Below are 49,055 nucleotides of genomic sequence, written 5' to 3'. Positions count from 1 at the left end.
GGCCCTGCTTTCATGCCCGGCTCACCAGAACATCACCCGACCGAGCCGCCACACCCGAACCGGCGTTCGTCATGATCGATAGAGCAACGGCTTCTTAGAAGCGCTAGTGACCTGGCAGGTGTAGTACGTCTGCGCAGTGAACGTGTAGTAGCGCGACATGGTGACCGTCTGGGACTGGCCGGGGCCGACGGTGACGCGCTCGTAGTCGGTGCCCATCGTGGAGCTGTCGGAGTCGGACTTCCACTCGACGGTGATTGAGTAGTCGTACGTCGTCGTCGTTGACGGGTTGTGCACCATCACGTCGTACTCAAGCTGGCTTGTGGCCTGGTCGTAGCGGCAGTTGCTGCCATTCGTCTCGCCGGTCACATCCGAGTCGAACGACGGCTCGGTGGAGGACGGCGAAGGGCTGTAACCAGGGGTGTAGCTGGGGCTGTAGCCCGGGGTGTAGCTGGGGCTGTAGCCCGGGGTGTAGCTGGGCACGGCTGTCGGTATGTCGCTGGCGCCCCCGGTGAGGCCGGAGGACGAGGAGTCGTCGCCTATGCCGCCGTTCGATGCGCCGCCCGAGACGAAGCCGTCGTTCGATGAAGAGCTGCTGTCGTCGTCGCAGCCGCCACCGTCGCCACCGCGTCGGGCGCCGGTGAGGGCGATGAAAACGACGGCGACCACCGCGACGACGCGCAGATGACGACTACGACGAGCATGCATGAAAAACCCCCGTGGAAAAGACCATCGCAAGCCAACATAGGCACTAGTTGACGAGTGCACGCCAGCTTAGAGCAAGAAAGAGGCGGCCTCGCCCCGTCCCGTTGAGCCGTACCAGCCACTCGATTGGCCCAGTCCCGCGATGGGGACGGGCTCCTCTACGGACGCAGGCGGGATCGCCATTCCACACGCTTTCCGGAAGGCTTCGGACCGCTTGATCGCCCATGGCGGATCTGCATTTCACCACGCCACTCGACGCGTATCGGTTCCCTCTCGACGCGTTGAATGATCTCTTCACCAACTCCCCCCGCACCGTTACCCAGCGTGTTGCACGCGTGGCAGATGTGACACGACGAGCGTAGCGTCGTGAAGGAGAGCGGTTAGCGACAAGACGAGGAGTCGGAGATGGTCCGCAACGTCTTCGGGAGCCTCATCGCTCTCATTGGAGCGACGGCCGTCGTCTGGAGCCCCTTCCGTGCCTGGTACGACGGCCGTCACGGTCGCGATATCCGCATCGATGACCTCTTCAGCGGCCTGGAGGGAATACACGGCGCCGAGGCCGGACTCCTGCGCTCACTGCTTTTGCCCATGGCCTTCGCCGCCCTGCTCACCCTGGTTGGCCTGCTCCTGCGCTCGCGGCTACTCGTGGCGCTGGCCGGTCTTGTGGCGCTGGGATTCGCGGTGTTGTGGATGGTCCGGCAGGGCCAGGCCGCCGGAAGTCTGACGGTGGACGGCGAGGGCAACGGCCTAGGCATCGGCGTCGCCGCAGCCGTAGGTGGCTCAATACTGCTCCTGGTTGCCGCTGCCGTGATGAGCGGACGCGGACGCGGCCGGGGCCACCGCTCGTGCGCCGGCGCGCGCGTGGCCGAGGGCGCCGATGACGAGCAGGTCGCCGGACGGTACGACGGATACGAAGGCTCCGCGGCGTATGGAAGCCCCGGGGCCCACAGCGATCCAGGCGCTTACGGTCGCGCCGGCACGGACTGGGAACCGCCGCTGCCCGCGGGTTACGCGGCCGGGGCGTACCAGCGCGACCCGCACGAGCCCGAGGCGTACCCGCGTGACCTGTACGCGCCCTCCCCTCAGCAGCCCCCGCCCGGGCCTGCGCAAGGGCCCCAACCCGGACCAGCGCCCCAGCCCGGGCCAGCGCCCTCGCGGGGGCCGAGACCAAGCCCGCGCTATCCGTATGGCACCAGCCCCGGTCACGGCGCAGGTGCCAGCGTCGGCGTCGGGCCGACTCCCCCGGTCACCTGGCCCGCTGCGCCGCAGGGTGGTCGTGAGCATGGGGAGGGCGAAACGGTGGAGATGCCGCGATCGTTCACGGAGCACTCGGACGCCCCGTATACCCACTCAGGCCGCGACTTCGACGCTGACTGGGGCCTCGGCGATCACGGGCGTACGGGCGAGGGCGCCGACGAGGACGATGCCGGCGGGCCACCCCCGGAGGTCACCTCCGATAACGTCCCCTGGCCGAGCCCGGCCCCCGCCCCTCCACCGGAGTCGGACGCGGAACGGACGCTGCCGCAGCCGGTACGGCGAGACGAACCCACAGATACCTGAGACTGGCTCACCCAGCGCCCAACACCCGGCACCCAGCGCCCAGCACCCTGATATCGAGCGGGCAGGCGCCGGCTACGGCTGGCGCGCCGGGGAGCGGGACAGGCCCGTGCCCTTCACCGCGTCCAGGGCGTAAACGCAGCGGTCCTTGCTGCACGCGTAGACGACGCCCGCCACGGCCACCGGGGAACCGGTGATCTCGCCGCCCGTGGCCAGCTTCCAGCGGAGTTGGCCGCCGGTGGCGTCCACCGTGTAAAGGCAGTGGTCGGCCGAGCCGAAGTGGACCCGGCCATCCGCGACGACCGGGGCGCCGATGACCTCGCCGCCTGCGGCGAAGCGCCATTTGGGAGTGCCGGTCACCGCGTCCAGCGTGTACAGGGCGCCGCCGCTGCCCAGGTGGACGGAGCCGGCCGCGACCAGGACCGGCTCTATGGACTGGCGGGGCTCGGTGGCGATGCGCCAGCGGTCGCGGCCGTTGGTCGCGTCCAGGGCGTAGACGGTGCCGAGGTAGTCGGCGATGTAGATGCCGCCACCGGCGACCGCGGCGCCCGGGGCGTACGCGGGCGGGCTGAGGAAGACGGCGGGCGCCTCAAAACGCCAGCGCACATCGCCTCGGGCGATGTCGATGGCCAGCACCCGGGTGCCGGCCGTGACGTAGGCGACGCCATCGGGCGCGTGCAGCAGCCGCACCGGTACGCCGCCACAGGACGCCGCGTCGCCGACCGGATAGGACCAGCGCTCGACGCCGGTGCGCGCCTCAAGGGCCCGCAGGCGTGCGTCGGACCACACGTACACCGTGTCGCCGTGGATGGCCGGCCCTGACTCGGGCGTCTCGAAGTCCGTCTGGGCACCGGTCTTCTCCCACAGGAGTTCGCCGTTGGCGGCCTCCCATGCCTGGACACCACCGCCCCGGGTGCCGGTGACGACGGTGCCCCGGTCCACCGAGAGCGAGTACACCCAACCGTCGGTGGCCAGCCGCCACCGCTCCGCTCCATCGGCCGCGTCGAGCGCGTACAGCGTGGTGCCATCGGAGGCGTGGATGCGCCCGCCGGAGACGGCCATCGCCCAGGCGACGTCGCGGGTCTTGAAGACGCGCCGCCCGGTCCCGGTGTCCAGGGCGTGGACCTCGAAGGAGGTCACGTACAACAGGTCCCCGGCGACCGCGGGCGTGCCCCACACGTCGTTCGACATCCGAAACCGCCACGGCCGCCAGCGGCCTTGGCCGCCACTCACCGGGTCGGCGGCGGGCTCGCCGTCGCCTTGCGGGTGCGCGGGGTACGCGCCGCGTCCCCCGTCACCGCCGTTGATCGGCCCGCCGGGGCCGCCGTGTCCGCCTGCACGGCCTGCCTCATCCGGGGAGCGGTGGCCGGGCGCGGGTCCGGGCCCTAGGCCATGCGCGGCGGGCCCGGGGCCGGGCGGGTGGCCGCCTGGCGAGCCACCGTGCCCCACTCCGGGGCCGCCGCTCGGCGGTCTGACCCAGCCGGTGGCCGGGCCGCCGTCGATGGCTGCCCGCCCGTCCCTGGCGTCGGCGGCGCGCGGGCCCGGGCCGATCGGCACCTGCGAGCCGGCCAGCCGTACGGAACCGTCCGGCCCGTCGGATGCTCTGGGCCCGCCGGAGCCCGCCCCGGTCTGCCGCGGGCCGTGCGGTGCGCTCGGGCCGCCCTGTGGCGTGGGCGGTGCGCCGTGTGGGGCTGGCGGCGCGTAGGACGCTGACGATGAGGGCGGCGACGACAGCGGTGGCTGCGCCGATACGGGAGCGGAAGCGCCGGGTCCGCTGGTTGCGGGAGCGGACGTGACCTGTGCTGGAGGCGCGGAGGCCGGAGCGGCAGCCGGCGGCCCCATGGCCGCGGAGCTGGGCGCGGCAGGTGCGGCGTGCGCCGTATGCCGGCCGGAGGCGGGCGCGGGGCCCGCCGAACTCAGCCCGCCGCGCGGGTCTCCCCCAGCGGCCGGGCCCCATCCGGAGCCACCGCCAGGCTGGCCCGCGGGCGACCGATCGGAACGGCCGCGCGAGCCGCCGCCCCCGCTGCGGCCCTGCCGCTGGCCGCCGGCGGGTCGCACCAGGGCGCCCCGGCCGCCGCGCCGCTCTTCGATGAGGGCGACCGCGCTGTCCGGGAGCCAGGCCGATGCCGTACCGCTGTCGTCACCGCCTGACGCGAACAGGTGCGGCGCGAGCTGCGCCTGGAGGTCCGCGGGAGAGGGGCGCTCACCGGCGGTCATCTGCATACAGGACTCGATGAGCGGAAGCAGTTCGTCCGGCAGCCCGGCCAGATCCGGGCCCTCGCGCAGGAGCATGAAGACGGTCTCGACCGGGTTCGCACCGTGGAACGGCGCATGGCCGGTGCCGGCGAACACCAGGGTGGAGCCGAGGGAGAAAACATCGCTCGCGCCGGTGACACTGCGCGAGTCACGCGCCTGCTCGGGCGACATGTACGCCGGCGTGCCCACGGCCACATTGGTCATTGTGAGCCGGGTGTTGGAGACGCCGGATGCGATACCGAAGTCGATGACGCGCGGCCCGTCCTCCACGACTAGCACGTTCGACGGCTTGAGGTCGCGGTGGACCAGGCCACCGCCGTGGATGGACTGGAGTGCCTCGGCGATGCCGGCCGCGAGCCAGCGCACCGCCTGGGCCGGCAGCGGCCCGCACTCGTTGACTATTTCCTCAAGCGAAGGGGCGGGAACGTACGCGGTGGCCAGCCACGGCACGGCGGCCCGCGGGTCGGCGTCCACGACGGCGGCGGTGTAGAAGCCGCTGACGGCGCGGGCCGCCTCCACCTCGCGCGTGAAGCGGACCCGAAAGAGCTGATCCTCGGCCAGCTCGGTGCGTACGGTCTTGATCGCGACCCGCCGGCCCGAGGCCGAGCGTGCGAGATAGACGAGCCCCATGCCGCCCGCGCCGAGCCGCCCAAGCACCTCGAACGGGCCGATCCGTCTCGGGTCGTGCTGCGTGAGCTGCTCCACTTGCTTGCCACCTCCCCGTGGGGGCCGGAAATGTCCGACCCCTTGCAGCGTCTCACCGACATAGCCCATCGGTGGTACGCAACCCGCATTCTCTCTGGCGAAGGCGTCGGTTGCGAACCCGGGGGCAATTCGCCGTGTCCCGGGCGGTTCGGTCATGACCTCGCACATCGCCACGCGAGCCCGCTCCCGGCAAAGGACGCGCGGAGGCGAGCAAAGGGCAAAGCGCGCACCCTGTGCGGGTACGCGCTCACGCAACGCCACGGGGAAGCCGGCCGGCCCCGCGGTCCGCGGGGAAACGGGCCGGGCCTGCGGCCGAACGGGGCACCTGGACGGCGACTGAAGCGGGGGGCTGGACAGCGACTGCACGGGGCGGCCGAGCGGCCGACGAGTCGCCGGCCAGAAGGCGGCTGGCGGCTAGGCCCCGGTGGTGGAACCGGGCCTGACGATCATCAAGACCACGACAACGGCCCAGGTCAGCGCGAACATGCCGGTGACCATCGACAGCTTGGGCAGCCGTGCGGCCATGGCCCGCATCGCGCCCACTTCGCGGTCCTCGTCTTCGAGCAGGGTCACGACGGAGTCCTGGTAGCCGAGGACGGCAATGCCAAGCAGGACCGCGGCGATGGCGGTGAGCACCATCGAGGCGATCAGCCAGGCGTCTCCGATCACACCCATTTGTTGCGCGGTGAGCAGCCCGAAGGCCGGTACGACCACGCTGAGCAGCGCGTAGACCCGGCTGATCCGGTGCAGCAGCATCACCGAGGCCACTGAACGCGTCGACTCCACGCTCGTGATGCCGCCCGCGCCGCCCGCGGCCGAAGCCGCCACGGGGTCGGCTGGCCTGGCCGCCAGCGCGGTCTCCTGCGCGCCGCCGTCCACGGCCGATGACTCGCTCGCGGCTGCGGTGTGGGCTGCTGCGCCGAGGTCCGCGTCCGTCGCATTGTGCGCGGTGGCCAGCGCCCCGACTGGCGTCAGGGCCTGGCGAGCGAAGCGGGGGAACAGGCTCGCCGCCACCGTGACGGGGCCGATGAACATCACGGCCACCAGTACATGGATGCTGAGCATGAGTTTGGTCATGGCATGCCTCCCGTCGGCACCTGGCGCGGCACCGACCCCTAGTTTCAGTCTGCCTTAAACTCAAGTCGAGGCTAGCATTCGCGCCGCTGGCCAATGACGGGGCCGTCCCCCTTTTGGGGTACCGGCCGACAAGAGGCCGTCCCGCGCGGGCGGCCGGAGGGCAGGAGTACGTGAGGCAGAGCCCGGTCGATCATCCGCGCGTCCCGCCGATGCCGGCGCCCACGACATCGCGTACCGGCATGCTGCTGCTCACGGCGGGACGGTTGGTCCGCGAGGAGATCGACCACGCCCTGGAGGCGCAGGGGCTTTCGCTACGGCATCTGAGCGCCCTTGGCCACCTTTCGCGCGAGCCCGGCCTGTCCTACAGCGCGCTGGCCCGCCGGGCCGGGGTCACTGCGCAGAGCATGCAGGCCACCGTCAGACAGTTGGAGAAGTCGGGGAGCGTCACCCGGGAGTCACCGGTCGGGCGGGGCCGCACCGCCGAGCTGCGCGTCACCGCGCACGGCCGGGAGACCCTGAGCGAGCTGGACGGGGTCCTACGAGCGGCCGAGGAGCCACTGCTTGAGGGGTTGTCGCAGGACGAGCGCGCGGCGCTGGCGAAGGGGCTACGCCAGGTTCTGCTCAATGGATGGCGGTCTCGCCATCCGGAGTCCTCTTCCGCGCCACCCGGCGCGGCTGCGATGCCCGAGTGACCTGGGCCCCCGGTCACCCGCACCCCACGACAACGGGCGGGCCTGACCCATCGGTCAGACCCGCCCGTGTGGCGGCCGTACGGCTGTGGTGCGTACGCGAAGGGCTGGCCCCGGCAGCGGCTGGCCACTTCGGCGATGGACGGCTTCAGCGAGGGGCAGCCCCAGCGAGGACGGCCCACCACCTTGGGTCAGGCGGCGCGGCGCCCCCGGGTGGAGACCAGCCGCCACGAGGTGACCGCCACGGCCGGGTCGGTCAGCAGTGCGCCCACCCGATCGAGTTCCGCCTCCGTGGCCCCGGCCGCCAGCAGCCGGGGCCGGAGTTGGACCGTGTTGAGAGCCATCAGCCGCGCGCCCGCGCTGCCGCCCGACCAGCTCTCGGCATGCTCACGGGTGTGCACGTCGGTCAGCCCGACGGCTGCCATCGCCGCGTGGGCCTCGGTGCCCCAGGCCGGGTCGGCGCCGCTAGCGATCAACAGTTGCTGGGTGAGATCGACGACCCGGTCGATGATCTCCGCGTCGCGGAAGGTCGGCGTGGTCAAGGGCCGTTGGAGCGACGTCGCGTCGAACTCCTCGATCAGCAACCAGCCACCCGGCGCGACCGCATCGACCAGCTTGGCCAGGATCTCGTGGCGCTCCGGGATGTGCCCGAGTACCAGCCGGGCATGCACCAGGTCATAGCGGTCTTCGGAGGGCAACGACCCGCGCAGGTCGTGTTGCCGCAGCTCCAGACCTTCGGCCGGGGACGTCAGGGCAAGCTCAAGGTCAGTGGCGAGCACCCGGCCGCCGGTCGGGCGCACCAGGGTGGCCAAGTGGTGCGCGATGGACCCACCGCCGGCACCCACCTCCCAGCAGCGGGCGCCCGGCGGGAGGTCGATCTCGCCGATACGGGCGATGGTGATCGGGTCGTACGCGGCCTCCAGCGCGCCCAGTCGGGACGGTGCCTGAGCAGCCTGGTTGTCGAACGCGTATGCAGTGGTGACGGGCATCGTGGCCTTCCGGCGATACGGAGCGGGCGAGGGGCAGTCCGCAGACCATCGGCGACGCAGGCGCGCGTCGCCCCGGGACGGCAGGCGGTGGGTGGCGAGTGGTGGGCGAAGCGGCGACGGTTACAGGATTTGTACGCGTTGCAGGCGGCGCGGCGACTCCTGGCGGAAGGATTCCCTGCGGTGCAGCACCGCATGGTTGTCGATCAGCAGGTAGTCGCCGTCCTGCCAGGTGTGGGTGTAGCCGGCGCCGCCGTGGTAGAGCCGCTCGTGCAGGTCGGTCAGGAGTTCGTCGTGCTCGGACGCGGGAATTCCCTCGACCGTAAGGCTGAGCGGGTTCTCGTACTCGTCAGCGGGCAGCGGCTCGGCGTAACGCAGCGTCGGACGCCCGGTGATCGGGTGCGAGGAGACCAGCGGCGTGGTGAACTTGCCGCCGAAGTGGCCTTTCTTCTCCACGGTGTACGTGATCTGCACGTGGTCCCACATCGCCCGGCGTTCCTGCCCGGCGTTGTTCAGGAGCAACGTGGTGTCGATGAAGCTGGTCTCGCCGCCCGCGTCGGCCATCGGCGCCTGTACGCACTGGAAAAACATGTACGCGGGCGTCTGCTCGGCGAACGCGCCGTCCCAGTGGTAAGGCACGCACCCGGGAGTGAACAGGTAGTTCGTCGGGCGTTCCTGCACCACCAGGTCCAGCACCTCGCCGAAGTCCCAGGTCAGCAGCGGGCCCCAGCGGCGGGCGCTGTCGGCGAACGCCTCCTTGGACAGGCCGGCGAAGCCCCGCAGCACCACGACCCGGAACTCGCCGACCCAGCGCGCGAGGAGAGCGGGCGGCAGGACATTGAGGTCCGTGTCGCCGTTCGACTCGACGACCAGGCCGAAGGGCTTGAGATCGCTGCGGTCGATACGGATTCCTGGGGGTAGCGGTAGAGCCGACGTCATGACATGACCTCCTGGAGCGTGAGATGTGGGGCGACGAAGTGGCTGGGGCGGTTCTTGCGCCACACGAGCGAGGCCTTGAGCTCCTCGGCGTGGCTGCGCTTGGTCAGGAACATGCCGTCCCCGGTCTCCAGGGCAACCCCGTGCCACGGGGTCAGCCAGCGGTCCCGGGTGCGGACGAGGTGGAATCCGATCTTCTCGGAGTGGACCGGCTGCGGGTGGATGGACAACCGCAGGGCGTCCGGGAAGGTATCGGCCACCAGGCGGCTCCAGGCGTTGGAGCGCCGAATGACCTCCCAGGCGACGGGCTTGGCCTCTTCGCGGATCTTGGTACGGCTCTTGCCGGGATTGACCGCGACCCGGTCCTCGAACATGAAGCGGTGGATGCCGTTGAACATGCCGCGCACCTGCTCGTCCAGCGTGGAGCGGTGCTTGAGGCTCTCCAGCGACTCGGCGTGATGCTCCATGAGTTCGGTGCGTACGGTGTCGTAATCGGTGCTGCCGTACGCATCGACCAGCGCATAGAAGCCGACCGAGCTGCCATCGAAGGAGGCGACCATCGCCTCCAGTTCGGACCGGTAGCTCGTGGCGTCATCGTCGCTGACCCCGACGACATCGGCGAAGACATGGCCGTCCGAGCAGATGGTCACCCGGGCTCCCGGGGCGTGATAGTGCGCCAGGTGATCGCAGAAGGACTGGAGGAACTCCAGGGCCAGGCGCTCTCCCATGTCGGGCAGTGCACCCAAGACCTTCGTCTCGTTGGGCGACTTCGCGGGGAAGGCCGGGATCACGAAATGAATGGGCTCACCCGCGTCGATGTATTTCTGCACCTTCTTCTCGTGCGGCGCACGGCATTCGGCGCACGGCGTGTCGGCGCAACCCCCGTCGGGGCCGGCGATCAACCGGCGGTACTGGAATACATGGTTGAGGATCTCGGTGCTGGTCGCCTGCTGAATGACCTGCGTCACCGCGTTCTCCTGACTACTTATAAAGGATATTTGGAGGTGGTTCATTAATCACGTGCCGGAGCCCTCATACCGAGCTTTCGTGCGAGGACCCATACACTCGGGTCACGCATTTAGGCCCTGCTCTGGAGCTCTTGTGCTGGTACGACTCGCGCTCGCGCCTGGTGCGCCGGCACATTTCATGCCAGCGCAGCTGGTGCCGGTGCGTTTGGTGCCCCGCGTCTGGTGCCGGTGTATGTCGTGCCAGTGCGTTTCATTCCGGCGCCTGGGCGCGGCAGGGCGGTGGTCGGATCGTGGGAGCGTCGCGATGCCGCAACGACGCGCTGACCTGCAACGATGAGCCGGGACGAACGCCGCGGAGGGCGGCTGGCCCGGCGAGTGGCGCGCGTGGTGGCATCGATGTCGAAGCTGGCACTCCGGACAGTGGCGCTGTACCGGGCACGCGGCTCGCGTCGAAGCTTGGCGTACGAATCCAACAGCCCCGCACCCGTCCACGGCGGACACCCCGAGTATCGAAGCATCCGGCCACGGCCGACGCCAGGGGCCATCTCTCCCACCGAGCCGCCGGGGCTACCCGTGGGCGACCGCGCCGGCACCACTGCACCTGTGTCACCGTGGCGCACCACGGGACACGGCAGTACGACGGCACGACGCCCCGGCAGGCGGCGCGGTGGATCGGGTGACGCTTCGGTACGCCGGACGGTGCCGCCGTACGCAGTGCTCGGGCAGCACCACAGGCGCCTGTTGGGCAGCCAGCTACTCCCACGATGCCATCGCGCCCACCAACCCATGGTGTGGCCGACCGCGTTCAGAGATCGATCATGAAGTCCGGGTACAGCTCCCCGTCGGTGGCTACTCGCTGCGTCAGAGCGCGCATCCCGCTCTCCCTCCCCGGAGTCCCCCTGTGCGACCGTGCGCCCTGTGACATGGAACGGGCCACCTCCCAATGGTCTCTCACCGCGAGGTGATCGACGTGTGGGGGGTGGCCGCCGGGCCGTGACCCGGGCGGCAGGTCGCTCTGCTACAGATACTGTGTACGGAAAAACGAACGCACCGCTATTGCCTCTTGCGGCATAGCCACAATGGCAATGCCGGATCAGGCAATGCCACATTGGGCATGACCCGAATGAGCTATGCCGCCTCCGACATCAGCGCATTACGGTGGTTGTAAACGATCAGTGCGGCTTCGACACGTGAGCGGGCCCCCAACTTCCGCATTAAGCTCGTGACATGGGCGCGTACTGTGCGCTCGGCGATATTGAGTTGACGTGCGAGCGAGCGATTTGACTCGCCGTCAGCCAGTAACAAAAGAACCTCTACCTCGCGCTTGGTCAGCAAGGAGAAGTCGGGCGCCAGACGCCCTGGCCTTCCCGGACGTTCCCGCTCACCCGTGCTGATCGACTGCCCCCGTGAGTGCACGTGCCCTCCCCTAAGACGTAACCAAACCGGGTCAACTACCCGCACTCCCATGAGAACAGAGGTTCGTCGCGGCGACACGGTGGAGCGGGCTATGAGTGACCCAAGCCACCCACCGGGACCACCCTTTGACGGACGACGTGTCATCAAAAAGACGTAGCTCACGTCACGCAGGGCGGTATGGCCGCATATCCTCCATCTGCCCCGTGTCGTACCGACATGGAGGCCCCTCCTCCGCTTCTCGCTCGCCCCCGGACTCCCCGCCTGCCCCCGCGCCACTCCCGGGCATGCGCTCTCCCGGGCAGCGGCGGCCGTGCCCGGGGGCTCACGCGGCCGGTAGGCGGCCAGCAGGCGAAGTGGCCGCATACACAGGGCCACAGCCGTCTACATCACTTGTTCGAGAGCGTTCGGAACTCACGCCGTCGCCGCGTCACCGCGCGTCCTGGTGTCGATCACGGCAAAGCTCGCGCCCTGGCTGTCGATGACCACCGACGAGCGGCCGTGCGGCGTAGTGACCGGGTCGATGGCGATGCGTCCGCCCAGTTGCTGGGTGATCGCCACCGCTTCGTCACAGTCGTCCACGACGAAGTAGGTCAGAAAGTGGGCGGGCATTTCGGTCGGGTACCCGGCGCTGATCAAGCCCCGGCCGCCCACCGCATGCTCAGCTCCGGCCGGCCGGCCCCTCGGGGTCCACCGGACGACGCCGGGCACCCCTGCGCCCTCGTCCGGCTCCACCCGGAAGCCGAACACCGCCTCGTAGAAGGCATCCACCCGCTCGGGCGCGCGGGTGTAGACCTCGGCCCAGCCGTACGAGCCCGGGACGCCCTGCTCTTCGAAGCCGGCATGACTGCCGGCCTGCCAGAGGCTGAAGACCGCGCCGCCGGGGTCGGCGACCACCGCCATCGTGCCGAAGTCGCCCACCCGTACCGGGTCCGTGATCACCGTGCCGCCTTCATCGCGCACCTTCCGCGCCGTGCCGATGACGTCCCCGGTGGCCAAGTAGACGCTCCACGCGGTGGGCATCCGCCCGTCCGGCTTCCCCACCAGCGCCGCGACGTTCTTGCCAGCGCGAAATGCCTGCGTATACATGCCGTACTCGGGCGCGGAGGTCCCGAAGGTCCACCCGAGCAGCTCACCGTAGAAGCGCTTGCCCGCCTCGACGTCGGGCAGCGTCACATCCACCCAGCAGGGCACACCTTCCGCGAATGCGGCCATGGCTCCGGGTCCTCCCGTGCTCAGGGATATCGGCACCCAGCAAGTGCCTTATCGGCCACGCTAACGGCGCAGCACCGATCTCGCCCGCTCCGCGGTCCACAAAAGCAACCGATGGCGCTCTACACCGAAGCCGCGACGAGGCGCCATACACCTGGCGAACAGCAGACGAAGGAACGGCACACACACCGTCTCCACGACCTGCACACGAGTTATCCACCGATGTTATCCACAGGCTGTTGATAACAGGAATCATCCGTACGGCCGACCCCACACCACTTCTCGCACGGGCCACCTACGCACCGGCCCGAGGCCGGGCCACACCTCCTGAGCTGCACGTTCCCCTCCACCCACCGGCCCGCACCCCATTTGCAGGCAGCCGGATCGCGCTCTGATCACCCCTCGGTAAGCTGACGTCATGACAGGACAAGTTCGCACGGTTGACGGCCGGGTGGCCGGGCGCCGCGGACAGGCGACGCGGCAGAAGCTGCTCGACTGTCTCAGCGAGATGCTCAGTTCCTCGCCGTACAGAGACGTCAAGGTCATCGATGTCGCGCGCAAGGCAGGCACCTCGCCCGCGACGTTCTACCAGTACTTTCCCGACGTCGAGGGTGCCGTCCTTGAGCTCGCCGAAGAGATGGCGCAGGAGGGCGCGAGCCTCACCGACCTGGTGGCAGGCCGCTCCTGGGCCGGTAAGTCGGGCTGGCAGTCGGCCGAGGAGTTGGTGGACGGCTTCCTCTCCTTCTGGCGCAAAAACGACGCCATCTTGCGGGTCGTTGACCTAGGTGCCGCCGAGGGTGACAAGCGGTTCTACAAGATCCGCATGAAGATCATCAACGCCGTGACCGGTTCCCTGACCGAATCCGTCAAGGAGCTACAGGCCAAGGGCAAGGTGGACAAGGACGTCAGCCCGGCCGCGGTGGCCGGCTCGTTGGTGGCCATGCTCGCCGCCGTCGCCGCCCACCAGAAGGGCTTCCAGAGCTGGGGCGTCAAGCAGGCCGAACTCAAGCCCAACCTCGCGCTCCTGGTCCACCTCGGCATCACGGGCCGCAAGCCGACGAAGTAGCGCCCCGCAAGCGCTGCGGGCGCCCTGCTTCTGGCAGCGCGATCCTGGCCCCTACCGGGGGCGTCGTGAGCGCCCTCCCGCTGGTTCCCGCGAGGTTCCGTGCCCCTGGCCCCGCGAGCCCCGCGCGGCTGATGTCTAGGCCCGCGCGGACGACCAGTCGGCCGGGGCAGCGGGGGCGCGTCGTTCGCTAGTTCGCCTCCGCGCACAACAGTTGAGCAGGACCGTACGGCCGCTGCCAGATCGACTCCCGGCCGGCTATGGCGACGCCGCCGGAATTCCTCGGCCGCAACCGCCGCACTGCCGGCCGCACCACCACCGCCGCCCCGCCCCGCCCCGGCGCCCAAGCACGCCCTGGCGTCCGAGCACGGGAAAGACCACTCGGCAAGAAGAGAAGCGGTACACGGGCGAAAAGCAGCACACACCGGGGAACGTCACGGTCAGCAGCCGCAAGCCGATAGCCGACAAGCGCAGCCCGCGCGCGGCCATAAGACAGCCATGCGGTGAAAGGGATAGTGGACGGCCGGCGCGACCATGGCAGTCGGCGCCGCGTCGGTGAGCTAAGCGGTGCGAGAAAACCCCGCCGAGTAGACGAATAGAGCGCACGAAAAAGCGCCCTGCGCCGGGTCATGGCAGCACATTCGCGAGGGAAAAGCCCGGCCCACCGATGGGCGGGGCAGCACAGCGACGGGCGGTGCGGGCACAGCGGAAATCCGGGCCGGACGCCGTGGCTTGTCACCGTGACTGCCACCGCACCCGGACCCGGTTCCGCATTCAGACCGTACGCACCTGGGCCGTACGCCCTTCGCTGTTTCCTCAGCCCCTCCCCCAGTCTGTCCGGCCGCCGCCGCCGAACCCCGTGTCGCTGGGCCCGGTGTCGCTGGGCCCGGCCTCGGGCGGCAGGGGCGGGGTGGTGAGGAGTCGGGTCAGTGGGTCAGCAGCGGGTTACTCGGCCACCTTGAGCAGCTTGTTCGGCGTGCCCTCACTCGGGTTGGTGATCTTGTCGGGCGTCGCGCCATCGGTCAGCGCCTTCGCCACGGCCTCCGGCGCCGCGTCCTGGTGGCCCGCCAGGTAGACAGCCGCCGCGCCCACGACGTGCGGGGTGGCCATCGAGGTGCCCGAGATGGTGTTGGTTGCGTCATCACCCGTGTTCCAGTCGGAGGTGATGTCCGAGCCCGGGGCGTATATGTCCACGATCTGGCCGTAGTTGGAGAAGTCGGACTGCTCGTCGGCGTTCGTGCTGGAGGCCACCGTGATGGCCTCGGGGACCCGGGCGGGCGAGCCTTGGCCGGCGTCACTCGACTCGTTGCCCGCCGCGACACCGAAGGTCACGCCGGATGCGATGGCCTTCTGCACGGCCGCGTCCAGCGCCTCGTCCGCGCCGCCACCAAGGCTCATGTTGGCTACGGAGGGGCCCTGGTGGTTCTCGGTCACCCAGTCGATACCCGCGACTACCTGCTCGGTGGTGCCCGAACCCTGGTCGTCGAGCACCCGCACAGCGACGATCTTGGCCTTCTTGGCCACGCCGTGGTCCGCACCGGCGATGGTGCCCGCCACGTGCGTGCCGTGGCCGTTGCCGTCGTCCGCCGAGTCGTCACCGTCGATGGCGTCGAAGCCGTGCGTGGCACGACCCTCGAAGTCCTTGTGCGTGATGCGCACACCGGTGTCGATGACGTACGCGGTGACGCCCTCGCCAGCGGTGTCGGGGTAGGTGTACTTCTTGTCGCCCTGCGTGTCGGCCTGGTCGATGCGGTCCAGACCCCAGGACGGCGGGTTGTCCTGCGTGGCGGTCGTCTTGAAGGTGTGGTTCTGCACGACCTTCGCTACGGCCGGGTCGGCCGCGAGACGCTTGGCCTCCGTCTCGCTCAGGCCCTTGGCCGCGAAGCCGTTGATCGCCGATTCGTAACTGCGCGACAGCTTGCCGCCGTACTCCTTGGCCAGGTCCTTGCCCTCGTCGGTGGCCTTGACGCTCTTGTCGCCCTTGAGCATGACGATGTAGCTGCCGTCGATGGCGCCCTTGCTGTTGGTGCCGTAGACCGTGCCCTCGGCGGGAGCGTCGGTGGCGCCGGCCGGAACGACCACGAACGCCCCGGCGGCAACCGCGGCTGCGGCCCCTATCGCCAGGCTGAGACGGCGGTTGCTCATGCGCTTGTGAGATGCCATGAAAAGTTGACCCTTCGCGTGCGTGTTGTGGGGGGAATTTGTTGCCATCACGCTTGGCAACGGAATGTTCTCCGCTGCGCCTGCAAAGACTGTGCCCGGCTACCCATGGTCATTTCAATATGCCGATCCCCCTGTTACACATGCGCCAGGGAACAGCAACAGAGAATGACCCAAAATGCGGACATAGCCTGGGAATTGCTGCCGGATGATCTTAACTACCCGTCCCGTTTGGCATCGTTCGTCAATCTTTTGACGGCCTATTGGATGGCTAGTCCGGACCAATTCCCTTGGTACCGCCGTGACGTCATGGGGCGCCATTCACATAACCGCCCCACGGCGGTAGATGATGTGTACATTCAGTGACGTTGACGAAACTGATGGAGACCACCGAATCGAGCGAAACCGGCGAAACCGGAGCGCTCGAACGGACCGCAGACACCGGCGAGGACGTGGCCCAACTGGAGCCGCGGGCCCATGGCGTACGCACCCGGCGCCTGAGTACGCAACCGCCACCAACCGGAACCCCAGGGCCGACGCCACGCGGCGCACTGGGCGAATGACGGCGGGTCCGCCTCGGTCTGACAGGGCAGGAACCTCGCCCTTCCGGCCGGCCGCGTTCGTCGTCCGCACTTATTCCTTACCCACCCAAAGGCCGCGCTGTAACGCTTATTGACGGCACATTGCCCATGCGATGTGGAGAGTTTGTGGTGTCAGCTGCCGGACGGGCCGCACGCTGCCCACTCGGCGGGTCCCTCGCCGCTCGGCCGAAGTCCTCCGCCGCTCGGCCGGCGAGCCGCCCCGCACCTTCGGCGGCGCGCTGCCAGGCCCCACCGCCGGCCTCGACTCGGCGCACCGCAGCTCTTGGTGCCAACCGATGCGATCAGACGTCATCTGTTGGAAAAAGCCGCCCCTGAGCAGGCGGTTCTCGCGAGGTGACGCAGTTGTCAGTGCGGCGCGCTATACATGTTCTTGTACTCGTGGCATTACACCGGGTAGCCACGAGGCGCGGGACGGGGGGCGAGCGTGAGGCTGACAGAGGACTTACCCGAGACCGATGTACGCGTAGTGGCAGACCGACGGGATTTCGGCCGCTTCGTCGGGAGCACCAAGACAGAGCGCGATGGCGTTGCCTGTCTCGGTTGCCTCCTGAGTGCGCTCATTTTCATGGTCGGTGCGGCCGTGACCCTCGCCAGCGTGGCCTCCGATCGCGAACTGGGCGCGGTGGGGCGCTTCGTGGGCGTCTCCTTGTTGGTACTCAGCATCGTGGTGCCGCTTGGTACGAGGGTGTGGCAAGAGCTCAAGGGGCCACCGCCCTTGGTCTTTCACTGCTTCGAGCACGGCTTCGTGCTGACGCACGGCCCGGACGTACGCGCGCTTCCCTGGTCCGAGGTCCGGGTCAGCGCCTTCCGTGAGAGCCCGCACACGCCCCATGGCGGTGCGGCCGAGCCCATCGAATGGGTCGAGGTGAAGGACAGGGACGGCGAGCCTCTCTACTCCGTGGCCGGCGAGGCGGCCCCGCGCATAGCCACCGTGGCCGCTTCAGATGAACTCCCGCGCGCAGCACACCGCTTGGCCCGCGGCGGCATGGCCGTCTACGGCAGGTTCGCCCTCTCCGCGGACGATCTGTTCCTCGACGGCCGCCCCCTGCCCTGGCAGGAGATCCGCAAGGTGGAAACCGGCACCCACTTGGTGCAGGTCTACCGCCATCAGGACGCGGACCACAGCGCCCACTTCTCCGCGCCACGGCACCAGACCCCCTACGACGGCGTAGTGGTGACGCTGGCCCACACCTACATACGTCCGGTGGCCGATCGACCACCAGGCGACCAGCCGACCGACCTGCCGTGCGGTGACCGTGCGGCGGCCGGTGGTCCTGGCGCCTGCCTCGATGGGCCACCACATGGGTGTCCCAGCGAGTGATGGGCGCGCGGGGGTGGTTGCAGGCGTGCGGTGGAGCGCGATGAGGCCAGCGGCGACCTGGCCCGTAGGCGCGGTGAGGGCGGTGCATGGGGTGCGCGCGGTGTGGGCCGTCCACGAGAGTGCGGGCATCGCGGTGGCATGCGCGGGGAGGAGGGCACCGGAACGGGCAGGATGGGGCGGGTGATGACCCCGATGAGCGACGACGAACAGAGGGCGTTCCGTGAGGTGCTGCGGACCTTGCGAGTCTGGGAGGACCCACTGCCCCATTTCGCGCCGGAGGCGGCGCCCGCCGAGCCGCTGCCCCTGTTCCAGCGCTGGCTCGGCGAGGCGGCCAGCGCCGGGGTCCGGGAGCCCCACACCATGACGCTGGCCACGGCGGATACGGATGGACACCCCTCCACGCGCGTGGTGATGCTGCACGACGCCGACGAACACGGCTGGCACTTCGCCTCTCACCGCACCAGTCGCAAGGGCCGCGAACTAGCGGCCAGGCCGTACGCGGCGCTTGGCTTCTACTGGCCCGCGGTGGCCCGCCAGGTGCGGATCGCGGGTCGGGTGACGGCCGCCGGGCCCCAGGAGAGCGCCGCGGACCTGCACCGGCGATCCCCTGGCGCGTTGGCTGCGGCGCTGGTCGGCCGGCAGAGCGAGGTACTCGGCTCGTACGAGGAGTTGGCGCAGGCCTCGTCCGCCGCCTGGGAGCGCGCGCGGCGGGAGCCGGGCGCTCCGGTTGCGACCTGGACGCTGTACGTCCTGGAGCCGGCGGAGGTCGAGTTCTTCCAGGGTGACGAGCGCCGCCGCCACGTACGGCTGCGCTACCGCGCGACGGACGACGGATGGTCGCGCGAACTGCTGTGGCCATAGCACCCGGGCCCGTCAGCCGGGGGCCCGGCCAGCGAAAGCAGTCCCGCCCCGTCAGCCAGGTTGGCCCGGCCAGTGGGGCGGCCTGCTCAGCAGGGTGGCCTGGTCAGCGAGGGTGGTCTGGTCAGCGAGGGTGGTCTGGTGCTGCGGCCCAGGCCGGGGTGTGGGCGGGGGGTTCGGCCGTGGCGGAGGGGACGGCTGTCTGGCCGAACCGGTAGGGCGGCAGGTCGGTGGCCAGCCGTGCGTGGATGTGGATGTCCCTGGGGGTCTCGGTCAGGTCGAACATCGCGCCGCGGAAGATGCCTTCGACCCGGTACGCACAGCGGTCGGCCACCCGGCATGAGGCGTCGTTGCCGACCGCGTGCCCCAGCTCCAGCCGATGCAGGCCCACGTCCTGGAACAGCCAACGGGTCATCGCCTCCAGGCCCCGCGCGGCCACCCGCCGACCACGCGCCTCGGGCAGCACCCAGTAGCCAACCCGGCCGCTGCGATGGGCGAAATCGATCGTCCCGGCGTAGACGCTGCCCAGGACTTCGAAGGTCTCCAGGTCCGTGATCGCGAACGACGTCATATCGCCCCGCCGCCAGCCTTCGGTGCGGGTGTGGAGAAAGTCCCGTGCACCGTTCGGGGAGGCAGCCGGGGCATTGACGGCGCTCCAGCGAAGGTATTCCGGATCGGCTATGCCGCACTGGATGGCGCGGAGGTCCTCTTCCTCCCAAGGACGTAGCAACAACCCGTACATCTCCAACTCGACCGGCTCCAGCATCCGCGTCTCCTCTCGCGCTCCGCCTTGCCCGCAGCCGTCTGTCCGTCCGCCTCCGCATTCAACACCTTGGGAGGCCGAACGCCGCCACCGGGGGCGGCCATTCCGCTCCCCGTAACCGGCACCACATCAGCTGTCGGGTTGTCAGTTGCAGAGCGCGCAAAAGCCACGGCGTAAGGGCTGAGCGTCCGGGGCGAGCGGTAGCCCCGCCCGCCGGGCGGGCCGGCCACGGGGCCGTGGGTGGCTGAGCCGTGCGGTCGGTGGCGGTTGGCCGCAGAGTCGCCCGCGAATGGGCCCCGAGGTCGTGCACGCTCAACGGTCGATAACCAAGGCGGGAGCGACAGAGAAGGGCAGTTTCGACCAGAGTTGGGCGGGTTGCGGCCCGTAATCGTTCCGCAACCGATTCGGTACCAGTTTGACCGAAACCCGTCAATCATCCGGCTACGCTCGGGCATATGGCCGACAAAACTCCGACTCCTCCCACCCCCGTGTATGTCATCGGCGGCGGCCCCGGCGGGCTCGCCACGGCGGCGGCCCTCGGCGAACGCGGCGTACGCGCCGTCGTAGTGGAGAAGGGCCACGCGGTGGCCGGGGCCTGGCGAACTCACTACGACCGGCTCCAGTTGCACACGACGCGGCGCATGTCGGCGCTGCCCGGGCTTGCAATCCCCCGCTCGTACGGCAGGTGGGTGGGCCGTGACAACCTGGTCCGCTATCTGGAGCAGTACGTGGAGCGCCACCAGTTGGAGTGCGTCACGGGCGTCGCGGTCTCACGCATCGAGCGTGCGCCAGCTGACGGGCCCGCTGCGGGCAACTGGGTGCTGCACGCGACGGGCGGCCGTGAGCTCACCGCGCCGGCGGTCGTGGTCGCCACCGGCTACCATCACGCCCCCCATCTCCCGGAGTGGCCGGGCCTCACGGAGTACGCGGGGGAAGTCCTGCACGCGGCCGAGTACCGCGATGCCGGCCCCTACCGGGGCAAGGACGTCCTCGTGGTGGGCGCGGGCAACTCGGGTGCCGAGATCGCCACCGACCTCGCCGATGGCGGCGCGGGCCGGGTCAGGTGGGCGGTGCGTACCCCTCCGCACATCGTGCGCCGTTCCCGGCTTGGCTGGTCGGCGCAGCGGTCGGCGGTGCTGGCCCGGCGGATGCCAGTGGGCGTGATGGACCACGCATCGGCCGCCCGGGCCAAGTTCTGCGCCCCCGACCTCGCCGAGCACGGCCTCCCTCGCCCTGCATCGGCAGGCGGCGCCGGGCTCTATTCGCGGGCCCGGGCGGGTGCCATTCCGGTGCGCGACGCCGGCATCGTGCGCGCCGTGCGGGCGGGCCGGGTCGAGGTCGTCGCGGCGGTCGAGTCATTCGACGGCGACAAACCGGTGCTGGTGGACGGCAGCCGCATCGACTCGGAGGTGGTCATCGCCGCCACCGGTTACCGCCCCGGCCTCGACCAACTCGTGGGCCACCTGGACGTTCTGGACGCCCACGGCCGCCCCCGCGTCCACGGCGCACGCAGCCTGGCCACCGCGCCCGGGCTGCACTTCACCGGCTATACGAATCCGGTCAGCGGCATGCTGAGGGAACTCGGCATCGACGCCCGCAAGATAGCCAAACGCGTGTCCCGTGAGTTGCGTTGACGTTCGCGTGACCCGCGAGCTGCGTTGATTTTCGTAGCCCCGCAACGGCGCCACCCGGGCCTCACGGCCGCTCCGTCGCCCCGGTGCCGTCGATGCGGCGGTCCGCCGCCAACACCGGGTCCGTTCCTACGGCCGGTGTCGGTGCGGGCGTCGCATCTGTGGCCGGTGCCGCTGTGGGCGTCGCTTCTACGGCAGCCGCCTGGGGGCGTGCCCCGGCCACCGTGTGCCCGGGGCGTGCCACCGGCCGCCGCTTGGCGCCGGACCTGCGGTCGCCGACCGCCGCGACCAAAGTGAGCAGCAGCGCGAACACCACGCCGCCGAGGATCGCCGTGGCCGGTGAGGTCGCCTCCTGTACGACGCCCGACAGGGTCGCGCTGACCGCGTAGCCGACGCCGACCGCCGCGTACATCACGGAGTAGGCCGCGGCGAGGGCGCTCGCCGGCAGCGCCTCGCGCAACGCCAGAGTCCGCGTCATCTGCACTCCGGACTGGAGCAGCCCCGCCACCAGCAGGGCCACCGCGATCAGGCCGAGCCCGGGCACGACCGCTGCCGCCGCCACGCACGCCATCACGGCGAGCATCAGCACCAGGCTCTGCGTGGCCAACCGGCCGGGCCAGCTACGCAGCCCGTAGACGAACGCTCCGATGGCGGCAGCGATCGAGTAGCCAGCGAGCAGCGGCCCGGCCCACCCGACCGCGATGCCGCGCTGTTCGAGCAGGGCGGGCAGTACGAGTTCGGCGAGCGCGAGCAGGGAGAGCGCCGCCGCGCCGGTCACATAGACGGGCCAGGCGGCGGCCAGGATACGCAGCATGGACGCGCCCTCGCGGTCGCTTTCGTCCGCCTCCCACCCCGCAGGCAGCGCCCACAGGCCGGCCACGGCGGCAGCCGCCAGCAGGGCCCCGAGGAGCAGCGGCAGGGCGGGGTCCACGCCCAGGGCGAGGCTGGTGGCCAGCGCGGGTGACGCGGTCCACACCCCGTAGGTGGACATGGATTCCATGCTGAGCGCCTGGGTACTGAGGCGCTCAGGTATCAGGCTGGTGAGGAGCGCGCGCAGCCCTCCCGGCGCGGCGCCGGGGGCCGCGCCGGCGAGCACCGCGAGCGCCCCCAACACCGCGGGATGCGCCGTTGACGCCAGCCCCAGCGCGGCGAAGGCCGCCGCCCCGACCGCAAGGCCGATGGCGAGCTGTCGCCGCGCCTGGTCGGCACGCAACCGTGCCCCGAGCGTGGCGGCACCCACCACTTCGCCGATGACATACGCGGCGGCGAGCACCGCGCCCAGCGTGTAGCCGCCGGGCCGCTCTCGTACGAGAAACACCAGGGCAAGTGGGGCCATGGCGACGGGCATTCGGGCGGCGACCGCCACCAGTACCCAGCTCAGCACGGGGCGTGTGGCGAGTTCTCGATAAGCCATGACTGGACGATAAAGCCCCAGTCAGCGTCAGGCGTCACGCTCACGTTTTACCGGCAGCGAAGACCAAGGACACTGGAGCCAGCGGAAGGGAGCGCGCGTGCGCACGCAGATCAACCGAAGCCGGGGCAGCGGAGGCGCCTGGACGTCCCCGGCAACGGGCCCTGACCAACCCGGTGAACCCGGTGAACCCGGTGAACCCGGTGAACCCGACAAAGCAGCCGAAAAAAGCAGAAGCGGTAAAAGCGGCGAGCGCGATCAATCCTCTGCCGCCATGAGGGACATCGTTGGGGAGAGGCCGGCCGTGGGGGAGCCCGTCGCGGCGGACCCGGGCCTTCGCATCGGCCAGCTCGCGGACCGTACGGGTGTCAATGTGCGGTTGCTGCGCTACTACGAGCAGCAGGGTCTGCTCCGCCCGCAACGGCTCGGGAACGGCTACCGGGTGTACGCCGAGGACGATGTGCGCCTGGTCGCGTACATCAGGACCTTGCTAGCGGCCGGCCTCACCACCGCCGTCATCGCCCGGCTCCTGCCGAGCGTCTGCGAGCAGGACGGCGTCCTGCGCCCCTGCACGCCGGAACTCGCCGACGAACTGCGCCGCGAACGGGAGCGTATCGACAACCAGGTTGCCGGGCTCTTGGCGTCCCGACGTCTGCTCCAAGAGGTCATCGAGGCAGCACCCCGCCACACGCTCTGACCGGAGCTGGCCCTCCACCAGGTGCCGGCCCCACTCTAAGCCAACTTCCGCCCGGAGCCAGCCCCCGCCCTGGCACCAGCCCGCAACGCGCAAGCCCCGCTCAGCACCCCCGGCCAAGCCCGCCCGAGCCCGCTGCACAGGCCCACGGAACTTTTGTCCAAGACAGGGCCCGCCGAAGTGGGCAACGGTAGGGGCATGAGCAGCAGCTACGACACGGGGTTCGGCTCCATGGATCGCGATGCCGCAAACGGCTGGGAGGTCGCAAACCCCGCCGGTGGCACGTCCATCGGCGGCGTCCGGATGGCCGGGTTCCGCGACCGTATCGCTGCCGGTCTTGACCTTCATGTGATCCCTCAGCCTGTCGTGACCATCGTGATCGGGCTGGGGGACGAGCCGTTTACGGTCGAAGGCGCCACCGGGCACCGGCGCCTGCGAAGCCTCGTCTCCACCTTGTCGCCCGGCCCGGCCCGAGTCCGCGGCGAGCACGTCGAATGCATTGAGATGCGCTTGTCACCGCGGGCCGCCTATGCGGTGCTGGGCGTTTCCCCACGCGGACTTGACGGGTCCGTCACCGATCTTCAGGACCTGTGGGGCCAGCACGAGCGACGCCTGCGCGAGCAGCTGACCGATGCCACGACCTGGCAAGTACGCCTCACACTGATGGACGAGTTCCTCATGAGGCGGGCCGCGCAGGCGCCGTCGATGTCGCCCGAGGTCGCCGGCGCCTGGGACCACATCGTGGCCCAACGAGGCCGGATACGGGTCGATGACCTCGCCGCATCGTGCGGCTGGAGCCGCAAGCGGCTGTGGTCCAGGTTCCGTGCACAAGTCGGCCTCACACCCAAGCGCGCCGCCATGCTGGTCCGCTTCGACCACGCCGCCCGAGCGCTCTGCGCGGGCGCGAACGCCACCGATGTCGCCCTGGCGTGCGGGTACGTCGATCAGCCTCATCTCCACCGCGACGTACTGGCCTTCGCCGGGTGCACACCGGGCGCCCTGGCCAGTGGAGCGACGTCGGTCGGTTAGCCCAGGAATACGCCGAAGAAACCTGCCACGCACACACCACCACCCACGCCGCCTCGCGCACGGCCGCGGGCCCCGGCTCGCACACCACCACCCACGCCGGTTCACGCACGGCCGCGGGCCCCGGCTCGCACACCACCACCCACGCCGGTTCACGCACGGCCGCGGGCCCCGGCTCGCACACCACCACCCACGCCGCCTCGCGCACGGCCGCGGGCCCCGGCTCCCGCACCTGCCCCACACACGAAAGAAGAAGCACACCCATGACCAACACCGATGTCCTAGCAGCAGGCATGGCCGATCGCGAACTGATCGTCCGGCTCGCCTTCGGAAGCATGGCTGCCCAAACCCTGCGCGCCGCCGCGCGGTTGAGAGTGGTCGAGCTGATCGGTGACGCACAGCGCCGGGCCGCCGACGTGGCCGCCGACGCGGGAGCCGAACACCAGCCCATGACCCGGCTACTGCGTGCCCTGACCGGCCTCGGCCTACTAGAAGAACACACCCCCGACACCTTTTCGGTAACCCCCGCGGGCGCACTCCTCAGCTCCGAGCGCCCCGACTCGCTCACGTCTTTGGTGCGGCTGCTCACCGAGCCGGTGCTCGTCCGGGCCTGGGAACACCTGGACGGCAGCATCCGCACCGGCGATATCGCGTTCGACACCGTCTTCGGTACGGACTTCTTCACCCATCTCGCCCAACACCCGGAGCTATCCCTGGTGTTCAACGCGGCGATGAGTCAAGCCGCCGGGGAAACCGCCGCCGCGCTGCCGTCCGCCTTCGACTTCGGACGCTTCACCACGATCACGGACGTCGGCGGCGGCGACGGAACCCTGCTGGCCGGCATACTCGACGCGCATCCGGCCCTCGCCGGTGTCCTCTACGACACGGCCGATGGCCTGGCCCAGGCGCCGGAGAAGCTCCAGCAACGCGGGCTCACCGAACGCTGCTCGCTGATCGCCGGGGACTTCTTTCGGTCGGTCCCCAAGGGCTCGGACCTGTACCTGATCAAGAGCGTCCTGCACGACTGGACGGACGAACAGGCGGTCACGATCCTGAGCCACTGCCGCGAGGTGCTACCGCCGGGCGGTCGCGTCCTGATCGTGGAACCCGTGCTGCCCGACGTCGTGACCACCACCGCGCAATCCCACGCCGCCGATGGCGGAATCACCTACCTGAGCGACCTCAACATGCTGGTGAACGTGGGCGGTAGGGAGCGCACCCGTAAGGACTTCGAGGAGGTGTGCCACCGCGCGGGCCTGTCCCTCACCTCGGTGACGCCGCTCGCGGAGGCCACGCCGTACTCACTCATCGAGGCCGTGGCCGACTGACTGCCCCCGCAGATCGACTGGTCGAACCCCGTGGGCCGGCATGGGCACGCCACCCACGCAAGGTCCCGCGCCGGCGTGCCACGGGGCGCACGGCGTGGCATGGCACAGGGCCGCACGGCGGCGAACGGGGCACGGAGCCGCATGACACAGGGCCGCACGGCGGCGTACAGGGCACGGCGCGTGCCCCGGCGTACAAGTGGCGTGGCGGTGCACCATGCGCGCCCCGAGCACGGCATCGCGCACCGCCAGCCCCTCCGGCGCCGCCGCCCTGTTGCCGCGCCGAACCGCGATCCGCACTCGCCGAGGAACGCACCCACAGGCACGAGGTTCCCTCGACGTCCCCTCACGGCGCATCGCTGCACCTAAGAGTGATCAATCGGACACGTCACGTCAACACCCGGTCTGGACTAACCGATTCACACCCGGCGCGCGACTGGGCGGCGAGAGGTGCACGCGCCTGCTAGCGGTACGTCTCGTTCGCCCGTCAGCGGTGCGTTCCGCCGTACGGCTACAACCGTTGTGGAGGGCCCCGCCGACACCACGCCGGGCCCAGGCTCGCCGCCGGCCCCACTCGCATCACCCGTTGCCGCGGCACCACCATCGGCGTTCCGCTCCACGCCGTGCGCGGCCGGTTCAGCGCCGCTCACCGCCGGAACAGCCTCGCTCGCGGCCGACTCGGCGCCACCCACCACCTGCTCAGCGGCATGACCAGCCGGTTCTTGGGAGGGATGCGCCGCGTGCGCCGGTGGTGCGCCCTGGCGGTCCACCTCGCACCAGATGCTCTTGCCGCCTCCCTCCGACTTCCAGCCCCAGCGGTCTGCGAGGCCGTCCACCAGCTCCAGGCCGCGCCCATGGGTGTCATCGCCATCGGCGCACCGGGGCCTGGGAGGGCAGCTGCTGGCGTCCATGACCTCCACCCGCACCGTCTCCACCGCCGACACTTCGACGCCGCTGCCCGGCACCGCCCGTACGCCCGCGCTGTGTTCACCCCGCGCACTCTGTGCACCCCGGGCACCCTGTACACCCCCTGCGTCCCGTTCACCCCAAGCAGCCGAATCCGGGCCTGCCTGGGCGGCGGACCCGGCCGCGCCCCCCGCACCGCGGTCCGAGACAGCCCCGGCCGTCGGCTCGCCACCAGCGCCGGCCGTAGACCCATCCGCGCCGCCATCCGCGTCCCCGACCGCGTCCTCGTCCGCCGCACCGCACTGCGCGGGGAAACGCATCCGCAATACCGCCGGACACCCCGTGTGCACCACGGCGTTGGTCACCAGTTCCGAGATCAGCAGGACGAGCGTCTCCGCCAATGGCTCGTCTACTGCCATTCCCGAACCGGCGAGCCGGGAGCGTGCCCATCGGCGAGCCCGACTCACCTCGGCCGGGTCCGGCCGGACCTCCATCTGCATTTGAAGCACCTGCACCGCTCACACCATCCGAACCGGCGGACACATCGCCTCGCGTCTCTCCGGGATCACGGAACGTGATCCCGCTACGAGACAGCATGGTTGACGTACAGTCACCCCGCCAAGCGCTTCCGGCATATTCCAGCGCCAAGGAGTAGGCCTGGTGCATACTGTGCGACGCGCGCTGCGGGGAGTCGAACAGAGCGCCAACAGCGCCCCGCGCCCTGCGCGAGCTGGGAACGCATACGACATCGGAGCCTCCATCGTGGCCTGCCCCGGGTCATCGCGCTTCACTACAGCTCGCATCCAACGGAGCGTACCGGAGGGCGAAGCCGACTCCCCCGCGTAACGAGTCACGCCGAGGACACAACCCGGTATCAACGCTCAGTGACGACATCGCCCGAACCCACCGTCCTTTCCACGCGCGCTCACTCCCACACCGGGCCTGCCCCCGCTCCTCCTCACCCACGTGCAACTTTGGGCCCAACTGTCCGCCTTCTCCGCACCCGCCTCCAGCCACTGTCCGCACACGTCAACCACCGCCGGAACGTTGTGCGATGACCGATCATGTCCGGAATTACGCGCTCCGGATAACCCCGACCGGGGTGCCCTTGCGCACTGCGCTGATATTCGTCCCTGATCCGCCCCCTCCCGCCGCGCACGTCCCAACCTCGCGCGATGATGGACGACATGGCGCATGGAGGGGAGGACGCGATGTCGGGGGAGCAGCCGCCGAGCGGGCAGGCCGCGGGGCGAGGGCCAGGCCGGGGGCCGGAGCGACCTCGCCATCAGGGCCTACTGGCCGGGCGCTACCGGCTCGGCGATCATCTCGGCGATGGCGCGCTGGGGACCGTGTGGCAGGCGACCGACGAACTCGTAGGCCGCGAGGTCGCCGTCAAGGAGCCTCGGCTGCCCGCCACGCTCCCCGCCACTGAGCGCGCGCGGGCCTACGACGCGTTGCGGCACGCGGTACGCGCCGCGACGCGCATCGAGCACCCCTGCGTCATCACCGTCCACGACGTGCTGACCGTGGAGGGCCGCCCGTGGGTCGTGATGGAGCTGATACGCGGCGACTCGCTCGCGGCGACATTGCGGCGGGCCACGCTTGGCGTACGCCAGGTCGCCCACATCGGGCTCGCGGTGGCGAGCGCACTACGCGCCGCGCACACGGCAGGCATCACCCACGGAGACGTCACGCCCGGCAACATCCTGCTCGGACGCGGCAGAACGGCGCCCGCGATGGTCCGCCCGAACGCCGAAGCGGGAACAGGGGTCGGAGTAGGAGCCGGAGCCGATACGGGCCCGGAGGTCGAGGTCGTCGGAGCGGGACGGGTCGTGCTGACCGACTTCGGCATGGTGCACGCGGTGGACCAAGCGATGCCGGGGGCCGGTGCGCCGGCGCGGCTGGGCGCGGTGGGGCGCGAGGGCACGGCGGAGGATAAGGAAGCGGGGGGACAAGAGCCCGCCGGGTACGCCGCATCGGCGGACGGCCGGGCTGCCATCGATGCGGTGCAGTTCATCGCCCCCGAGCGGCTAGGGGGCACATCGGCCGCACCGGAGCCGGCCGCCGACCTGTGGGCGCTCGGCGTCGTCCTCTACCTCGCGTTGGAGGGCGTCACCCCGTACCGCCGCGACACCCAGGCCGCAACGCTGGCGGCGGTGCTCGGTGCGCAGCCTCGTCCGCCGGTGCGGACCGGACCGTTGACGGAACTGGTCGGACGGTTGCTGGCCAGGGAACCGGCGGCCAGGCCCGGCGCCGAGGAGGTCGAGGCGGCTTTGCGGACGGTCGCGGCCGCCCTCGCCCCGCCCGCGTCGTCGGCCCTGTCGGCTGCGCGATCGCAGACGGCCTTGCCAGCGGCAGCGGAAGCGGAAGCCGGCCCACCGGGAGGCGCGCCGACCGGGCCGGTGCCGCCGCGGGCCCCGGAGACGGGAGCGGCCGAGCCGCCCCAGCGGGCGACCGGCGCGCAGCGGGCCTCCGCGCCCCGGGCTGCCGCGCCCGGGGCGCGGCAGGCCGGCAGCCCCTCGTCCATGGACACCTTGCAACTCCGCGCCCTGGACCGCGGCAGCCCCGAGCCGAAACCGGGCCCGGAGGCCACCCGCCCCCTGCCGGCCCAGAACCACCCCCACCGAACCACCGACCAGCCCAGCCCAACCCACCAACCCAGCCAGTCCCATCAGTCCCATCAGCCCAGCCAGTCCCCGCACCCCGGCCAGCAGCAACCAACCGGCCAGCCAACAGACGACGGCGGTCCCCCAGCCCCGGGCTGCCCCGACGCCCACGGCGGGCCCGCGGCACCCGATGCGCCCGGCGGGCCCCGGCTCGGCAGGCCCGCGTCCGATGCACCGGTCGCGAGTGGTGGCCGCACGGCCGGGCCACCGGACGCCTCCCCCGCCCTCGGAACTGGCCGCCCGAGCATGGGCCACCCGAAAGTGAGCCACCCGAGTGTGGCGCTTCCCGGCGCGCTGCCTGCGGCCGTGCCGATGCCCGCGTCGGGCCGTACGGGTGCGGGCGGGCCTGTCAGCGCGAGCGGCCCGGCGCCGTACCCGAGCGCTCGCACCGGCCGGGCGGTGGGCGACGCTGCGACACCGGGCGACGGTGGTGCGGGGGCCGGCAAGCGCGGACCGCTGGGCAGCGTCCGACCCAAGGTCGCCTTGGGCGCGCTGGGGGCGCTGGTACTGGTCGTTGGAGCGGGCGTCTTCCTCATCCAGGGGCCGCTAAGCGACGATGCGGCCACCGCGCCACCGGCGGCCAGCGCCGAGCCCTCCAGCACGGCGAGCTCCAGTCCCACCGGTGCGCCGACGCCCACCCCCACGGCCCCATCGGCCCAACCCGGGCGCCCGGCGCTGCCCGCCGGTTGGCGACTGCAAGCTCACGAGCCGCTGACCGCGTCGGTGCCACTGCCGAACGGCTACCGGCTCGGGGACAAGAACGACACCGAGGCCAACTGGACCGGGGGCGACAAGGGCGCCTTCACCATCGGCCTCAAGCGCGACACCGGCCTGGGCGCGACGGCGGCCGAGGCATCGGAGAAGCAGATCACCTGGTACCGCACGACCAAGGACTCCTCCATGGAGGACGTGCACACCCGCAGGCACTCCATCGACTGGTACGGCGCGCAGGCCCGTTGGATCGAGCTCGACTACCGCTGGCGGGGGAAGAAGGAGATACGCCGCCGCGTTGAACTGTTCGTCCCCGGCGCCGATCACCGCGTTTACCAGTTCTTCGTAGACACCACAGCCACCACAGCCACCACAGGCACTACAGACACCACCGCGCACCGGGCAGAACAGGACAAGATGTTCGACATCGGCCGCGCTCAACTCCGTATCGACACCCCGCCGGACGCAACCGCCTCACCAGGCACCCCTGCCGCATCCGAGCCCCCTGTCACACCCACGCCTTCTTCCGCGCCAACTACCAACGCCACGCCAACCGCCAACGCCACACCGACGACCAACACCACACCGGGTGCCAACACGACACCAAGTACCGGCGTCACACCGGGCCCCGACGCGACGCCGAAGGACGATTGACCTCAGCGGGTGGAGCGGTAGCTGGCCGACGCTTGGTCGAAGTAGCGGTCCACCGCACGGCGTTGGTTGTCCGGTCCGATGACCTGGACGATGTGGTAGCGGTTTTGGATGATCATGGCGAGGTTACGGGCATACGCCTTGCGACCGCTGCTGTCGTTCCAGCCGAAGGCGCCTTCGGCCATCGCTGTCTCGCCCACATCGATTCGGCGCAGCCCGGTGGCCGATGCCCATTCGGAGTTGCGGAAGGGGGCGAGTTCCGGTTCCAGGACCTGCTGGTACTTCATCGGGTCGCTGCCGTACTCGGCGACCTTGTCCCGGCCCGGTACGACGATGAGCTCGCAGTCGTTGCCCAGATAGCGGATCTGGCCCCGGCCGTTGGGCTGTCGGCGCTGCCAGCCATCGGACACGGCGAGTTGGAAGCCCTCGGGGTCCTTGCGCAGCGCAAAGCCCTTGGCGAGCCCGGTCGGGTCCGTGGACTGCGGCTGCCGATCGCCGTTCTTGCCCTCCGCGTTGCCAGCACCCTTGCCATCGCCGGCCCCGACCGTCCGTTGCGGGGTGCCGCTGCCCGAGCTGACCGAGTCGCCGCGGCCCGCGCCCTCGTCCTTCTTGGCCTCGGGCATGAACACCATCGCGTACAGCACCGCAGCCGCCAGCATCAGCAGGACCAGCACCACGAGCCACCGGCCGAGGTTGCGGGGGCCGCGCTCACCCGCCCCGCGTGGCGCAGCGGCTTCGTGGGACTCAAGACGCAGGTGTTTCTCCTGGCGGGGTGGCGGCTCCTGGTGCTCGTGGTGTTGTCGCGGTACGCGCGGTAGCTTGCCCCTCTTGTGCCGGTGCCGCCCGTGCAGGGTCGCGGCCTGGCGCCGGCGGCGCACCAGTTCGCCGCGGCGGCGCAGTATGGGCAGCCGCTGAGGGTCGGCGGGGCCGCTCGGCCCGGTGGGGGGCACCATGACCGTGCGGCTGCCGACGTCGGGCTCGGGCGCGGACCTGATGAGCGACCGCAGCCAGCCGCGCAACTCTTCGAAGTCCGGCCGCTCGGTGGGGTCCTGCCGCATCAGCGACTCGACCACGGGCCGCAACGCGCCGCACTCTTCGGCGTATGCGGGCGGCTCGGCGCACACCAGTTGTACGAGCTCCGCCGCGTTCTCCTCCGGGTAGGGCGCATGGCCCTGCACCGCGCGGAACAGCAGCGCGCCAACGGCCCAGAGGTCGGCCGCGGGGCCAACGGGGGGCGCGAGGCGCCAGTTCTCGTAGACCGGGCCCGCCTGCTCGGGCGCCCAGCGCTCGGTGATCGCGCCGACCACGACGATGCGTGCCTGCCGTGCCCGCTCGGCCGCGAGCGCGGAGTCGGGCCCGCGGTAACCTCCCGCGTCACTACCACCACCGGCCGCGCCGAGTGGCGGCGTGTCGGCAAGCTCCCGGCCGTCGTCGGCCCAGTGCTCGCGCGGCGGGTCGTCGCTGGACCAGTCCTGGCCGGCCCGTTCGGTGTGCTCGTCGGTGTGCTCGTCGGCGGGTTCTGCGGCGTAGGGGCCGGTGGCGCCTGGGCCGGTGGCGTGAGAGCCAGTGGCGCGCACGTGAGTTTGTGGCGCCTCGGCGGGTCCGTCCTTGACGGGTTCGCCCTCAGCAGGTCCGCCCTCGACGGACCCGCGCGCGGCGGCTTGCGCTCCGGCGCGGTAGGCGGCGATGGCGCCGGCGCGCGGCGCACGCAGCGGCGCGCCCTGTCCCGCGTGCTCCGCGCCGCCACCCGCATCACCGGCTCGTACGCCGCTACCCGGGCCGCCGTTCGCACCTGTGCCCAAGCTCGCGGCGGGCCCCGCCTTGACACCACCGTGTCCGTTACGTGGCAACGGAAGCCTGCCCGCCGGCTCCTGGTTCCGGTAAACGGGGCCCGCTGGGCCGCGTCGCACCACCGGAGTCGCCGGGAGCGCGCCAGCGCCAGCAGCCGCGGCATCCGGTTCGGGGCCGGGGCGGAATTCGCGTGCGCGTGCGCGTTCGCGTTCGGCACGCTCGGCCGCGAGGTCCCGGCCGGCACCGCCGCCCACCTGCCGCTCCGCGGTTGATCCCCCACCTGCGGCTAGCCCTCCGCCCGCGCCCGGTCCGGTGTCGGCGTGGATGTCCCGTAGCGCATCGGAGCCCGTGCCCGGCCGGGGGGAGGGCACCGCGCCCACATCCACCCGGGCGTCACCTGCTCCGGCCCCGCCCCCGGCCCATGGCTCGGGCGTCTCATACCCGGCGCCCGGGTCGAGACCAGCGTCGTCGAACGGTGACCTCGGTTGAGGGGCGCGCGCCGCGCGCAGCGCCTCCGGCACCGGGTCGTAGCCGCAGAGCGCCTCCTCGGCCGCGCCGGCCGCCAGGCCGGTCAGCATCGCGCGCCCGTCGTCGCAGACCAGCACCGTACGGGTGGTGATGTTGCGGTGGGTCCAGCCGTGCGCGTGTAGGGCGCGCAGCGCGGTCAGTACGTCGGCGGCGACCTCCGCCGCGCGGTGCGGGCTGAGCGGCCGTTCGGCCAGCAGCGCGGCCAGCGGTCGGGCCGGAACCAGTTCGCTGACGATCCACAGGCTGCCGGACTCGGCGAAGACATGGAAAACCTGGTCGAGCCGGGGGTGGTCGGGCACCTGCGCGGCTGCGGTGGCCGCGTCTATCGCGCGTCGTACGGCCGGGTCCCCCAGCCCGCTGCCCTGGATCGCCCGGCGGCGTGTGTCCTGCCCGCCGCCCGGCCGCCCGTCATCGGAGCCGTACGAACCATATGAGCTGTATGAGCTATATGCCCCCTGCGCCGCATATCCACCCGCTGGCCCGGCGCCTGAGTCCCGGTAGGACGGGCCGTCGCCGACCATCTCCGCTTCGACGACCTCGGGCAGCGGCACCTGCCTGACCAGCACTTCCTGGCCGCTGTAGGTGTCGAAAGCACGGGTCTCCACGAATTCGTACTCGTCGGCGGGTGGCAGCGGCAGTCGATAGCGGTCGGCGAGCACCCGACCCGCGTAGTCGTCCACGACGCCTCCCCAAGCGCGCGATTCGCCCAACGCTCACCGCACGTAACCGTCAAATCCGGTCATTTTTTTGCGCTTTACAGCTACCTACGGCCGCGAGTTCTCACGATACGTGCCCAACTCGCTTTGTGCCGACTGGTCGGCCGAGTCCGCTCGGTCTCTCTCGGACCGCATGGCCGCTTTACCGGACCACGTGACGTCTGTCCCGGACTACTTGACCGCTGCTATGTGGCCTCTGTCCCGACCCGGTGCTGCTCAGTCCTCGGGGCTGGGGGGCTGCACCCTCCCGTGCGAAGATCTTCACTCCTTGGGGGCGAAACTCCGCAATGCGACCTCGCGCAGCGTGCGGCATTCCCGCTCCGCCCAGGCACCCTTCTCACAGGTGATCATGACGGCGTAACCGCGCTTGGCATCGACCTTGAAGCCACGGTTGAGCACTCGGACCGTCTTGCCGCGCTGGTCGCGCTCGAAGTTCCAGTCGGCGACGGTCGGATAGCCCTTCCAGTCGGTGACGGCGTGGATGCCAAGGCCGCGGTAGCCCTTCATCGTGCGGGACGCGCCGGGCTCCGCGCCGCGCCATGCCTCGGCGGCGTTGGGCAGCGGCTTGGCGTTGAAGTCAACCTGCACGCGCGGGAATCCGCCGCTCGCGCTGTAGACACCGCCACCGCTGTAGCCCGGTATCGGGCGGCGCTCCCAGCCCTTGGGCAGCGTCATGGCGAAGTGGAACTTGCCGTCGCTGACGGGCTCGTACCCCTGCGGAATCCCAGCGGGTACGCCGCTGTTCTTCTTGTCGCCCTTACTGTCCTTGCTGTCCTTGTCAGTTTTGTCGTCCTGGTCAGCGGAGTTCTGTCCGCCCGTGGGCTGAGCGCTCGACTGGTCACCTGCGTCGCCGTCTCCGGTCTTGCCTTCGTCGTCGCCCGTTGCCGTGTCATCACCGGTGGCACCGCTCGAAGCTGACGCGCGCGCGCCGGACTTGCTTTGCTCGCCCTTGTCGCCCTCACCGCTGAGCGCCAGGGCGATCGCCGTGCCGAGCACGGCGAGCAGCACGACGACCACGACGATCACGAGCGTGCGCTTGGGCACGACGTCCGTGATCGAGGCGCGTGAGCCGCCACCCCGCACGGACGCGGGCGGCGCACCGGGAACACCATGCGGTCTGGGCGGCGTGGTCGCGTCCGAGTGCGGTGCGGACCGGGCACCCCCGCCACCGGCGGACCCGGCAACACCGGCCGTACGGCCCGTAGACCGGCCACCGCCGAGCAGGCCGCTGGGGCGCCCCGCCGGCCGCGCCGACCCGGCCGCTTCGCTGCGGTGCACGGGGCGCGTGGTGTGCGGCGCCACGGGCCCGGGCGCCGAGGGCAGCGGCATGGTGCGAGTCGGCTCCATGGGCGCCGCGGGGCGGGCGATCCGGTCGTCTGGCGCGTTGACCGCGGCGGTCAGCATCGCCCGCGCACCCGCGTCGTCCAGCCGGCGCGCCGGGTCCTTGGCCAGCAGCCCGTAAATGACCTCTTCGAGTACGCCGGCGTTCTTCGGCGGATCGAGCGCCTCGGTCATCACGGCGGTCAATGTCGCGATGGCCGTGCTCTTGTCGTACGGGGGGACGCCTTCGACCGCCGCATAGAGCAGGCCGCCGAGCGACCACAGGTCGGACGGCGGTCCGGGCTTGTGGCCGCGGGCCCGCTCGGGCGCGATGTACGAGGGGGCGCCGACCAGCATCCCGGTCGAGGTGACGGACGGGTCACCCTCCACCTGGGCGATGCCGAAGTCGGTCAGCACCACTCTGCCGTCGTCGGCGATGAGCACGTTCGATGGCTTCACGTCGCGGTGCAAGATGCCCTCGCGGTGTGCCGCGCGCAGCACGTCGAGCACGGCGAGCCCGACCTCGGCGGCCCGGCGCGGGCTGAGCGCGCCATCGTCGCGTACCACGTCCGCCAGGGACCGGCCCTCGATCAACTCCATCACGATCCACGGCCGGTCGTCCTCGTCAACGACGTCGTACACCGTGACAGCACCACTGCTACGAATCCGGGCGATGGCCTTGGCTTCACGTAGCGTACGGGTGATCAGACGCCGCTTTTCGTCCTCGTCCACGCTTGACGGAAAGCGCAGTTCCTTCACCGCGACGGTGCGGCCCAGCGTCTCGTCGCGAGCCCGCCAGACGGTGCCCATGCCGCCCCGGCCCAGCACTTCGCCGAGCCGGTACCGCCCAGCGAGGAGGCGCCCAGTCTTGCCCTGCGTCTGCTCCGCCTCCGACATGCGTCCCCTCTGCAATCAACCCACCCTGGCAGAGCGTCCATTGTCTCTCATCTACAGACCAGGGGAAGTACCGGCCCAGCGCACGAACGAGCTCACTCCGGTCGCGTCAGGGAGTATCGAGCGACCATACGGGATGTGGACATGGCCAATCGTTTCCCGCCACCGACGGTTCAGCAGGGACGATCGGCTCGGGCCTGACGTCGCGTCGAGCCCGCCATTCCGCCATCGTTCCTCAGAAATTCGGCCATCGTTCGGCCAACGAGCGCCCGCGCGCGCCACCCCTGGGCCACGCCGCCCTGCACCGCACACCACCCACGCCCCACCCGCACCGGCACTGGCACCGCACGGCCACGCCCGTCACCGGACGCCCCGGGGCCCGCGCGCCCCGCGCCGTTACAGCGGCTGGATCTCCGGCGCGCCCAGCCGGGCGGCGTCCGCCGTCAGGTCGTCCGGTTGACGCTGCGACTCCCGCTCGGCCTCCACCCGCTTCGCGTAATGTTCGACCTCCCGCTCGACCTGCCCCGCGTCCCAGCCAAGGACCGGTGCCATCAGCTCGGCCACCTCGCGTGCGCTGCGGGTGCCGCGGTCGAAGGTCTCGATGGAGATGCGGGTACGCCGGGTCAGCACATCGTCCAGATGCCGGGCACCCTCATGCGAAGCGGCGTAGACGGCCTCGGCCCGCAGATAGTCCTCGGCGGCCGGCAGCGGCTCACCCAGGCGCGGATCGGCCGCGATCAGTTCGATGACCTCCTCGGCCAATGACCCGTACCGGTTGAGCAGATGCTCCACCCGGGCCACGTGCAGCCCGGTGCGCCGGGCGATGACCGCGCGGGCGTTCCAGCGCGCGTGATAGCCCTCCGCCCCGACCAGTGGCACATCCTCGGTGACGCAGTCCGCGACCCGCTGATCGAGCCCGTGCACGGCCTCGTCCACCGCATCCTTGGCCATCACCCGGTACGTCGTGTACTTGCCACCCGCGACGACGACCAGGCCCGGCACCGGGTGGGCAACGGTGTGCTCGCGCGAGAGCTTGCTGGTCGCGTCGGACTCCCCGGCCAGCAGCGGGCGCAGCCCGGCGTAAACGCCCTCTACGTCGTCCCTCGTCAGCGGGGTGGCGAGGACCGAGTTGACGTGTTCGAGCAGATAGTCGATGTCGGCGCTGGATGCCGCCGGGTGGGCCTTGTCCAGGTCCCAGTCGGTGTCCGTGGTGCCGATGATCCAGTGTCGGCCCCAGGGGATGACGAACAGCACGCTCTTCTCGGTGCGCAGGATCAGCCCGGTAGTGGAGTGGATGCGGTCCTTGGGTACGACGAGGTGAATGCCCTTGGATGCGCGGACGTGGAACTGGCCGCGCTCTCCGATCATCGCCTGGGTGTCGTCCGTCCATACGCCGGTGGCGTTGACCACCTGCCGGGCCCGCACATCGAACTCGCCGCCCTGCACCACATCGCACACCCGGGCGCCCACGACGCGTTCGCCCTCGCGAAGGAAGCCCACCACGCGAGCGCGGTTGGCCACCTTGGCACCGTAGGAGGCGGCGGTGCGTACCAAGGTGGTGACGTAGCGCGCGTCGTCCATCTGCGCGTCGTAATACTGCAACGCGCCCACCAGTGCGTCCTTACGCAGGCAGGGCGCCACCCGAAGGGCGTGGCCCCGCGACAGATGCCGGTGCATGGGAAGCCCGCGGCCGTGCCCGGAGGAGACCGACATGGCGTCGTAAAGGGCCACGCCCGAACCCGCGTACAGCCGTTCCCACCCCTTGTGCTGGAGCGGATACAGGAAGGGCACCGGCTTCACCAGGTGCGGCGCGAGCCGCCCCAGCAACAACCCGCGCTCCTTCAGCGCCTCGCGTACCAGGGCGAAGTCGAGCATCTCCAGATAGCGCAGCCCCCCGTGGATCAGCTTGCTGGATCGGCTCGATGTGCCCGCCGCCCAGTCGCGCGCCTCGACGAGGCCGGTGGTCAGGCCGCGGGTCGCGGCGTCGAGTGCGGTGCCGGCGCCGACTACTCCGGCGCCGATGACCAGCACATCCAGTTCTCGTTCCGCCAACTGGGCGAGCGCCGTGGCGCGCTCCGCCGGTCCCAGGGTCGCTGTCCTCACCAGTGCCTCCCACTGTGATCGGGGTCACGCTCACTTATGAATGATTTTGACCGTACACACCATGAACAGCCAGATAGCCAGCCAGCCAGACCAACTGTCAGCCAGTCAGCCGGGCCGACCGGCAGCCCACCTCAGCCACCGGCACGGCCACCCGCGCCACCCGAGTGACCACGACCGCACGGCCCACACCACCCGCGCCCGTAACCCGACACGGCAGGCGCACCAAAGCGCCAGCAGAAGCCCTGAGCACGACGCAGCACGGTCCGGCACCCCGCAGCACGCGCAGCACCACGCAGCACCGTTCAAACACCCGTGCGCACCCCGCCCGGGCAACACCGCGTCGCGCCCCTCACCCAATCCTCACTATGGGTCATATTTCCGCTTAGTCTGACTTCGTGCCATCCGACATCGCCGTGGGAAGGAAGGGCGGCACCTCCATGCCCGCAGATCTCGCCGTCATCGGACTCGGCCACCTCGGCCTCCCCCTCGCCCAGGCCGCGACCACCGCCCGCATCCCCACCATCGGCTACGACCCCGACCCGCGCACCGTCGCGGAACTCGCCGCTGGCCGTCCCCCTGGCGGTGGGGCCGGCACCGGCGCCGGCTCCACACAGCACGAACCCGGCGGTGGCCCGCTGTCAGCGGCCGGCATTCGGCGCATGATCTCCGGCGGCTTCCGTACGACGACCGACTCCGCCGAACTCGGCCGGGTGCGTACCGCCGTCATCTGCGCACCGACGCCGCTCGGCCCCGACCGGACGTTGGACCTCAGCGCCGTCGGCGAGGCCGCCCGCACGCTGGCCACCCGGCTGCGCCCACACACCACCGTGCTTCTGGAATCCACCGTCTATCCCGGCACCACCGAGGAGTTCCTGCGGCCGATCCTCGAAAGCGGCTCAGGGCTGCGCGCGGGCCGCGACTTTCACCTCGCCTACTCCCCCAGCAGGGTGGACCCCGGCAACCGCTCGTACGGCTACACCAACACACCCAAGGTCATCGGCGGCCTCACCCCGGCCTGCACAGAAGCCGCCGCGGCCTTCTACGGGCGGCTCGCGGACAAGGTGGTGCGCGCCCGCGGCCCGCGCGAGGCGGAGGCGGTCAAGGTCCTGGAGAGCAACTACCGGCACGTCAACATCGCGCTCGTCAACGAGATGGCCGTCTTCTGCCATGACATCGGCGTCGATCTATGGGACGTGGTGCGGTGCGCCGAGACCAAACCGTTCGGCTTCCAGGCGTTTCGCCCCGGCCCCGGCGTCGGTGGCCCCGGCGTCGCCATCGACCCCAACTACCTCTCCTACCAGGGGCGCACCATCGGCTACCCACTGCGGATGGTCGAGCTGGCTCAGGAGGTCAACGGCCGCATGCCGCGCTATGTCACCCAGCGCTGCGCGACCTTGCTGAACGAGCACGGAAAGTCGGCGCGCGGCGCCCGCGTGCTGCTACTCGGCGTCAGCTACAAGCCCGACGTCGCGGACCAGGAGGGCTCTCCCGCTCGCGAGATCGCCTCCCGTCTGATGGAGCTGGGCGCGCAGCTCAGCTATCACGATCCGCACGTACCGCAGTGGCGCGTGCTCGGCCGCCCGGTACCGCGCGCCGACTCGCTGTACGAGGCCGCCGCGAGCGCGGACCTGACCGTGCTGCTTCAGCAACACCGCACGTACGACCTCCAGGGCCTGGCGGCCAAGGCCCAACTCCTGCTGGACACCAGGGGCGCCAGCCCGGCGGGCACGGCCTACCGGTTGTAAACCGCCCGACCGCCCGCCCGGCAGACCGGCAGACCGGCAGACCGGCAGACCGCCCGACCGACCGGCAGCAAGGCGAGGGCCGGCAAGGGCCAGCGCGGCCGTGTTGCAGGGGTGCGGACGTACGGACGCACGGACGCACGAACGCACGAACGTGCGGGCGCGTAGGCGCACTCCCTGACGGGTTCAGACCCGGGACATCTGGAGCGTGCGCTGCGGCTGCGCGTCCAGCACGTTCCGCAGCGCGCCGAAGTTCTCTACGCACCGTCCGGTGCCCACCGCCACACAGTCCAGCGGGTCATCGGCGATCAGGACCGGGATGTCCAACTCCTGCCTCAGCCGCACATCGAGCCCGCGGAGCAGCGCCCCGCCGCCGGTCAGCATCACACCGCGGTCCATGATGTCGCCCGCCAACTCCGGCGGCGTCTCATCCAGCGTCTGCCGTACGGCGGTGATGATCGCCTCCACCGGCTCGGACAGTGCATGCCGCACCTCCTCCGCCGTCAGCTCCAGCGTCTTGGGCAGGCCGCTGGCGTAGTCCCGGCCACGCACCGTGCACCGGTCCGGCGGCTGTAGCGCCTCCTTACGCTCCGCATCGCCCTCCTCAAGGGCGGCCTCCCACTCCTTCGAGCCCGACATCTCGACGTCGGGCTCGGTCCGCTGGGCGAGCGTGTCCAGGGCCTGCGCCGACCAGTGGGCAGTGGGCGCGGCCGAACCGATGGCCATCTTCAGGTGCTCCGCAGTGCGCTCACCCATCGCCAAGGCGTGCGTCTTTTTCACGTACGCCGTGATCGCCGCGTCCATCGCGTCACCCGCGATGCGCACCGAACGTGCGGTGACGATGCCGCCCATCGATATGACGGCGACCTCGGTCGTCCCGCCGCCGATGTCCACGACCATGCAGCCGGTCGGCTCGCTGACCGGCAACCCCGCTCCGATGGCCGCCGCCATCGGCTCCTCCACCAGGTGCACCTGTCGCACTCCAGCCTGGGACGCGGCCTCGATCACCGCGCGTCGCTCGACGCCGGTGATCCCGGAGGGCACGCAGATCACCACCCGGGGCCGCGAGAACCTGCGTCCACCGGTGACCTTCTTGATGAAGTGCCGGAGCATCCGCTCCGCTATCTCGAAATCGGCGATGACCCCGTCCCGCAGCGGGCGGACCGCCACGATGTTGGATGGCGTTCGGCCGATCGTGCGCTTGGCCTCCGACCCCACTGACAGCACCGCGCCATCGACCGTGTTGACGGCGACGACCGATGGTTCGTTGAGCACGATTCCCTTGCCCCGCACGTACACCAGCGTGTTCGCGGTGCCGAGGTCGATGCCCATGTCACGTCCGCTGAACGACTTGCTTTGCGCCATAAGATGAGATTATTCCCTATGCCGGATTCTTATCTCGGCTTGACGCCCGCTTTCCGGCTCCCGCACGTCAGCCCGGCCAGTGCCGGCCCGCCGCTGCCCGCGTCCGTACGCCTCGCTGGCCGTCCTCCATCTCGTCACGGCCAACAGCGCCGAATGGGCATATAGCGGACCGGGTTGTCTCTAGTACGTCCCAGCCATGTCACGGTCAACTCTTCAGCTTGTCGGAGCATCCGGCCCAGCTGTTAGTTTGTGGCTCGAAAAACACCTGCCGCTCTCCACATACTTCTGTCCCCGGAGCGCGGTCGAACACACCTTCATCCCCGGGGGATCACATGAGCCAGCCCTGGCAGCAGCCACAACAGCCCCAGCAGCCCCAGCAGCCGGGCGGGTACCCGCAGCAGGGTGGCTACGGCTACCCGCAGCAGCCCCCGCAGGGCGGCCAGCCGCAGCAGCCCCAGTACGGGGGCGGATTCCCGCCACCGCCGGCCCCGGCCCCGCCCCAGGGCAGCGTCGGCCTCGCCATCGTGGCCGGCATCGGCGCGGCCCTCGTCGGCGCGCTGCTCTACGCCTTCCTGCTGAGCGCGCTCGCCGACACCGATGGCCAGCAGCCGGAGATCACCAACTTCGCCTACGCGGGCGTGGCGCTCGGCGCCCTCGTCGGCGCCGTGGTGGCCAAGCTGGGCGGGCGCAACCAGGGCCTGTGGATCATCGGCGCGGTGTTCGCGCTCATCGCCATCTTCCTCGGGGAGATGTACGGCTACGCGCTGATCGCCAACGACTTCACGAGCAACGCCGTCGAGCGCCTGGGCGGAGACAGCAGCCAGGTCCCGTCCGCGAACGAGTTCTTCTTCGACCACTTCGGCGACCTGTACGACGGCTGGAAGGAAGACGCCGACGCCATGACGTACATCTTCATGGCGCTGTCCCCGGTCGCCGCCTACGCCGCGGCGCACAAGATCGGCAACCGCTGAGCTGCGGGTTGACGCACCAGCGACACCAGATACCAGCGCCGCGCCCCGCCGAAGTCAACCGGCGGGGCGCGGCGCTGTGTTGAGCTGCTCGGGCACGGGGGCACGCACAGCGGCCCGCACCCCCACCGCACGGGGCACGGGCCGTCAAGGCGCCTGGGCCGGCCCCGGTCAGGGGCGCGGCCTTGTCACCGCCGCATCACCGGTTGTCGTGCTGCGACGGGGACACCGTCACCTCCACCCGCTGGAACTCCTTGAGCTCGGAGTATCCGGTGGTGGCCATCGAGCGGCGCAGCGCGCCGAAGAAGTTCATCGAGCCGTCAGGGATGTGCGAGGGGCCGAGCAGGATTTCCTCGGTGGTGCCGGCCGCGCCCAGGTTCATCCGCTTACCGCGCGGCACATCCTCGTGCACGGCCTCCATGCCCCAGTGGTGGCCACGGCCCGGCGCATCGGTGGCGCGGGCCAGTGGGGAGCCCATCATCACGGCGTCCGCGCCGCAGGCGATGGCCTTGGGCAGGTCGCCGGACCAGCCGACGCCGCCATCGGCGATGACGTGGACGTACCGGCCGCCGGACTCGTCCATGTAGTCCCGACGCGCGGCGGCCACATCGGCGACCGCGGTGGCCATCGGTACCTGGATGCCCAGCACGTTACGAGTGGTGTGCGCGGCGCCGCCGCCGAAGCCGACCAGCACCCCGGCCGCGCCGGTGCGCATCAGGTGCAGGGCTGCGGTGTAGGTCGCACAGCCGCCGACGATGACCGGCACATCGAGCTCGTAGATGAACTGCTTGAGGTTCAGCGGCTCGGCGGCGCCCGAGACGTGCTCGGCCGAGACGGTGGTGCCGCGGATCACGAAGATGTCCACGCCCGCGTCCACCACGGCCTTGGAGAACTGCGCGGTGCGCTGCGGCGAGAGCGCGGCGGCCGTCACGACACCGGAGTCCCGCACCTCCTTGATGCGCTGCCCGATCAGCTCTTCCTTGATCGGTTCCGCGTAGATCTCCTGGAGCCGCCGGGTAGCGGTGCGCTCATCCAGCTCGGCGATTTCCGCGAGCAGCGGCTCTGGGTCCTCGTACCTGGTCCACAGCCCTTCGAGGTTGAGCACGCCGACCCCGCCCAGCTCACCGATGCGGATTGCGGTCTGCGGCGAGACGACCGAGTCCATCGGGGCGGCCAAAAATGGCAGCTCAAAACGGTAGGCGTCGATCTGCCAGGCGATCGAGACCTCCTTCGGGTCTCGGGTGCGCCGACTCGGCACGATGGCGATGTCGTCGAACGCATACGCCCTGCGACCGCGCTTGCCGCGCCCGATCTCGATCTCAGTCACTGTGTGGCCCTTCCTACGGAGTGCGCCCCCAGTATCCCCGACCGGGAACACTGGGGGCGCACTCGATGTTGCGCGCGCTCACTCCGCGACGAGTTACCTGCGTGAGATCCATCCCAAGCCAAGCCAAGCCGAGTCGGCCCCGGGCCCGGCAACGCCGGGCGCCCGACCACCGGCCGCGCTGGTCCAGCGCGGTCAGCGCCGCGAGTAGTTCGGGGCCTCGTTGACCATCTGCACGTCGTGCGGGTGGCTCTCCTTCAGGCCCGCGGCGGTGATGCGGACGAAGCAGCCCTTCTCCTTGAGCTCGGTCACATCGGCGGAGCCGACGTACCCCATCGAGGCGCGCAGCCCGCCGATGAGCTGGTGGGCCACCGAGGAGAGCGGACCGCGGAAGGGAACCTGGCCCTCGATGCCCTCGGGCACGAGCTTGTCCTCGGACAGGACGTTGTCTTGGAAGTAGCGGTCCTTGGAGTACGAGCGGCCCTGGCCGCGCGACTGCATGGCCCCAAGCGAGCCCATGCCCCGGTAGGACTTGAACTGCTTGCCGTTGATGAAGACCATCTCGCCCGGCGACTCCTCGCACCCGGCGAGCAGGCTGCCCAGCATCACGGTGTCGGCACCGGCGGCAATCGCCTTCGCGATGTCGCCGGAGTATTGCAGTCCGCCGTCGCCGATCAGCGGCACACCCGCCGCGTGGCAGGCGCGGGCCGCCTCGTAGATCGCGGTGACCTGCGGTACGCCGATCCCGGCGACCACCCGGGTAGTGCAGATCGAGCCGGGGCCCACGCCGACCTTCACGCCGTCCACGCCGGCGTCAATCAGCGCCTGCGCGCCGTCGCGCGTCGCAACGTTGCCGCCGACCACGTCCACCCGGACGTTCGACGCGATTTTGGCGATCATGTCGAGGATGCCCCGGCTGTGCCCGTGCGCGCTGTCCACCACCAGGAAGTCGGCCCCGGCCTCAACCAGCGCCTGCGCCCGGTCGTATGCCTCGTCGCCCACGCCGACCGCCGCACCGACGACCAGCCGGCCCTCGGCATCCTTGGCCGCGTGCGGATACTTCTCCGCCTTGACGAAGTCCTTGACCGTGATCAGGCCCTTGAGCGTGCCCGCGTCATCGACCAGCGGCAGCTTCTCGATCTTGTGGCGGCGCAGCAACTGCATCGCGTCCTCGCCGGAGATCCCCACCTTGCCCGTGACCAGCGGCATCGGCGTCATGACCTCGCGGACCTGGCGGCTGCGATCCAGCTCGAAGGCCATGTCCCGGTTGGTGACGATGCCGAGCAGCTTGCCCGCCGCATCGGTCACCGGTACGCCGCTGATGCGGAACTTCGCGCACAGCGCGTCCGCCGTATGCAGCGTCGCGTCGGGGCGCACCGTGATCGGGTCGGTCACCATGCCGGACTCGGAGCGCTTGACCAGATCGACCTGGTTGGCCTGGTCCTCGATGGACAGGTTGCGGTGCAGCACCCCGGCGCCGCCCTGGCGCGCCATCGCGATCGCCATCCGCGACTCGGTGACCTTGTCCATCGCCGCGGAGAGCAGCGGAATGTTGACTCGTACGTTGCGCGAGATCCTGGACGAGGTGTCCACCGCGTTCGGCAGCACCTCGGAGGCGCCCGGCAGCAGCAGCACGTCGTCGTACGTCAGCCCGAGCATCGCGAACTTCTCAGGCACTCCGTCGACGTTGTCAGTCATGACACCCTTCCAGATGGTCTTGCCTCGGCGCGGACTCCCATGCTAACGGGCTCGGCACCCGCCTCATTCCGCTCACAAGGCGTAGCAGACCCCCACATTCCACATCGAGGCCATCCGACCTTTCACTCACCGGACTTACGTCCCATGAGCCGGCCGCCCCAGCCCTGAGCCGATCGCGGCCCGGGTACGCAAGCGGCCTCGGCGTGGGAACGGCGGCGGCGGCCGACCAAGCGGTCAGCCCGAGCACCCCGCGCCGGGCCGCGCGGCCTCGCCCGCAGCCGCCGACCCCGCCGCGCGCAGCCCTACTGTTCGGCGAGCGCCCGCAGCCGGCTCAGCGCCCGATGCTGGGCGACCCGGACAGCTCCCGGCGACATGCCGAGCACCTGCCCGGTCTCCTCCGCCGTGAGCCCGACCGCAACCCGTAGCAGCACCAGCTCTCGCTGATGCTCGGGCAGGTTGGCGAGCAGCTTCTTGGCCCACGCGGCGTCGCTGCTGAGCAGCGCCCGCTCCTCGGGGCCGAGCGAGTCGTCCGGCTGCTCGGGCATCTCGTCGGACGGCACGGCCGTGCTGCCGGGGCGACGCATCGCGGCCCGCTGAAGGTCGGCGACCTTGTGGGCGGCGATGGCGACCACGAACGCCTCGAACGGCTTGCCGGTGTCGCGGTAGCGCGGCAGCGCACACAGCACCGCGAGGCACACTTCCTGCGCCAGGTCGTCCACGAAATGCCGGGCGTCCCCCGGCAGCCGGGACAGCTTGGTTCGGCAGTAGCGCAAAGCGAGCGGATGTACGAGGGCGAGGAGATCGTGGGTGGCTCGCTCGTCCCCCTCGGTGGCGCGTCGGACGAGAGCGCCGATCTCGCCGCGACCCGTGGCCACAGCTGACCCAGGCTTCTCGTCGTCACGCATCGGTCCATGGTGCCTTGGCGCCGCAGCTTCCGCGGCACCGCGCCCATAGTTGTACGTCGAAGCGTTATAAGCGGGTGCGTTCGCACTCAACTCGTGCGCCCTCCCCTCACGCCTGCCCGAGCCGTCCCCGAGGAACTCCATAGCTCAAGGATGCGGCAGCGCGAGCGGAACCGACACAAGCCGCCGCCACATCTGCCACGCCAAACGGCGCACCGTGGCCCGTATCTTCGGGCTCTTCGCTGGTCACACGCTCGCGGGTCGCGCCTCATGATGCATCCAAATCGGTACCGAACGTGCCGGTCTCCGGCACCGCCCCGCCCACCCCACGGCGGACGGGGAGCGTCATGCCCGCACCGCCACGCGCTCCGACATCCGCGGCCCGGGGTGCGGCCGGCGTCGTTCGCCCCGTGGGCGAGAGGCAGGCGGGACATGAAACGCAACAACAGGCGCCTTAGCGGACCAGGCCCCAGCGGAAGCCGAGCGCGACGGCGTGGGCCCGGTCGGAGGCGCCGAGCTTCTTGAACAGCCGCCTGGCGTGTGTCTTCACCGTGTCTTCGGAGAGGAACAGCTCGCGGCCGATCTCGGCGTTCGAGCGGCCGTGACTCATGCCTTCAAGGACTTGGATCTCCCGAGCGGTGAGCGTGGGAGCCGCGCCCATCTCTGCCGATCGCAGCCTGCGCGGCGCGAGCCGCCAGGTCGGATCGGCGAGCGCCTGGGTCACGGTGGCCCGCAACTCTGCGCGGGACGCGTCCTTGTGTAGGTAGCCGCGGGCGCCGGCGGCCACCGCGAGGGCCACCCCGTCCAGGTCTTCGGCGACCGTCAGCATGATGATGCGGGCCCCGGGGTCCGCGGACAGCAGGCGGCGCACGGTCTCGACGCCGCCGAGCCCCGGCATTCGTACGTCCATCAAAATGAGGTCCGAGCGGTCGGCGCCCCAGCGGCGGAGGACTTCCTCGCCGTTGGCCGCCGTCGTCACACGCTCGACGCCGGGCACGGTCGCTACCGCGCGGCGCAGCGCCTCTCGGGCAAGCGGGGAGTCGTCGCAGACGAGGACGGAAGTCATGACCGCCATCCGCAGCTAATGCGCGTCACCTTGAGCCTCCAGGCTGGGTACTTTTCGTCACCTAAGCGGTTGACCCGTCGGACATCTGCCCGTGCGCTTCATTCATCAACCGCCTCGCACATTCAACGACGGTCACCCGAAAGAGTTACGGGCCGAGACGGCCGCCTTCGGCACTCTACGTGAGGGAGCGGACACGCTCCGAGCGCTGCCAGCAGGACCGCACCCCTTCCGGCCCTTTGCCCTATTTGGCCGGTTTTACTTCATTTTGGCGACGTCTATGGCTAGATTCGCAATGAGTCATATTTACATCTGCTTACACAGCAGATGTACGACCCCGGGCAACACGTCCGCAACAGCTCGCCTCCGAGGGGATAGCAATGGCAGATTTCTCCCGCCTTCCCGGACCGAACGCCGACCTGTGGGACTGGCAGCTGCTGGCCGCGTGCCGAGGCGTGGACAGCTCGCTTTTCTTTCACCCGGAGGGCGAGCGCGGCGCGGCGCGCAGCGCCCGCGAGACCTCGGCCAAGGAAGTCTGCATGCGCTGCCCGGTCCGCGCCCAGTGCGCGGCACACGCGCTCGCGGTGCGGGAGCCCTACGGCGTGTGGGGCGGCCTGACCGAGGACGAGCGCGAGGAACTGATGGGTCGGGCGCGACACCGCGCCATCGCGGCGTCGGGCACGGTGCCGAACCGCTAGCTCGCCACGGCCGGAAAAACGTTTTACCTGGCGTTTCTGCCGGAAACCGCCCCGGGTGGGCCCTCCGCCGCCATCCTCGGCCGGGCCAGCGGGCCAGCCAGCCCCGCCCGCATCGGCGCCGACTACCCCCTCACCCCATCGGCGTAACGCGGAACAGGCGATGCGCGCGGGAGGTGCGTACGTGCGCGCAGTGCGCGCATGGGGGGTACGAGCGAGTGAGGCGTGCGACTGCGCTGCGGCTAGCCGACTGGCTGCGGCTGACTAGCTGCGACTAGCCGGCTGGCTAGCGTTTGGCGGCGAGTTCCAGGCGGTCCAGCGTTGCCGCGACGGCCGGGACTCGGGTCAGGTCGGGGAGGGTGAGCGCCACGACTTCCCGTTCTACGGCGGGCTCGACGCGTACCGTCCGTACGCCCTTGATACGTACCGACTCCAGCGCGAGTTCGGGCAGCACAGCGACCCCTAGGCCGGCGCCGACCAGGCCGATCACGGCCGGATAGTCATCGGTGGCGAAGTCGATGCGTGGGGTGAAGCCCGCCTCTTCGCAGACCTCGACCAGCTGCCGGCGGCAGCGCGGGCAGCCCGCGATCCACGGTTCCTCGGCCAGTTCGCCGATGCCCACCACCGACGCGTCGGCAAACCGGTGTCCCTCCGGGACCAGGCCGACCAGCCGGTCGGTCAACAGCGGCCGTACCGCCAGGTCGCTCCACTCCGACTCGGCGCCCGCGCACCCGTTTGCGTTCGCGCTCCCGTCTTCGTTCGCCTTCGCGTTTGCCTTGGCGGCCCCGGCACCGGCCCCGGACATCGGGTAACGAAAGGCCAGAGCGATTTCGCAGTCGCCCGCGCGGAGCAGTTCCACGGAGCGCGGCGGTTCGGCGTCCACCAGCGAGACCTGGGTGCCGGGGTGCGCCGCGCGCAGTTCGGCGAGGGCGGTCGGCACCAGAGTGGAACTGCCGCTGGGAAAGGACACCAGCCGCACCCGTCCCGCGCGCAGCCCCGCGATCGCCGCGATTTCCTCCTCGGCAGCCGCCAGCCCAGCCAGGATGCCGACAGCATGTCGGAGCAGGGCGCGGCCTCCTTCGGTCAATCGGGTTTCGCGCCCCATACGAACCAACAGGGCTGTGCCCGCGGCCTGTTCGAGCGCCTTCATCTGCTGGCTGACGGCGGGCTGCGTACAGCCGAGATCACGTGCGGCGGCGGAGAAAGAACCGGTAGCGGCCACCGCACGCAGTACCCGGAGATGACGAGCCTCAATCATGCATTGAGCATAAGCGACCCTTGGGGGAAAACGTAAGATTTCGCTCGACGCTTTGAGGGACGATCGCTTACCGTGCGGCCATGCTGCTGCTCTCGCTGAACCTCGGCCGTTCCGAACTTACCGAGCACACCGACGTCGATTACACCGGCATCCGCAAACAACCCGTCACGGGCCCGGTGGCCGTCAGCGCGCCGGGCCCCAAGGGCATCGGCGCCAGCGGGTTGGCCGGAGACTCCGTCTGCGACCTGCGCAACCATGGCGGCAATGACCAGGCCGTCTACGCGTACGCGCGCGAAGACCTCGATCTGTGGGCGCGCGAGCTCGGCCGCGAGCTGCCGCCGGGCGCCTTCGGGGAAAACCTCACCACCAGGGGGCTCGACGTCAACGGTGCGCTGATCG

The 49,055-nt window shown here is 70.5% G+C and carries 35 protein-coding genes and 2 pseudogenes (1 of these 37 only partly in view); 15 read left to right on the top strand and 22 right to left on the bottom strand.

Going from position 1 to position 49,055, the window contains the following annotated elements; translation table 11 throughout:
- Nucleotides 1-69 precede the first annotated feature (69 nt).
- On the bottom strand, nucleotides 70-705 hold the full coding sequence (locus FHS42_RS32190) for a hypothetical protein (protein WP_184579080.1): 636 nt from the start codon (nucleotides 703-705) through the stop codon (nucleotides 70-72).
- Between the two features lie 402 nt (nucleotides 706-1,107).
- Here FHS42_RS32190 and FHS42_RS37800 point away from each other — a divergent pair, with 402 nt between their 5' ends.
- Nucleotides 1,108-2,262, top strand: coding sequence for a hypothetical protein (locus FHS42_RS37800; RefSeq protein ID WP_246495712.1), 1,155 nt, complete (start codon nucleotides 1,108-1,110; stop codon nucleotides 2,260-2,262).
- A gap of 72 nt (nucleotides 2,263-2,334) precedes the next feature.
- Here FHS42_RS37800 and afsK read toward each other — a convergent pair whose 3' ends face one another.
- Together afsK and FHS42_RS32175 are read right to left on the bottom strand one after the other, a co-directional pair.
- Nucleotides 2,335-5,220, bottom strand: a complete 2,886-nt coding sequence (gene afsK / locus FHS42_RS32180) for a protein serine/threonine kinase AfsK (protein WP_312867132.1) — start codon at nucleotides 5,218-5,220, stop codon at nucleotides 2,335-2,337.
- Between the two features lie 414 nt (nucleotides 5,221-5,634).
- The gene (locus FHS42_RS32175; RefSeq protein ID WP_184579074.1) at nucleotides 5,635-6,297 is read right to left on the bottom strand and encodes a hypothetical protein; all 663 of its coding nucleotides are present in this window, start codon (nucleotides 6,295-6,297) and stop codon (nucleotides 5,635-5,637) included.
- A 170-nt stretch (nucleotides 6,298-6,467) separates the two neighbouring features.
- Here FHS42_RS32175 and FHS42_RS32170 point away from each other — a divergent pair, with 170 nt between their 5' ends.
- Nucleotides 6,468-6,989, top strand: coding sequence for a MarR family winged helix-turn-helix transcriptional regulator (locus tag FHS42_RS32170; RefSeq protein ID WP_312867130.1), 522 nt, complete (start codon nucleotides 6,468-6,470; stop codon nucleotides 6,987-6,989).
- A gap of 188 nt (nucleotides 6,990-7,177) precedes the next feature.
- Here FHS42_RS32170 and FHS42_RS32165 read toward each other — a convergent pair whose 3' ends face one another.
- The 5 genes from FHS42_RS32165 to FHS42_RS32145 all read right to left on the bottom strand — a co-directional run bounded on the left by FHS42_RS32165 (nucleotide 7,178) and on the right by FHS42_RS32145 (nucleotide 12,504).
- Nucleotides 7,178-7,975 carry a class I SAM-dependent methyltransferase gene (locus FHS42_RS32165; RefSeq protein ID WP_184579071.1) on the bottom strand — a complete coding sequence of 266 codons (798 nt, stop codon included), beginning with the start codon at nucleotides 7,973-7,975 and terminating at the stop codon, nucleotides 7,178-7,180.
- A 120-nt stretch (nucleotides 7,976-8,095) separates the two neighbouring features.
- Complete coding sequence (locus FHS42_RS32160) at nucleotides 8,096-8,911, bottom strand: TauD/TfdA dioxygenase family protein (protein WP_184579068.1); 816 nt, start codon at nucleotides 8,909-8,911, stop codon at nucleotides 8,096-8,098.
- Complete coding sequence (locus FHS42_RS32155) at nucleotides 8,908-9,876, bottom strand: L-tyrosine/L-tryptophan isonitrile synthase family protein (protein ID WP_312867129.1); 969 nt, start codon at nucleotides 9,874-9,876, stop codon at nucleotides 8,908-8,910. Before FHS42_RS32155 ends, FHS42_RS32160 begins: the two co-directional genes overlap by 4 nt.
- A gap of 1,128 nt (nucleotides 9,877-11,004) precedes the next feature.
- Nucleotides 11,005-11,343 (bottom strand): response regulator transcription factor, encoded by a 339-nt coding sequence (locus tag FHS42_RS32150; protein ID WP_184579062.1) that lies wholly within the window; start codon nucleotides 11,341-11,343, stop codon nucleotides 11,005-11,007.
- A 360-nt stretch (nucleotides 11,344-11,703) separates the two neighbouring features.
- Nucleotides 11,704-12,504 carry a VOC family protein gene (locus FHS42_RS32145; protein ID WP_184579059.1) on the bottom strand — a complete coding sequence of 267 codons (801 nt, stop codon included), beginning with the start codon at nucleotides 12,502-12,504 and terminating at the stop codon, nucleotides 11,704-11,706.
- Between the two features lie 415 nt (nucleotides 12,505-12,919).
- On the opposite strand from FHS42_RS32145, the gene FHS42_RS32140 reads away from it, so the two are divergent.
- Entirely contained in the window at nucleotides 12,920-13,567 is a 648-nt protein-coding gene (locus tag FHS42_RS32140) for a TetR family transcriptional regulator (protein ID WP_184579056.1), read from the top strand.
- A 942-nt stretch (nucleotides 13,568-14,509) separates the two neighbouring features.
- Here the strand turns inward: FHS42_RS32140 and FHS42_RS32135 are convergent.
- On the bottom strand, nucleotides 14,510-15,727 hold the full coding sequence (locus FHS42_RS32135; protein WP_184579054.1) for a S8 family peptidase: 1,218 nt from the start codon (nucleotides 15,725-15,727) through the stop codon (nucleotides 14,510-14,512).
- A gap of 359 nt (nucleotides 15,728-16,086) precedes the next feature.
- Between FHS42_RS32135 and FHS42_RS32130 the strand changes: the two genes are divergently transcribed.
- The 3 genes from FHS42_RS32130 (at nucleotide 16,087) to FHS42_RS32120 (ending at nucleotide 18,508) form a co-directional block, all read left to right on the top strand.
- Complete coding sequence (locus tag FHS42_RS32130) at nucleotides 16,087-16,287, top strand: hypothetical protein (RefSeq protein ID WP_184579051.1); 201 nt, start codon at nucleotides 16,087-16,089, stop codon at nucleotides 16,285-16,287.
- A gap of 634 nt (nucleotides 16,288-16,921) precedes the next feature.
- The gene (locus tag FHS42_RS32125; RefSeq protein ID WP_184579048.1) at nucleotides 16,922-17,647 is read left to right on the top strand and encodes a hypothetical protein; all 726 of its coding nucleotides are present in this window, start codon (nucleotides 16,922-16,924) and stop codon (nucleotides 17,645-17,647) included.
- A gap of 183 nt (nucleotides 17,648-17,830) precedes the next feature.
- On the top strand, nucleotides 17,831-18,508 hold the full coding sequence (locus FHS42_RS32120; protein ID WP_184579044.1) for a pyridoxine/pyridoxamine 5'-phosphate oxidase: 678 nt from the start codon (nucleotides 17,831-17,833) through the stop codon (nucleotides 18,506-18,508).
- Between the two features lie 121 nt (nucleotides 18,509-18,629).
- Here FHS42_RS32120 and FHS42_RS32115 read toward each other — a convergent pair whose 3' ends face one another.
- Complete coding sequence (locus FHS42_RS32115; protein ID WP_184579041.1) at nucleotides 18,630-19,271, bottom strand: GNAT family N-acetyltransferase; 642 nt, start codon at nucleotides 19,269-19,271, stop codon at nucleotides 18,630-18,632.
- 452 nt (nucleotides 19,272-19,723) lie between these two features.
- Between FHS42_RS32115 and FHS42_RS32110 the strand changes: the two genes are divergently transcribed.
- Nucleotides 19,724-20,902, top strand: a complete 1,179-nt coding sequence (locus FHS42_RS32110; RefSeq protein ID WP_184579038.1) for a flavin-containing monooxygenase — start codon at nucleotides 19,724-19,726, stop codon at nucleotides 20,900-20,902.
- A gap of 61 nt (nucleotides 20,903-20,963) precedes the next feature.
- Here the strand turns inward: FHS42_RS32110 and FHS42_RS32105 are convergent, their stop codons facing one another.
- The gene (locus FHS42_RS32105) at nucleotides 20,964-22,313 is read right to left on the bottom strand and encodes an MFS transporter (protein ID WP_184579035.1); all 1,350 of its coding nucleotides are present in this window, start codon (nucleotides 22,311-22,313) and stop codon (nucleotides 20,964-20,966) included.
- A gap of 271 nt (nucleotides 22,314-22,584) precedes the next feature.
- On the opposite strand from FHS42_RS32105, the gene FHS42_RS32100 reads away from it, so the two are divergent.
- The 3 genes from FHS42_RS32100 (at nucleotide 22,585) to FHS42_RS32090 (ending at nucleotide 25,358) form a co-directional block, all read left to right on the top strand.
- Complete coding sequence (locus tag FHS42_RS32100; protein ID WP_184579032.1) at nucleotides 22,585-23,007, top strand: MerR family transcriptional regulator; 423 nt, start codon at nucleotides 22,585-22,587, stop codon at nucleotides 23,005-23,007.
- Between the two features lie 195 nt (nucleotides 23,008-23,202).
- Nucleotides 23,203-24,033, top strand: coding sequence for a helix-turn-helix domain-containing protein (locus FHS42_RS32095; RefSeq protein ID WP_246495710.1), 831 nt, complete (start codon nucleotides 23,203-23,205; stop codon nucleotides 24,031-24,033).
- A 260-nt stretch (nucleotides 24,034-24,293) separates the two neighbouring features.
- Complete coding sequence (locus tag FHS42_RS32090; protein WP_184579029.1) at nucleotides 24,294-25,358, top strand: methyltransferase; 1,065 nt, start codon at nucleotides 24,294-24,296, stop codon at nucleotides 25,356-25,358.
- 758 nt (nucleotides 25,359-26,116) lie between these two features.
- Here the strand turns inward: FHS42_RS32090 and FHS42_RS37795 are convergent.
- Both FHS42_RS37795 and FHS42_RS38845 read right to left on the bottom strand, forming a co-directional pair.
- Nucleotides 26,117-26,284, bottom strand: a pseudogene (locus FHS42_RS37795) (ATP-binding protein); the annotation flags it as partial.
- A gap of 294 nt (nucleotides 26,285-26,578) precedes the next feature.
- A pseudogene (locus FHS42_RS38845) lies at nucleotides 26,579-26,776 on the bottom strand (ATP-binding protein); the annotation flags it as partial.
- A gap of 660 nt (nucleotides 26,777-27,436) precedes the next feature.
- On the opposite strand from FHS42_RS38845, the gene FHS42_RS36395 reads away from it, so the two are divergent.
- On the top strand, nucleotides 27,437-30,292 hold the full coding sequence (locus tag FHS42_RS36395; protein ID WP_221477072.1) for a serine/threonine-protein kinase: 2,856 nt from the start codon (nucleotides 27,437-27,439) through the stop codon (nucleotides 30,290-30,292).
- Between the two features lie 2 nt (nucleotides 30,293-30,294).
- Here the strand turns inward: FHS42_RS36395 and FHS42_RS32075 are convergent, their stop codons facing one another.
- The 3 genes from FHS42_RS32075 to FHS42_RS32065 form a co-directional block, all read right to left on the bottom strand.
- Entirely contained in the window at nucleotides 30,295-33,288 is a 2,994-nt protein-coding gene (locus FHS42_RS32075) for a serine/threonine kinase C-terminal domain-containing protein (RefSeq protein ID WP_184579026.1), read from the bottom strand.
- 297 nt (nucleotides 33,289-33,585) lie between these two features.
- On the bottom strand, nucleotides 33,586-35,541 hold the full coding sequence (locus tag FHS42_RS32070; RefSeq protein WP_184579023.1) for a serine/threonine-protein kinase: 1,956 nt from the start codon (nucleotides 35,539-35,541) through the stop codon (nucleotides 33,586-33,588).
- A gap of 393 nt (nucleotides 35,542-35,934) precedes the next feature.
- Complete coding sequence (locus tag FHS42_RS32065; RefSeq protein WP_184579020.1) at nucleotides 35,935-37,641, bottom strand: glycerol-3-phosphate dehydrogenase/oxidase; 1,707 nt, start codon at nucleotides 37,639-37,641, stop codon at nucleotides 35,935-35,937.
- A gap of 437 nt (nucleotides 37,642-38,078) precedes the next feature.
- Here FHS42_RS32065 and FHS42_RS32060 point away from each other — a divergent pair, with 437 nt between their 5' ends.
- Nucleotides 38,079-39,386 (top strand): nucleotide sugar dehydrogenase, encoded by a 1,308-nt coding sequence (locus FHS42_RS32060; RefSeq protein ID WP_184579095.1) that lies wholly within the window; start codon nucleotides 38,079-38,081, stop codon nucleotides 39,384-39,386.
- 183 nt (nucleotides 39,387-39,569) lie between these two features.
- Here FHS42_RS32060 and FHS42_RS32055 read toward each other — a convergent pair whose 3' ends face one another.
- On the bottom strand, nucleotides 39,570-40,748 hold the full coding sequence (locus FHS42_RS32055) for a rod shape-determining protein (RefSeq protein ID WP_184579017.1): 1,179 nt from the start codon (nucleotides 40,746-40,748) through the stop codon (nucleotides 39,570-39,572).
- Between the two features lie 332 nt (nucleotides 40,749-41,080).
- Here FHS42_RS32055 and FHS42_RS32050 point away from each other — a divergent pair, with 332 nt between their 5' ends.
- Complete coding sequence (locus FHS42_RS32050; RefSeq protein ID WP_184579014.1) at nucleotides 41,081-41,719, top strand: hypothetical protein; 639 nt, start codon at nucleotides 41,081-41,083, stop codon at nucleotides 41,717-41,719.
- A 196-nt stretch (nucleotides 41,720-41,915) separates the two neighbouring features.
- Here the strand turns inward: FHS42_RS32050 and FHS42_RS32045 are convergent, their stop codons facing one another.
- From FHS42_RS32045 to FHS42_RS32030, 4 genes are all read right to left on the bottom strand, one after another.
- The gene (locus tag FHS42_RS32045) at nucleotides 41,916-43,043 is read right to left on the bottom strand and encodes a GuaB3 family IMP dehydrogenase-related protein (protein ID WP_184579011.1); all 1,128 of its coding nucleotides are present in this window, start codon (nucleotides 43,041-43,043) and stop codon (nucleotides 41,916-41,918) included.
- 192 nt (nucleotides 43,044-43,235) lie between these two features.
- Nucleotides 43,236-44,738 carry an IMP dehydrogenase gene (guaB, locus tag FHS42_RS32040; RefSeq protein ID WP_184579008.1) on the bottom strand — a complete coding sequence of 501 codons (1,503 nt, stop codon included), beginning with the start codon at nucleotides 44,736-44,738 and terminating at the stop codon, nucleotides 43,236-43,238.
- A gap of 302 nt (nucleotides 44,739-45,040) precedes the next feature.
- A complete protein-coding gene (locus tag FHS42_RS32035) occupies nucleotides 45,041-45,643 on the bottom strand; it encodes a sigma-70 family RNA polymerase sigma factor (RefSeq protein WP_281392910.1) in 603 nt (200 codons plus the stop codon).
- Between the two features lie 451 nt (nucleotides 45,644-46,094).
- The gene (locus FHS42_RS32030) at nucleotides 46,095-46,706 is read right to left on the bottom strand and encodes a response regulator transcription factor (protein WP_003948568.1); all 612 of its coding nucleotides are present in this window, start codon (nucleotides 46,704-46,706) and stop codon (nucleotides 46,095-46,097) included.
- 377 nt (nucleotides 46,707-47,083) lie between these two features.
- Between FHS42_RS32030 and FHS42_RS32025 the strand changes: the two genes are divergently transcribed.
- Complete coding sequence (locus FHS42_RS32025; protein ID WP_184579002.1) at nucleotides 47,084-47,401, top strand: WhiB family transcriptional regulator; 318 nt, start codon at nucleotides 47,084-47,086, stop codon at nucleotides 47,399-47,401.
- Between the two features lie 283 nt (nucleotides 47,402-47,684).
- On the opposite strand, the gene FHS42_RS32020 is transcribed toward FHS42_RS32025, so the two are convergent.
- A complete protein-coding gene (locus tag FHS42_RS32020) occupies nucleotides 47,685-48,656 on the bottom strand; it encodes a LysR family transcriptional regulator (protein WP_184578999.1) in 972 nt (323 codons plus the stop codon).
- A gap of 80 nt (nucleotides 48,657-48,736) precedes the next feature.
- Here FHS42_RS32020 and FHS42_RS32015 point away from each other — a divergent pair, with 80 nt between their 5' ends.
- Nucleotides 48,737-49,055, top strand: the beginning of a protein-coding gene (locus tag FHS42_RS32015) for an MOSC domain-containing protein (RefSeq protein WP_184578996.1). 356 nt of this gene lie beyond the right edge of the window; only the first 319 of its 675 coding nucleotides appear in the window; its start codon is at nucleotides 48,737-48,739; the stop codon falls past the right edge of the window.

It is taken from the genome of Streptomyces zagrosensis, from assembly GCF_014203645.1.
GTDB classification, from domain to species: domain Bacteria; phylum Actinomycetota; class Actinomycetes; order Streptomycetales; family Streptomycetaceae; genus Streptomyces; species Streptomyces zagrosensis.
Note: the sequence above shows the minus strand (reverse complement) of the source record. Positions and strands in the feature narration are given on the sequence as shown.

Excerpts from the sequence above, each read along its gene's own strand:
- FHS42_RS32190 (WP_184579080.1), bottom strand. The coding sequence starts at position 705 with ATGCATGCTCGTCGTAGTCGTCATCTGCGCGTCGTCGCGGTGGTCGCC.
- FHS42_RS37800 (WP_246495712.1), top strand. The coding sequence starts at position 1,108 with ATGGTCCGCAACGTCTTCGGGAGCCTCATCGCTCTCATTGGAGCGACG.
- FHS42_RS32175 (WP_184579074.1), bottom strand. The coding sequence starts at position 6,297 with ATGACCAAACTCATGCTCAGCATCCATGTACTGGTGGCCGTGATGTTC.
- FHS42_RS32165 (WP_184579071.1), bottom strand. The coding sequence starts at position 7,975 with ATGCCCGTCACCACTGCATACGCGTTCGACAACCAGGCTGCTCAGGCA.
- FHS42_RS32160 (WP_184579068.1), bottom strand. The coding sequence starts at position 8,911 with ATGACGTCGGCTCTACCGCTACCCCCAGGAATCCGTATCGACCGCAGC.
- FHS42_RS32150 (WP_184579062.1), bottom strand. The coding sequence starts at position 11,343 with ATGGGAGTGCGGGTAGTTGACCCGGTTTGGTTACGTCTTAGGGGAGGG.
- FHS42_RS32145 (WP_184579059.1), bottom strand. The coding sequence starts at position 12,504 with ATGGCCGCATTCGCGGAAGGTGTGCCCTGCTGGGTGGATGTGACGCTG.
- FHS42_RS32140 (WP_184579056.1), top strand. The coding sequence starts at position 12,920 with ATGACAGGACAAGTTCGCACGGTTGACGGCCGGGTGGCCGGGCGCCGC.
- FHS42_RS32135 (WP_184579054.1), bottom strand. The coding sequence starts at position 15,727 with ATGGCATCTCACAAGCGCATGAGCAACCGCCGTCTCAGCCTGGCGATA.
- FHS42_RS32120 (WP_184579044.1), top strand. The coding sequence starts at position 17,831 with ATGACCCCGATGAGCGACGACGAACAGAGGGCGTTCCGTGAGGTGCTG.
- FHS42_RS32115 (WP_184579041.1), bottom strand. The coding sequence starts at position 19,271 with ATGCTGGAGCCGGTCGAGTTGGAGATGTACGGGTTGTTGCTACGTCCT.
- FHS42_RS32110 (WP_184579038.1), top strand. The coding sequence starts at position 19,724 with ATGGCCGACAAAACTCCGACTCCTCCCACCCCCGTGTATGTCATCGGC.
- FHS42_RS32105 (WP_184579035.1), bottom strand. The coding sequence starts at position 22,313 with ATGGCTTATCGAGAACTCGCCACACGCCCCGTGCTGAGCTGGGTACTG.
- FHS42_RS32100 (WP_184579032.1), top strand. The coding sequence starts at position 22,585 with ATGAGGGACATCGTTGGGGAGAGGCCGGCCGTGGGGGAGCCCGTCGCG.
- FHS42_RS32095 (WP_246495710.1), top strand. The coding sequence starts at position 23,203 with ATGAGCAGCAGCTACGACACGGGGTTCGGCTCCATGGATCGCGATGCC.
- FHS42_RS32090 (WP_184579029.1), top strand. The coding sequence starts at position 24,294 with ATGACCAACACCGATGTCCTAGCAGCAGGCATGGCCGATCGCGAACTG.
- FHS42_RS36395 (WP_221477072.1), top strand. The coding sequence starts at position 27,437 with ATGATGGACGACATGGCGCATGGAGGGGAGGACGCGATGTCGGGGGAG.
- FHS42_RS32070 (WP_184579023.1), bottom strand. The coding sequence starts at position 35,541 with ATGTCGGAGGCGGAGCAGACGCAGGGCAAGACTGGGCGCCTCCTCGCT.
- FHS42_RS32060 (WP_184579095.1), top strand. The coding sequence starts at position 38,079 with ATGCCCGCAGATCTCGCCGTCATCGGACTCGGCCACCTCGGCCTCCCC.
- FHS42_RS32055 (WP_184579017.1), bottom strand. The coding sequence starts at position 40,748 with ATGGCGCAAAGCAAGTCGTTCAGCGGACGTGACATGGGCATCGACCTC.
- FHS42_RS32050 (WP_184579014.1), top strand. The coding sequence starts at position 41,081 with ATGAGCCAGCCCTGGCAGCAGCCACAACAGCCCCAGCAGCCCCAGCAG.
- guaB (WP_184579008.1), bottom strand. The coding sequence starts at position 44,738 with ATGACTGACAACGTCGACGGAGTGCCTGAGAAGTTCGCGATGCTCGGG.
- FHS42_RS32035 (WP_281392910.1), bottom strand. The coding sequence starts at position 45,643 with ATGCGTGACGACGAGAAGCCTGGGTCAGCTGTGGCCACGGGTCGCGGC.
- FHS42_RS32030 (WP_003948568.1), bottom strand. The coding sequence starts at position 46,706 with ATGACTTCCGTCCTCGTCTGCGACGACTCCCCGCTTGCCCGAGAGGCG.
- FHS42_RS32025 (WP_184579002.1), top strand. The coding sequence starts at position 47,084 with ATGGCAGATTTCTCCCGCCTTCCCGGACCGAACGCCGACCTGTGGGAC.
- FHS42_RS32020 (WP_184578999.1), bottom strand. The coding sequence starts at position 48,656 with ATGATTGAGGCTCGTCATCTCCGGGTACTGCGTGCGGTGGCCGCTACC.